The following is a 42,839-nucleotide window of genomic DNA, read 5'->3' on the forward strand; positions in this document are numbered from 1 at the left end:
TTATATTACCAAATCCACCGCCACCCGTCAACATCTTTTTTCACTTTTTTTATCTTTTTTTAGTCCTTTTTGTTCCTCTCACCTTTGTAATCGGTTTCATTGTCGGGTTGTGATTGGATACTGATACATTTGTCGATATTTTACATACATTTCCCTTCCTTTGTGGATTTAAAAAAGAGTCATGTCTTTTTATTTCATGACTCTTCTCAAAAGAAAATCAACTCATCTCTACCATTCCCCGATAGATAAATCCTTATTTTCTGGATGTGATTTCCTCCTTCAAACAAATCATTTATTTTGTGCCCTTATCGTATCACCTTTTCTCTATAAATATAGCCTTGTGTCTTTTTTGGTTTGAAATGTGGCAAAGATGACATATTCTTTTTACTTATGTTACAATCTTTTCATGAATACAATTATATATCAACAATGTAAAAGCTTGATTGATCCAGAGATCCCTTCGATTTCATCTATTTCAAATTTGATGGCTCTGGTCTATCATGAGCTCCCTCATTTAAACTGGGTCGGCCTATACTTAGTACAACAAAACAAAGCAACTTGCACCTTAGGTCCCTTTCAGGGTAAAGTGGCCTGTATGACTATTCCTATTGGAAAAGGTGTTGTAGGAACCTGTGCTCAACAGCAGAAGATGATCGTTGTCGATGATGTTCATTCTTTTGTCGGACATATCGCATGTGATTCGGCCTCACAATCCGAAATTGTCGTTCCCATTTATAACGGCAATACGCTTTTTGCGATTCTGGATGTCGATTCTGACATTAAAGATCGCTTTGCAACCGAAGAGATTTCATTCTTTCAATTTTTAGCCGATCAGATTTCCTCTTTGATTTCCAAAGAAAATCAGTCTATCTATTTAAAAACAGAAGTTGTTAATCCATAACAGCTTCTGTTTCTTGTATCTCATCTAACGATATTCTATATATAGGAAATTTTCCCAAACTTGTTTCTTTTTTATAACAATATCCCAAAAGCTCTTCTTCCATTCCATCAATCTCTGTAACCAAGAATGTTTTGACCACATTATTTTTTCCTTTTTTGATTACAGCCCGCTGTAAAGACGTAACCCCTTTATTTAAAGTCTTCGCAATAGCCGGTAAAAGAACACTTTCTTCTGGATCCCTATCAAACAATAGATTTATGGCTTGTTGATCGGCAAAGGAAGAAAGAACATGAGTAAAAGATAGAGGATAATTCGGTCTTTGATTGATTTCCTTTTCTTTCGTATTTCCCCAAAACGCAAAGCTGTAAACCGGATGTGTCGTGCGGGTTACATTTTCATTTTTTAAAAACTGATTGGCCAACGCTCCGTTTTGATCGCAGCTTGTCAATATAGGATGATAACCAAGCTGCCATTCGCGTATCTTTTTCCAGTCTTCATATTCCACATTGGTCGCAAAGCAGGACGGATCCAGCGTTGAAAAAGAAAAAGTCGGCATGAATAGACAGCCTTCTGTTCCTATTCTATCCATCAACACATTCAAAACAGCCTGTGCTTCTCCTATTACATGTTTACAGAATCGATCACTGGCTTGCACACAGACATAACTTCCTTTTTGAATATGCAGTGTTTCCAGGATTGTAGAAATCTCATCGGGTGTTATAAAAATTGGGTTTTTCATGGCATCATCATATCATATTTGATAAGATTGTTCACAGAAAAGAGGGAAATCATGATTTCAATTATTGCCAGTGATTTAGACGAAACATTGTTGAATACAAACAAACATGTCGATGCTTATACGATTGAACAAATCAAAAAAGTATCCGACCAGGGCATTCAATTTGTTTGCGCAACCGGAAGACCATTTATATCGATTCAAAATACATTAAAAGAAATTGGTCTCTATGATAAAGAAAACACCTATACCATTTCATTAAACGGCGCCTGTGTGACCGAGAACAAAAATAATCGAATCTTATATATGCAGCCGATGGATCATTCTTTGGCAGAGCAAATTTATAAGATTGGTCTTCAATATGATGTATGCGTTCAAGTTTATACGATCGATACCGTTTATGCATATCGTCTTAATGATGATGAACGTGACTTTTTAAAAGGCCGTATGCAGGTAAAAGAAATTCATGAAACGGATCTTACCTTTTTAAAGGATGTCCCAATCATGAAAGTTCTTTATGAAAATACCAGTTTTGACTATCTTCAATCCATTGATGCATCACTTTTGACAAATATCCGTCAAGCTTGTGATCTTTCTTATTCAAGTGCTCGCTACTTTGAGTTTAATAAAAAGGGAGTGCATAAAGGAATCGGATTAAAATTTCTATGCGATCATCTGCACATCGACATAAAGGATTCTATGGCTATCGGAGACAACATCAATGATTTAGGAATGCTTAAAACAGCCGGTATAGCGATTGGTGTTAAGAACTTGCACCCATTGATCAAAGATCAAGTTGATCATATCTGCCCTTATACACATAACGAAAACGCGGTTGGGCACATTCTTCATGACTACGTATTAATAAAAAAATAGCCGGATCGGCTATTTTTTTATGCTTTCTTCTTTAACATCTTTTTGGCCATTGGCATGGCCTTCATGGAAAGAGCATATAAAACACGATGTACCGGTAAATCAAATTCACCTATATATTCACGAATATATGGGGCAAAGTTTGATTTAAATTCAGATAGACCATCTTGAAAGTCACCATCAACACCACCCATTGTGACAAACTCGGCCCGATTGTCGAAGGCATCTTGAAACTGTCTGGCATATAAAAGATACTGCGGTCTGAAATTCATAAAATCATCGTTGCTTCCGGCATACAGCATTTCATATTCCTTACCATAACCGATCATCATACCTCCGGCAATAGCCGTTTTATGTGGATATTTCTCACAAACCTTTTGAATAGAGGTTAACTCCTCCTGATTTTGAAGCAATTCATACTCAGCTTTCTTATTTGGTTTTTGTGCAATTATGGCTTCTAATTCCTTTTTCTTTTGCAGCAGTTCCTTTTTACGCTTTAGCGGATCTACATAAGCCAAATACAAATGTGCAGTTGGATACGTCTGCAACAAAAGTCGGAAGTAATCTTCAGCGCGCAAATGTACCTTTTTTCGTTCTTCGGTCATATGCATGATCTGTGCAAATTCCGGCAGTCCTTTTATTCCAACTTCTTCTACAACCACATTTTTCTTTGTTGCCTTTTTAATGGATCGCTTTGTGGATTTTGGCAAGTGTTCATCTAGATCGCAGGGCTTTAATCCCATATGAAAACGAGGCTGTACAGTCTCTTCAATATACGTAGTAAATCCTTTATGTCTGGCATGAACGGCCTGAATATTATCTAAGATGGTCTTTGTATAATCAAACAATGGTGCATCTTTTTGAGATAACGTAAATTCACGAATGACGATACCTGGATCAAATTTAATAAAGATACAGTGTCTTTTCCTGGCTACTTTCTTGAGCGCCTGAAAATAAAACTTCACCATCTCAGCATCTTCAAAATCCAATATGGGACCTTTGGGAATATAAAACATGGTAAAGGAAAGTGGCAGTTGTTTGATCAAAACTAAACCGACAGCCTGCAGCTTTCCATCTTGATACACGCCGGTATGTAATGCCTCACAATTGGATTTTACCTTGGCCCAATCATAGCTTTGCAGCAAGTTACAGAATCGATGATTTTGGACAAAGCAATCAAATTCTTCTTTTGAAACCTCTGTATGGAACTGATAGTCTTTCATAAACAAATTCCTGTCTCTTTCTTATTTAAGTAACTTTAGAATATACTTTATATGTACATTTAACTATTGTATAAAGTCAATCTTCGCTGATTTCTTTCTGTTTTATAACTAGTTTTCCTATGTTTTTTCTATATATTATCATAAAAAGAAAGATCAGGAAAATCTCTGATCTTTAATACATCTGTGTTGCCTGAATGGCCTTCTTCCACTTTTCATAAAGCTTTTCTATGCTTTCATGATCTCTTTGTGGTAAGAATTTCTCCAGTTTTCCATCTTTAAAATCTTCTCTTTTATAGAAACCACAGGCAAGTCCCGCCAGTCTGGCAGCACCTAAAGCGGTTGTTTCCGTCATGGCACTTTTATAGACCGGTATTTCAAGAATATCACTCTGGAATTGGTTTAAGAAACGATTGGCACTGGCGCCTCCATCTACTTTTAAATGGGTGATCTTTTGATGCAGATCTTCTTCCATGACCAAAATCAAGTCTTTGCTTTGATAGGCCATGCTTTCCAGAGAAGCGCGTACTAAATGTCGAATGTCCGTTCCTCGGGTCAGGCCAAAAATGGCACCTCGGCACTCATCATTCCAATACGGAGCCCCTAATCCGGTAAAGGCCGGAACGATCATAACACCATTACAGGAATCCACGCTGGTCGCAATGTCTTCTGTTTCTTTGGCGGATTTAAAAAATTTCAATCCATCTCTTAACCACTGGATCAGAGAACCGGAAACAAAGATGCTTCCTTCCAGTGCATAACAGACTTCATCCTGAATTTTCCATGCGACCGTTGACAACAATCCTTTCTGTGAATGAATTGGTGTATCCCCGGTATTCATCAATAGGAAACCGCCGGTTCCATAGGTGTTTTTGACTTCACCTTTGTGAAAACAAGATTGTCCAAACAAAGCGCTTTGCTGATCACCAACCATGGCTCCGATCGGGCAGGAAGTATTGAAAAAATGAACCGGATCGATAGAACCGACGATACCGGAAGTATCGACAACTTTGGGAAGCATGTTTTGAGGAATATTAAACAATTCCAACAATTCTTTATCCCAATCCAATGTATGAATATTCAACAATAGTGTCCGGGAAGCGTTGGTCACATCGGTCACGTGTACCTTGCCATTGGTCATCTTCCAGACAAGCCAGGTATCGATAGTTCCAAACAAAAGATCTTCTGTATTTTGAATGTTCTTTTCTTCCAAGATCCAGCGAATCTTCGTAGCACTAAAATAAGGATCTAAAACCAGACCTGTTTTTTCTTTGATCAGCGGTTCTACTCCCATTTTTTTATAGCGCTCAACGATGCCAGCGGTCTGTCTGGATTGCCATACGATCGCATTATGGATCGGCATACCTGTTTTCTTGTTCCATACTACCGTTGTTTCTCTTTGATTGGTAATACCGATTGAAGCGACTTCATCAGGTTGTGCACCGGATTTTAAAAATAAACTCGATAAGCAGGATAGTGTAGAAAGCCAAATTTCATTGGCATCTTGTTCCACCCATCCCGGTTGAGGAAAGTTATTATGAATCTCTTCCTGCGAAACCGCCACGATATTTTGTTGTTGATCAAAAAGAATAGCACGTGTACTGGTCGTGCCTTGATCGATTGAAATAATATATTTTTTCATGTTACTCACCTGCACCCATCATAGCACAGAAAGCGCTTTCTTAACAGAGCAAAAGAAAAGTGCACCGTCGTGCACTAATTTCGTAATGTCGCATTACATTCCTTCTGTATCGCATCAATGATTCCATTAAACAAAGTATTGATCTCTTCTTCATTCAATGTTTTCTTATCGCTTTGGAAAAGAATGCGTAAGGCAATGCTCTTTTCATTGTCAGCTACATGTTCGCCCTGATAAACATCGAAGACTTCCACGCTTTTTACAATCATTTCTTTATCCAGCTTTCCATGCTTGTTGATCACATCAACTACCTGTGAAACCGGTATCGAGCGATCCATGACAAACGCTAGATCTCGCTGTACACTTGGATATTTTGATATCGGTACATACTTGATCTTTGCCTTCTTGCTGGCAAGAATCTTACCATAGTCAAATTCACAAAGAATTACATCCTTACAACCTGTTTCCTTGGCATATTGTGGATGAATCTGTCCTACGATACCGATCGTTTCCTGATCAATTCGAATACAGGCAGAACGATATGGATGGAAATGCTGAGTATCGAATTCATTGGCCACAAAGTGAATGCGTTTTTCATTGATTCCCACCTTTTCCAAGATAGCTTCCATCAATCCTTTGGCGGTATAGAAATCAGCCGGTAAGGAATAACCTGTCCACTTAGTCTGCTGCAGTTCTTCGCTCAACACAAAAGCTCCGTGTGTCTGCACACCTTCTTTGGCTGCTACATCGCTTAATTCAAAAACATTGATATTTGGAATATGGCGAGCCTGGTTATAGCTGACTACATCTAAAAGACTTGGTAAAATGCTGGTGCGGATATATCGTCTTTCCTCACTCATGGGACTGGCCAGTTCAATCGCTTCTCCGGCACTTAAGATCGCATTTTCCATCTTTTTAGTGGAGATTAACGTATAAGTCACACAATCCTGTAAGCCTTGCGCCGTAAAGTACTGGCGTAGTTCACGACGAAGACGCTGTGAAGGATTCAACTTTCCTTCTGTCATTTCCATCATCGGAAGCGTACTAGGCAGTCTGTCATACCCAATCAGACGAATCACTTCTTCACTTAAATCAGCCATTCCTTCAACATCGGTTCGGTAGCTTGGAATATCAACCGTAAAGTGATCCTGATGATCTATCGGATTCCACTGCAGACGTTTGAATACTTCTAAGATCTCTTCTTTGGTAAAATCCGTTCCCAAACGATCGTTGATGGCCATATATTGACAGGATAAAGTTTTTGGCTGGTATGGTGTCTGCCCATACTGTACAGTTTCCTCAATTTCTTTGGCATCCGCATATTCGACCAAAAGCTGAACAGCACGATCCACAGCTTTTTGAGCTGCCAGAGGTTCAATGCCCTTTTGATAACGAACGCTGGATTCTGTAGCCAAATTCAAACGACGGGCCGTATTTCGAATCGATACGTGATCAAAAATCGCACATTCGATGATCAAACCAGTTGTCGTATCCAAGATTTTGGAATCATCACCACCCATGATGCCGGCAATACCGATTGGTTTTCCATCATTGGTGATTACGATATCTTCCGGTTGTAGGGCATAAGTAACGCCATCCAACGCCGTATAATCTTCCTGTATGCCGCCAACAACTGTAATTTCCTGATTTTTGATCGCATCTTTATCATAAAAATGCATTGGTTGCCCTGTTTCCAACATGACAATATTGGAAATATCGACAACGTTGTTGATAGAATGCATGCCGGAAGCGCGTAAAAGCTCCTTCATCCATAACGGACTTTCTTTGATTGTGATATTGCCAATGACCTTTCCCAAAAATAAAGGACATTTTTTTGTTTTGGATGAAACGTGAAGCTTTGTCGATCCACCACATTCAGAAGCCTTTTGATAAGCCGGTAATTTTACTTCACGATGTAAGATGGCACCGGCTTCCACAGCCATGTTAAAGCTGGCCAGGCAATCGTTACGATTGGGCGTTAATCCGATTTCCAGGATTTCATCATCCCATCCCAAATACTGTAAAGGATCAGTATTGCCCACAGGTGCCTGGGCATCTAAAATTTCAATACCTGCTTTTTGTTCTTCGGTCAAAAGATGCGGATCCACACCCAGTTCCAGTAAGGAACAAATCATTCCGTTACTCTCCTGCCCACGAATCACACCTTTTTTGATTTCACCACCCGGCAACTTAGCACCCGGTAAAGCAACGATAACTTTTTGCCCGTCAGCTACATTAGGTGCTCCACAGACAATATTTAAAACTTCATTACCAACATTGACTTTTGTACAATGCAAGTGATCACTGTCCGGATGATCGGTACACTCCAACACTTCCCCAATCACCAAATTGGTTCCCTGTGATTGATGTTCCACCGCTTCCACTTCTAAACCTGCATCGGTGATCTTTTGAGCGATTTCTTCGATCGAAAGATCGGAAATATCCATATATTGTGAAAGCCATTTTCTAGAAATTCGCATTGTCTTTCCCTCTATTCAAAACGCTTAAATTCATCCATGAATCGCATATCGTTCGTATAAAAATGACGAATATCATCAATACCATATTTCAACATGGCAACACGTTCTATACCTACACCAAAGGCAAAACCGGAACATTTTTCCGGATCATAGCCGGCCATCTTCAAAACATTTGGATGCACTTCTCCGGCACCTAAGATTTCGATCCAGCCGGTTCCTTTACATGTCGGACAGCCCTTACCGTTACAAATATGGCAAGATACATCGACTTCTACGCTTGGTTCGGTAAATGGGAAGAAGCTGGGGCGGAAACGAATCTCGCGATCTTGTCCAAACAGCTTACGTGCCATAAATTCCAAGGTTCCTTTTAAATCGGACAATGTGACATGCTCACCGATAACCAGACCTTCCATCTGCATAAACTGATGAGAATGAGTCGCATCATCATCATCACGACGATAGACTTTTCCCGGACATACAACCTTAATTGGCAATGAAGGTGCACTTTCTTCCAACACCTTCATTTGGATAGCCGTTGTATGAGTACGAAGCAGCCAGTTTGGATCAATATACAAGGAATCCTGCATATCTCTTGCCGGATGATCCTTAGGAATATTTGCTCTTTCGAAGCAATATTCGTCACTGACGATATCATTCCCTTCGATCACTTGATAGCCTAAACCAATAAACAGATCTTCCAATTCCTGCGTAACCAGATTTAATGGATGTAAATTGGCAAGGTGCGGTTTTCTACCTGGTAAGGTAATATCAATTTTTTCATTTTCAATCTTTGCCAACATCTCTATTTGAGCCAGTTCCTGCCGTTTTTCTTCAATAGCCTGTGAAAGCTCTTGTTTGAGCTGATTCACTTTCTGACCAAAAATCGGCTTTTCTTCCGAAGATAAACTCTTCATATTCTTCATCAAGCCTTGAACCGGACCTTTTTTACCCAGATAATACACGCGCAATTCATTAAGCGCACTACCTTGTTGGCAATCCCGGATCTTTTCCAGTGCCTCTTTTTGAAGCTGTTCGATTTGTTCCATTGTCTTCATCCTCTCTTTATAAAACAAAAAAAGACGAGCACAGGAGCCAGTTACGGCGGTACCATCCTGTTTCGTCTTTACGCACTTATTTACCATGATAACCGTATGAAACGGAAGAGGTTTGCTCTTGCTCCCAGGCGAATTCATCCAACTTCTCTGTTCAGACCTTCCAGCCGATGAGTCTGATTCTCTATCCATTGAATTCTATGGACTACTACTCCTGTTCAACGCTTTAACACTTGTGATTATACAAAATCCCTTGATAACTTTCAACTAAAACTCGTCGGCATCCTGCGATGGAGCCATCGCATCGATCTTAGACTGAAAGTGTTTGGCCTTCTGGACAAAAGCCATTTTATTACCCAGACTGATGACTTTTTCAAAGTACATACTGGCCAGAGAATAATCTTGTTCGACAAAAGAAATCATGCCGATATAATAACACGCATCCACTTGTTGAAACGGCAGTCTTGCCTTCTGCAAAGCCTGCAGATAATACTTTTTACACGTATTAAACTGCCCATTCATCAAATCGACCTTATTTTGAATAGATGCCAGTTCTTCACTTTGTACCAGGACCCCCTGTACGCCATAGTTCATACGTACTTTACCGGCTTCTTCTTTACAGCGATCCAGTGCATCTTCATCTTTTAACATATAATTGATCGTTGCCATCAGGCTCCAATATTGTAACAAGCTTGCCTGATCTCTTCTCGAATAATCGATCAGTACGTCCATAGCCAGTTGCGGATCGTCCATATAAATCAAAGCCTGTGCCAACAGGATCCGGTTTTTCAGCTTTACTTTCCCATTACGATTTGTCGAATAATAAATGATGGCACTGGCACATGCCTCCGGATCACAATTCTGATACAGCAGCAACCGGATAGGCATTAAAGAATTGGCAAAATAGCGCATCAGATAATTAAAGGACATAAATAGGAAAACTAACAGTAAAAAAAGCACCACGAAGTTTTGTACAAAGAACAGTACGCATAATGCGGCAATCACACCTAATGTATAAACGACCGTAAATTTACGGACATTTTTCTTACACTCCAAGGCAACGTTTTTGACGTTTTCATCCAATGTGTGATGAATCTTATAGATTCGCACGATCTCATCATCATCGGAAAAATTGCGCTGTTGTCTTTGAAACGATAAAGAACTTCTTAAGCTGACCATGCCATAAATGCAGACGATAATAGCCGGTATCAATAATACGATTCCTGCCAAAAGCAAATATACCGAGGCCATCAGTAGAAGAACTATAAAGATCAATGGGGCATAGCTGCTTTTACTGGCAACATATTGTGCTAAAAAAACAATATTGACAAGGCCCGCAAACACAATGCCTGTCATACCCGCCTGTAAAGCTGGATTGACCATCAAATCTCGGACCACGGCAAACTCTGCAGAAGATAGACCCGCCTCACGAGCAATCTCCTGTAGATACACCTGCAAGGTATCTCCATATACAAAATATGTAATCAGACCAAAGAGCACTCCGATCCCAAACGATGCCAGAAGTGCTAACAAATGCGTCTTACAACGATATTTCCACATTACTTTTGCTTCCTTTCAATGATCCTGGCAGGCATTCCCACAGCCGTACAGCCATCCGGTACATCGATCAGCACCACGGCATTGGCACCGATCTTGCAGTGATTGCCTAAAACGATATTTCCCAGACATTTTGCGCCGGAGCCAACATACACTCCATCCTTTAAAGTTGGATGTCTTTTTTTATGTTGTTTTCCGGTTCCTCCCAAGGTGACGCCATGATAAAGATGACAATCATTTCCGACAATTGCCGTTTCCCCAATAACAACACCCATTCCATGGTCAATGATCAGCCCTCTTCCAATCGTTGCTCCCGGATGAATCTCGATCCCTGTCCATTTACGGGCAACATTGGAAACAAAACGAGCTAAAAAGGTGCGGTGATGATCCCACAGCCAACGGGCGATTCGATGCAATCCGATTGCCTTGATATGCGGATACAACCAGAAAACCTCCCATTTCGAATGGGCCGCCGGGTCTAGTTCCATCGTTCTTTTTATATTATAAGCAGCATCTTTAAAAAAAGATCTTCCTTCATACTCACTCATGAATGAATTTTATGTTATTTTATGCAAAATTGCAAGTTAGCGACATTCAAAAAGGGCAGCATCAAACCACCCTTTATGACTTCTCGTTATCTTTTTCTTCGCATCCATTGAAGAAATACGATCATACAGCCTAAAAAGCCGGACAGAAAAAACCATAACGCATACACAAAATGCATCGATTTACCGGTTGGAATAGAAGGCTGTTTCTCATTTTTTACTTTTATATGCAGACAAGATTTTTCCATTTTCTCCTGTTTACCATCGATCCAAACCTCGTGATTTCTGATTTCGATCTTTTGTACATTCTTTTCCAGCTGATATCCCTTTGGTGCTCTTGTTTCCTTTAGATACCATACACCTTCTGTAACTTCTTTAAACAAAGACATTCCTTTTTTCAGATCCGTTTGTCCTACCTGCACCTGCTTTGTACAGGATGAATCTTCATACAAGGTAAATTCAAAATCTTGATTTGTTATGGTTTTCTCACTTTTGGCATCGATCTTTTCCACTTCTATTTCATAGAAAGGCTCTATTTCAAAGCTTTGGTTTTCATCGTTTCCATCTTTATGTTCGGCCAACAAATGTCCTTTATCACAATATAGTTCTTCAAATACTACATACTTTCCTTTAGGCAGGCTTTGTTTCTCAATCCAGAAATAATTATCAACAGATTCCTTTTGATGATCCGGCACAAAACTGATTTCATGAATCAGCTCTTTTCCATTGATTGTAACCGGCTTTTGCGTAGCACTATCAATAATCGTACCTTTTAAGCGATATGTCTTTTGTGCGTCCAAATTCTCAAAAAAGACAGTGTCGCGAATCATAAAATCCTGATTTCCATTAAAAATCTTTGTCTGTTGCCCATTCGGTTGAACCGAAGTATCAATTGTGAGCTTTTTATTCTTCAATGTTTTAGAAACCTTATAAGATTTTGTCGTATCATCTTTTGCGGTAAACACAAAATCAATGGGCTTATCAGCCAGTTTATATCCTTCCTTTGTCTGTATTTCCTCTAACTGATATACCGTCTTGCCCAATCCGATCGGCAGATTTTCGATACGCAGCACCTGATCTTTTCCCAGTGCATAAATCCCCTCTTTGGTCGATCCCACTTTGATCTTATCATTGGCATGATATAACACACTGCCATCCGATGGATCCAGAATGTCCTCTTTTGCACGTAATACAAATAACACCTCTTGCGGACATGTTTCACCCGGCTGTGGCTCTTCAAACTCTTTTTGAAGTTCGATCGTAGCTGTCGGCTTTTCATTTTCAATGATGACTTCAACATAAGCATCTTCTTGTGAATCCTTTTCAGAAACAAAATCTTCTCCAATATCGACCCATACTGGCTTTGAAAGTAAAAGATAGCCTTTAGGAGAAACCTTTTCTTCAATACGATATCTTCCTGCCTTTAATTTTAAAGGCACTGTCATCCTTCCCTTTTCCTCTTTAGCCACAAAAACACCTTGTTCTTCCTTTGTCGAATTGGAAGCTGTCTCAAAAGTATCATACGTTTTCGAACCAATCTTCATGGTGACTTTTTGATCTTTTTGATCAAAGATCTGAAATCGTGCCCCGGAATATACGATTTCTTTTTTGGTATCCTTATCCTTTTTGACAAGTCGAAGATAATAATCGCTTGGTCGATTATTGATCGTATATTCCATCGGTTCCTTTTCATTTTCATCCACTGTAAAAGTGAATGGTTCTTTTAAGATATCCGTTTCCTTTGCCCCGGTCAACTGTTGAATCAGATACGTTCCATAAGCAAGCTCTCGACTGGTGGCATTTCCTTTTTCATCAGTATGCAACAGATCCCATTCGTGATTGGTAAATGTATCTTTATGTTTCAAAGCCTCCTGTATGCTTCCATATTGATCCACATACTTTTTAAGCACAACACCAAACTGTGCATTAGCCTCGGGTTTTACGATCTCCGTTGTACTCGCATCCGTGATAATCTTTTTTAATTGAAATCTTCCGGTCACAACAGCATCCGCAACCGAGAGTCGAACATCTTGTTGTGCCTTTACATCCGCCGTGATGATTTTAGTATTCAACTGATATCCCTTTGGTGCTTTGATTTCTTTGATCGAGTATGTTCGATCCGAAGGAAGCTGATCGAGTATATTACTTTGCAGATCATCCTGAATGGTCAGTGTACCTATCGGCTTTCCGGTTTTATCATCGATTACCGAATATTGAGCACCGACCAAAGTGGCTTCTCCCTGTGCGCGTGTACCGGTTTCCTGATCCCCTTTTGTGATCTGAATACTTCCCAATCGCACATGCGCATGCAAACGAAGCGTCTGCGAAGAACCACCGGTAATATATCCAACCTCCTGATAGCCATAAGGGTTCTTATAGGCAATACTGGTTCCCTGAGGGACATAGAAACAATGCATAGAAGCACTTCCCTGCAAACCATCTTCTTCATCCATCCACACACGAACCTGATTTCCATCTCGTTCCATTTTTAAAGAGCTTTGATCTAGAATGTAGTTTTCAAATACATGATTTTGATCCGTTAGAGTCTTGGCAAACTTTTTTCCATGTCCATATAAGGTGATATCCTGCCCCTGAAAGGAAACCGGTGTTTCCATGACATGTAAGCGCTGATTGATCAAATCAATCTTACTTTGGATTTCCGGGTGAATGTGCGTGATCAAACCCGGTTCAATTTCCTGCCAGATTCGAATCTGTGTGGCAAAATCCATCTCTAAGCTTGTATCGTTTCTATAACCATAACCCAGACTGGAAATCCATTCCAACTTCTTTGTCAAAGCAGCATTCCCAAAATAGCTGGCCAAATCCATGGCAGTATAGCCTCCATTTCCATTGGCAATCGATGCCAAAGGTTGAAGACAATACACTTTTTGTCCATTTATACTTAATTTTGAATAATAACTGGAACTATAGCCGGAAGCCGTCGGTCGTGTCGTACCGATAGCCCACTTATCATTAGGATCGACATGCACTCCTGTTGGCGCTTCTACATGAACGATTGCCGGACTTTGTGCCAATACAGATAAACTTTGTGTCATCAGCATACAAAAACTGAAAACCAACCAAATTGTTATTTTAATTTTCTTTCGTAACATTATCTCCTCCACATCCTTAAAATTGATTACCCTATTATTTATTACGAAAAAAAATCAAAAAACTATTAAAAAAAGTTCAGAAAATCTGAACTTTTTTTAATCTTCCTTAGTTTCTGTAGGCTTTTCTTCCTCTTTTGTCTCTTCTCTCGGTTCTTCTTTTGTTTCTTCCTTTACCTCTTTTTGTTCAGGAACAGAATCTGGTTGATCTTCGGCTACGATCTCAAATTCTTGTGTTAAAGAATCGACCATTCCCAAAATTACCGCTAATACATAAAGAACGATGGCAAACATAAAAGGAGCAAAGGCACTGTTGATCAAGTTATTAACGATTTGTGAAACCGGAGCTGAAGAGCCATATGCCGTATAATACTGTGTAACTGAATCATACGTATAGAATAATACATAACCTGTATAAACTAATGCAAGCAATGATAAACCATACAATACTTTTTGTAACATCTTTTTATTTTTCATTTTCATATCCTCGCTTGATATACAAAGGTTATTCTACCATAAATGCCTCTTGTCGTAAAAGTCATACCGATTTTGTTTGTCAAAGACATCATTCTTCGCTATAATAAGAAAGCAAATGAGGCCGTGGTGGAATCGGCAGACACGCTACTTTGAGGGGGTAGTGAGCTTAGCTCGTGTGCGTTCAAGTCGCATCGGCCTCACCAATGTTTTATATAAAGGCTTTTATAGCATAATGGCATATAAGTGGCGTAGTTTAGCCACTTTTTTTAATTATTTTAAAAACGGTTGTTAGCCTTTAGCAAACATTTATAATATATTGTATCTGTAAGGATGGAGGTGTAATCATATGACAGACAAAGAGAAAATTGGTAAAGTTTTAAGAGATATTAGAATAAGTCGTACTGGTTATACCATAGAAGAAGTTTCCTCCAAGTTCGGAAAATCCAGTCTGCTGCGCTATGGACGAGTAGAAGTCATTGATAACTCCATTCGCTTTATCTTTTAGCAGAGATAAAGCAGCCTGCTTATCTTTTGTAAGCATTACAAAATCACCTCCAAAAATAGAATACAGGGAGGTGACAAAATCGCGAAATATAGCGGTGACAAAATTGAGTGTGATTAACAAGTCTTTTAATATATTTGACACCATGTTTAAACATGCTATAATTCAAGTAGGCAAAATGGATAGTAAGCCTGTAACGAGAAAAAAACGCCCTTGGCAGAGGGTGCTTTTTTTATCTTGAATAAAAAGCCCTTGGAATGGCAGTTCCTTGGGCTTTTGGCTCATTGCACTACTTTTCTCTTCTGTCGAGCCGTTCACAGATGAGGTGGCAAATCACGCCTGCGATAACAGAAATTAAAATGGATAGTAATATCTCCTGCAACGAGTTCACCTCCCTTCTCGTTAGAGTGCAGGAGGGTGTAGCGCAACGAAAGCATTGTATCATAAGTAAAACAATCTATCTCATGATTTTAATATATTCTTTATCATTATTGCTTTAAAGCATTTACAAATATGAAACAAAGCTTGCCATTTCAATTATCTACGTCAATTTCGGCTAAAATGTATATGCCGATTTTATGCCATTTGATAATATAACCAAACTAAGCGTGGCATGATTTTTGGAACAAAGTATATGGAAAATACGATAAATACAGGTATATTCAAGTCGAAGCACCTCACCATCGCATACAGCCAGTCTTTTTAAACAAGACTGGTTTTTATTTTTCCAATAGACAAACACATTCTAAACCGTTGGTATGACAGAACATATCCACCGGCTGTACCACCTTACAGTGATATCCACTTTTTTCAAATAACTTTACATCTCTTACCAGTGTATTTGGATTACAGGAAATATAGACGACTCGTTTAGGATGCAGTCCGGTAATATGACAAATACCTGCTTCGCTTAATCCTTTTCTTGGTGGATCCACAAAGACAACATCTGTTTCTTCTTTATATTTTTGCACAAAGATGCTGGCATCTTCACATACAAAATCAATGTTGGATAATTGATTGAGTTGCGCATTCTTTTTTGCGTTTTCCACGGCTTCCGGTACAATTTCCACACCTGTTACTTTCTTGACATACGGCGCGATGACACAACCAATCGTACCTACGCCGGAATATAGATCGATCACACGATCTTCCTTGGACAAGTTTGCCAAATGAATAGCCTGCAAGTAAAGAACTTCCATCTGTTTCGAATTAACCTGAAAGAAAGATTTAAAATGTAATTGTATCTTTTGTGACATACATGTCTGGCGCATTGATTCTAAACCATAGAGCACACGATAAGAATCCCCCAGTATCACATTATCTTCACGATCATTTTTATTAAAAAGGATGGATACCACATTATTAAAGTTTTCTGTAATCTTCTTGACCAAAGCATCCACATGATTCTCTTTGCCGATAAAAACGATCTGCACTTGTCCTAGCGCATTGGATCGTATCAGTACGTGACGTAATGTCTTTGCATTTTCGACATTCATATTTGCCTTTATAAACTGATAAACCTCATTGATTTCTTTTGATTGAATCACACAAGAATCGCAATCCACAATAGAATTGGAATGAGGTCGATAAAACCCCATATAGACTGTATCATTGATGACTTGTATTGGAAACTGTGCTTTATTTCGATAATAAAAAGGATCTTGCATACCCAGTGTATCCTTGATCGTGCAATCCAGATGATTTCTTATAAAGAGCTGGCGCACATACTCTGTTTTTATATCCAGTTGTTTTGTATAGGCAAGATGTTGAAAACAACATCCGCCACATTGGCTGGCATTAGGGCACTTTGGCTCTACTCTATCTTTAGAAACAATCTGTAGTTCTTCGATCTTTCCAAACGCATATTTCTTTAAGACTTTTACGATTTTGATTCTTGCCTTTTCTTCTTTTAAAAGACCTGGCACAAAGAAAACCTGCCCATCAATACGTACTACACCATAGCCCTGGTTGGTCACATCCAGACACAAAACTTCATAAATTTCATTTTTTCTCATAGCGTTATTTTAACTTTTTTTAAGTCTATTGACAATCCTATCAAATGACATATAATTATATAGCAAACTATATTTTTATATAGCAAGCTATGTTTTAAGGAGGCGCTGGATGAACCGAAGAAAATATGGATACGGTTTCTATTTCAAGTGTATTCAATCATCAATTGAAAAACACATGAATGAAACATTAAAGGATTTTGATTTGACAATGTCACAAGAAAAGGTGCTTCGGTTTTTACGATGGACAAAGCTGGAAAAAGTATCCCAGAAAGATATCGAAGAGTTTTATCACATCTCCAATCCAACGGTAACAGGAATATTGAACCGCTTGGAACAAAAGGGATACATTCGCCGTGTGATCAGTGAAAGCGATAAACGCGTTCATTACATTGAGTCCACCGAAAAAGCCTTAGAGTTGGAAAAAGCTGTACAGCGAAGTGTCAAACTCATAGAAGCAAAACTCGTCGAAGGCTTACAGCCTGATGAGAAAGAGATGTTGTTTATCCTTTTAGAAAAAGTAACCAATAACGTAATTGAAAAGGAGGAAGAGTAAATATGTTAAAAACATTGATGGCTCAGATCAAAGAATACAAGATCAATACGATCAAGTCTCCGCTTTATGTCATCATTGAAGTTATCATGGAAGTCCTGATTCCCTTTTTGATGTCGATTCTGGTCGATCAAGGTATCGAACAAGGAAATATGGATATCGTATGGAAGATCGGCGGTACTATGGTTGTCTGTGCCTTTATCGGACTGTGGGCCGGTGCACAAAGTGGAAAACATGCCGCGATTGCCAGCAGTGGTTTTGCGAAAAATCTTCGTAAAGCGGAATATGAAAACATTCAAAAATTTGCCTTCAGCAACATCGACCAATATTCAACCGGAGGTCTTATTACTCGTATGATGACCGATGTCACCAACGTACAAATGGCCTTTCAGATGGTTATTCGTGTCTGTGTACGTGCTCCGTTTATGTTGGTAGCTGCCTTAGGTATGTGTTTCTTTATCAACTTTGAACTTTCTTTAGTATTTGTCGGTGTCATTATCTTTTTAGGGATTGCCTTATTTGCGGTCAGCTTTGTCGTTCACCCGGTCTTTGAAAAGATGTTTAGAAAATACGATGCCTTAAATGCTTCTGTACAGGAAAATATCAGTGGTATTCGTGTTGTCAAAGCGTATGTCCGCAGTAAATATGAAACTAAGAAATTCCATAAAGAAAGTGGCGATATTTACCACATTCAGATGAAAGCCGAAAAAATCCTGATTTGGAACATGCCTTTGATGCAGATGAGCATGTATGGCGCTATTTTGATGATTTCCTGGTTTGGTGCACATATGATCGTAGGGTCTTCACTAACGACCGGTGAATTGATGTCTTTGTTTACTTATACGGCCAACATCTTAATGTCTTTGATGATGTTTAGTATGGTCTTTGTCATGGTCGTCATGTCGATTGCCAGTGGTGAGCGTATTGCCCAGGTCATCAATCAAAAAAGTGATCTGGTTTCACCTGAAAATGGCATCAAAGAAATCAAAAACGGACAAATCGATTTTGAAGATGTTTACTTTGAATATACTAACATTCAAGATGAAGCCAATTATGTCTTAGACAATATCGATCTGCATATCCCAAGCGGTTCGACTTTAGGAATCTTAGGGGCTACCGGATCGGCCAAATCATCCTTGGTGCAGTTGATTCCAAGACTTTACGATGTAACCGGCGGAAGCGTAAAAGTAGCCGGTATCGATGTTCGTGATTACGATCTGGAAAGCCTGAGAAACAGTGTGGCCATGGTTCTTCAAAAGAACGTATTGTTCTCCGGAACCATTAAAGAAAACATGCGTTGGGGTGATCCAAACGCCACCGATGAAGAAATCGAAGAAGCTTGTAAATTGGCACAGGCAGATGAATTTATTCAGAAGATGCCGGATAAATACAATACGTACATCGAACAAGGTGGAACCAACGTTTCCGGTGGACAGCGTCAGCGTTTATGTATCGCTCGTGCGATCTTGAAAAAGCCAAAGATCTTGATTTTGGATGATTCGACCAGCGCTGTCGATACTAAAACCGATGCCTTGATTCGTCAGGCTTTCATGGAAAAAATTCCGGATACGACACGGATCATCATTTCACAGCGTGTCAGTTCCATTCAGGACTCGGATCAGATCCTTGTGTTGGATGAAGGACATATTTCCGGATTAGGAACACACGAAGAATTGTTGAAGACCAACAAGCTCTATCGTGAAACTTTCCAGGAACAACAGAAAGGAGGCAGTTTAAGTGAATAAGACAAAAAACAACGGACTTTCCCGCATCATCAAAGTCACGATTTCAAATTATAAACTGGCCTGCTTCTTTATCTTGATCTTTATTTTAATTAGCTGTTTTGCCAATGTATATGGATCCACTTTCCTAAAAGATTTGATTGACGTCTATATCGTACCGATGTTAAGTCAGGATACACCGGATTTTGGACCGTTAGTACAAGCATTATTGACATTGTTGTGCATTTATGTGGCCGGTATTCTTTGTACCTATTTATACAACCGTATTCTGTTGAATGTTGCCTTAGGTACCTTACGTGATACTCGTGACCACTTGTTTGAACATATGGAAACCTTGCCGATCGGTTATTTTGATACCTATGCGCATGGTGATATCATGTCGATCTATACCAACGATACCGATACCCTTCGTCAGTTGTTGACGATGGCAGTACCGCAGATGATCGTAAGTATCGTGACCATGATTTCAGTATTGATTTCCATGTTGATCTTAGACATCCCTTTGACAATCGTGGCGATCGTGATGGCGGTTATCATGATCATCGTATCTCGTTTTATCACTTCCCGCTCCGGCCGTTATTTCCGTGCCCAGCAGGATGATTTAGGTAAAGTCAACGGATTTATTGAAGAGATGGTTGAAGGAAGCAAGGTCATCAAAGTCTTCTGTCATGAAGAACAAAGCTTAAAAGACTTTAATGTGGTCAACGATCAGTTATTCAAGGCCAGTGCCAATGCGAATATGTATGCCAACATTTTGATGCCGATCATCGGAAACTTAGGCTATTTAAGTTATGTTTTGACTGCCATTATCGGATCGTTGCTGGCACTCAATGGAATCGGCGGTCTAACGTTAGGTACGATTGCGGCTTTCTTACAATTGAACCGTTCCTTCAATAACCCGATTGGTCAGATCTCGCAACAGATCAACTCCGTTGTCATGGCCGCTGCCGGTGCTTCTCGTATCTTTGAACTGATTGATACACCAAGCGAAGTCGATGATGGAAAAGTCACTTTGACCAATGTGGAAATTCATGAAGATGGCTCGCTTAGCGAAACGGATAAAAATACCGGACATTGGTGCTGGCGTCACCCAAGAGAAGATGGCAGTGTTGAACTGGTTCCATTAAAAGGGGATGTACGTTTCCACGATGTCATCTTTGGCTACAATGAAAAGAAAACGATTTTACACGACATTAATCTATTTGCCAAACCAGGTGAAAAAATTGCCTTTGTCGGTGCAACCGGTGCCGGTAAGACAACGATCACCAATTTGATCAACCGTTTCTATGACATTCAGAACGGATCGATCACTTACGATGGTATTGATATCAAGCTGATTAAAAAAGATGATTTAAGACGTTCCTTAGGTATCGTATTGCAGGATACAAACTTATTTACCGGAACGATCATGGATAACATTCGATATGGTAAACTGGATGCGAGTGATGATGAATGTATCAAAGCGGCTAAACTTGCCAATGCGCATGAATTCATCAAGCATTTAGATCATGGCTATCAAACGATGATCACAGGCTCCGGCACATCGCTTTCACAGGGACAGAAGCAGTTATTGTCCATTGCCCGTGCTGCCGTTGCCAATCCACCGGTATTGATTTTGGATGAAGCCACTTCATCCATCGATACACATACGGAACGTATCGTACAGGATGGTATGGATAAGCTGATGCAGGGACGAACAGTATTTGTCATTGCCCACCGTTTGAGTACGATTCAAAACAGTGATGCGATCATGGTATTGGAAAATGGTCGAATCATTGAGCGAGGAAGCCATGATGATTTGATCCAACAAAAAGGAACGTACTATCAGTTATATACCGGTGCCTTCGAATTAGAATAAAAAAAGATAGAACTTGCCAAGATTTAAAATCTTGAACAAGTTCTATTTTTTTTGTTTTATCTTTATGTCTGACAAAAGCCCTCCATCAAACAGAGGGCTTTCTATTATGCATTTTCATTAAAAACTTGTAAAGCCAGACATCCTAAACCGGTATGAATGCCTACGGCACTGACCAAATCAATGATCTTTACTTTAGCGCCATCAAATGACTTCTGTATTTTTTGTGCATAATCAACGGCCGCATCCAATACATTGACATGGGCTACGATAAAAGTAAAATCCGAAAGAACACCTTTTTCCTTTATAAATTCAATCACACGATCCTGGGCTTTTGACATCGTTCTGACTTTTGCCAAGACATCAACACGCCCCTTTGTCTTTTTATCTAAATACAAAACCGGCTTGATCTTTAACAAACCGCCTAAGACAGCGGCTGTCGGTGTCAATCTTCCACCACGTTTCATATGTTGAAGATCATCGCACAATAAAATGGTTTCACAGCTTTGGGCAATACGCTCCAGACGGGCAATAGTCTCTTCAATCGTATGACCGGATTCAATCATCTCCTTGGCAATCTCGATCATTCTACCCTGTACAACCGCCGTGACGTAACAATCTACGCCATAAAACTGTAAATCGGCTTCCTTGGCCATCATTTCCAAGGTATCATACGTGCTGGATAAACCTTTACAGATAGGTACACAGAATATGGCATCATAGCCTTCCTTTTTTAAATCTTCAAAAAGATCTTCCATCAAACCTGGTTTTGGCAGACTTGTCTTCATCAAAACTTGTTCATGTAGATTTTCAATAACCTTGGCATAGGGAATAGTGACATACTCATCATAGGAATTCCCGTTATATTCGATTTGTAAAGGAAGACAATAGATTCCCCGTTCTTTCCAATAGTCCGGATCATGTCCGGTACCGGTATCCGTTACAAATGCGATTTTCATTTAATCGGCCCCCTTCACCTTTTTACAATACTGAAAAGCAACCGAACCAAGTCCGGTATGAGCGGCAATGACACTGCAGATCGATTCTCTTTCGATCTTGACATCTTTTCCGATCAAAGCCTGTAATTCTTCCACGCATAGCTTTGCGTTTTCTTCCGATGCGGAATCCAGGACAAAATATACGCAATCTCCTGCCTCTTTGGCACCCTTGGCAGTCAGCTTAGCCGCCTTGGAAATAGCTTTGGCCATGGTACGAACCTTATCGCAGGTCCCTACTTTTCCTTCCGAGTTCTTGCTGACTTCAAGAATCGGTTTAATTTTCAACATGCCGGCCAATTTGGCAGCCATCGGTGTCAAACGTCCACCACGAGCTAAATGATTCAAGTCTTCCGGAATCAAAAAGCCCTGTGAATGCTCTACGACAGCCTGTATACGATGAATGATTTCATCTGGTACATAACCTTTATCATTTAACTTGGCAGCACTGATCGCCAAATATTTTTCCACGCTTAATGTCGTATAAATATCAAGTGTATGTACCTTGATTTCATGCCATTTGGCACTGGCCTGTATAGCCTGATTGGTCCCCGATAAACCGCTGGATAACGTGACTGCCACAACATCGGTCACGCCTTCTTTTTTATATTGATCAAAAAGCTCTTCGATCATGCCTAAAGGTGGCATGCTGGTTTGCGGTAAATAGCCTTTATCGATCAAATCATATAACTGTTCTGTCGTTAGATCGATACCGTCTAAATACGTCTTATTTTCTACAATGACCTGTAAAGGCAAATAATCTAAGTGGTACTGTGCTGCCTCTTCTTTGGTCAAGCCACAGCCACTGTCTGTCAATACTCTTACTTTCATTTTGATTCTCCATCCTTTGGCTATATGGTATCACGATATCTGGCTTTTCTCAATCGTGCTCCCCTTGGAATCCAAAATTCCCCCTGTCATTTTAACAGGGCCATGGTATAATTGTAGTAACAATACAGAGGTGTTTTTATGGCCGGTTTTATTACATTTGAGGATGTCAGAAAAACATATACAATGGGAGAAATCAAGATTCATGCGCTGGATGGCGTATCTTTTTCCATTGATCAAGGTGAGTTTGTCATTATCGCCGGTGCCAGTGGAGCCGGTAAGAGTACGATCTTAAATCTTTTAGGCGGCATGGATACTGTCACCGAAGGAAAGATCATCGTCGATCATCAAACGATCAGTGCCTATAACGAAAAAGAGCTGACACTGTATCGTCGCTATGATGTCGGTTTTGTCTTTCAGTTTTATAACCTGGTACAAAATCTAACTCTCAAAGAAAATGTAGAACTTGCCACACAAATTTGTAAAAATCCTTTAGATATAGAAGAAACCATACGATCTGTTGGATTGGAAGAAAGAATGGATAACTTTCCGAGTCAACTTTCCGGTGGTGAACAACAACGTGTTGCGATTGCCAGAGCACTAGCCAAAAATCCAAAGCTTTTACTTTGTGATGAACCAACAGGGGCTCTTGACTACAAAACAGGAAAACAAGTCTTAAAAGTCTTACAGGATACTTGTCGCAAACAAAAAAAGACGGTTGTTGTCATCACCCACAATCTTGCCTTAACGCCGATGGGCGATAAAGTCATCAAAGTAAAGAGCGGAAAGATCGACTCGATTGAAATCAATCCCTCTCCAATGGATATTGATCAGATTGAATACTGATGCCTGGAACGTTTTTAAAAAATATCTTCTGCGAGATCAAAAGCTCTTTTGGACGATTCTTTTCCATTCTTTCGATCGTTGCGATTGGAGTTGCCTTTTTTGCGGGCGTAAAAGCCTCCGCTCCCGACATGAAGTATTCTGCCGATCAATATTTTGACCAACAAAATTTACAGGACATTCAAATCTATTCGACCTTAGGGTTAACGAAAGAGGATATCGATGCGATTTCCAAAATAGAAGGTGTGGATCGCGTACAGGGCCTCTATACGATGGATGTGCTGACCAAAAAAGAAAATACACAATTGGTATTAAAGTTTTTCTCGCTTCCCGATCAGCAGGAAGTCAATACGATTCGTTTGGTGGATGGACGCATGCCGGAAAATGAAAATGAATGCTTGATTGAGGCTGCCAGTGCCACCAATACACTCTTTGGAAATTTAGAGATCGGTGAAAAGATCACATTGACCAGTGGCACTGATACGCCAATCAGTGATTCTCTGCAACAGGATACTTATACGATCGTCGGCACTTGTTATACACCAACGTATTTGAGTTATCAAAAAGGAAGCAGCTCGATCGGTTCCGGTACTTTAAACGGGTTTGTTTTCGTACCGGAAGAAAACATCAAATCCGAATACTATACAGAAGCCGATGTACTTGTCAAAGGTGCTAAAGTGTACAATTCCTACGATGAAGAATACTTTGATATCATCGATCCTGTGGTAAAAAGATTGGAAGACCTGGCCGATGGACAAATCAAGATTCGTTTAGAAGAAAGCCAGGCTGCTGTAGATGATGCCAAAGCAGAGTTTAACAGTGAAATTCAAAATGCACAGAATCAATTGGATGAAGCCAGTCAACAAATTGGAGATGGCAGTGCACAGATTCAACAGAGTGAACAAACATTGGCAGACTCCAAAGCACAGTTGGATGCCGGATGGAAGGAATACTATGCCGGTCAAAAGGCGTTAGAAAATCTGCCGACTTTAAATGCGGCGCTGGAACAGATCAATCAGGCCGAAGCCAATCTTCCGGCTGTACAGGAAGGACTTGCACAACTGCAAAGTGGTCTGGAACAAATACAGGCACAAAAAACACAGTTGCAGCCAACGTATGATCAAGCGCTTCAAATCAAACCGGAATTAGAAAAACAGCTGAAACAGCTGGAAGATCAAATTGCTTCTTTACCACCGGATTCTGAACTTTTAGATCCATTGAATCAAACTAAGGCCACCCTGGAAGAACAGCTGGCACAAATTGATCAAACAATCCAAGGCTATGAATATTTAGTAAATCAGGAACAATCCTTACAAACACAATATGCACAACTTCAAACGCAGGAAGCAAACATTCAACAAGCGATTCAACAAAAACCGGAACTGTTGGCAAATCGTGATGCCTTATTAGCTGCCCAAAGCCAGCTTGAGACAGCTTATAACCAGCTTGTACAAGCCCAACAACAATATGAAACTGGTTTAACACAACTGGAAAGTGCCAAACAAGATTTAGAAAGCGGACGCCAGGCGTTGACAGAGGGGCAGCAGGAGTTAGATTCTCAAAAACAGGAAGCACAAAAAGAAATCGATGAAGCCCAAAAACAAGTGGATGAATTGAACGGCGAATGGATGGTACTGGATCGTAGCTCCCATTACTCATACCGAGATTATGGCGCCTGTGCCGATCGAATGGATGGAATTGCTGCGGTATTCCCGGTCTTCTTCTTTATGGTGGCTGCCCTTGTTTGTATGACAACCATGACAAGAATGGTTGATGAACAAAGAAATGAAATCGGTACTTTAAAGGCTTTGGGATATTCTAAGATACAAATCGCCAGCAAATATTTAATCTATGCCCTGATTGCCAGCATTATAGGCTCCGCCATTGGATGTGCAGTGGGTATGATTGTCTTTCCAACTGTGATCTTTACCGCATGGAATATGTTATATAATTTAGAGACCATTCATTTCGCATCACAGCCAGGTTTGATTTTACTGGCCTCCGGTTCTGTAACCGGAATTACTTTACTGGCTACGATTTATTCGATTTATGCCGAACTCATGGAAGTTCCAAGCCAGCTAATGCGTCCAAAAGCATCCAAAGCCGGAAAGAAGATCTTATTAGAACGTATCAAACCTTTGTGGAATCGACTGACCTTTTTACATAAGGTCACCGCCCGAAATATCTTCCGCTACAAGAAACGTTTCTTTATGACCATCATCGGTATTGCCGGATGTTCGGCCTTGTTGGTAGCCGGATTTGGAATCAACGATAGTATTGGCGATATTGCCCAACAACAATATGGCAACATCTATCACTATAATGCCACGATCTCGGCCACTCAAGAAAGTAAGTTCTTAGCCGACCAGATTCAAGATTTAAAAGGTGTGGATGCTCTCTTTGAAGAACAACAATTCTCCGGTACAGTTAATATCGAAGGAGAGGATCAGACAGTCACTTCACACATCATTGAGGATTTAGATCATTTTGATGCGTTTACCACTTTAAAAACAATGAAGGATGATTCTTTATCTTTAAGCGATCAAGGTGTACTGATTTCTCAGAAGCTTGCCGATAAGTTAAATCTTGAAACAGGAGATGCTTTCCAAATCACCAGTGATGATAAAGATCTGGAAATCAAGGTCAGCGGCATCTTTGAAAACTATGTAGGTCATCATATCTATATGACAAAGGATTACTTCAACACACTCAGTCAAAGTATCGATGTGAATACGATCTACATGATCAAAACAAAGGATCAAAGTGAGAGCTTTGAAAAAGAATTAGGAAATCGATTAATGGAACTTAATGGCGTAGAAAGTGTTACTTTCTATTCATCCTTACAGAAAAACTTTACTGATATGATCAGCAGCATTTCCTTTATCGTTGTGGTATTGGTCATCAGTGCCGCCTTATTAGCCTTTGTGGTATTGTATAACTTAAGTAATGTCAATATCAGCGAAAGAGTCCGCGAAATCGCAACGATCAAAGTCTTAGGTTTCACAAAACGTGAAGTAAACCAGTATGTCAATCGAGAAGGGATCTTATTATCGATCATAGGTGCCCTATTAGGATTATTTATCGGTATCGGCCTTCATCATCTGATCATGAATTTAGCCGAAATGGATGATGTGATGTTTGGTCGAACGATCCTTCCACAATCTTATCTGATCAGTTTTGCGATGACCATGATCTTTACATTGATCATTAACTTCTTTATGTCCTTTAAATTAAAAAAGATTCAAATGGTTGAATCCTTAAAAGCAGTAGAGTAAGGCCCAAAGCCTTACTCTTTTCTATTCCAGTTCGATGACATTTTCACAGATGGACATGATATCCTTCTTGTGCGATACCACAACATAAGTTATTCCGTATTTTTTCGCATACTGATCCAATGCCAAAGCCAGGTTTGTTCCCGTATCTTCATCCAAAGCACTGGTTGGCTCATCCATCAATAAGATTGACGGTTTTCTTAGCAGCATACGCGCAATGGATATCCTCTGCGCCTGTCCACCACTGATCGAACCAGAATCAATGATCTCTTCTTTCTTTTCTGCAGCCAATTCTTCTAACTGACAAACCGATATGACTTCATGAATCTCTTCCAGGGAGTATTCATCTTCTAAGGTTATGTTGTTTATAAGTGTATCATGGAAAATCAATGGCTTTTGATCGACCGTCAAAATGTGTTGATAATAGCTTTCCTCTTTTATTTTCCCTATATCAATTCCATTGGCACAAATCGTCCCTTTTGAGCCATCCAGATAACGCATCATCAAAGAAAGTAAAGTCGATTTTCCACTGCCACTCTTTCCTTTGACTAAAAGGTGTTTACCTGGTTTGATTGTTAAATTGAAATTATGTAACACCTTCTTATCTTCATAAGAGAAAGAAACATCTCGCATTGTAAAGGATGTAATCGTATCGATTTCTTTGTTTGATGTTGACGGTTTTCTTAATAGAACAGTAATTCGTTTGGAAAGTTCAATGGCCGTTAATCGATTCATACGAACTTGGGCCACCTGTCGAATTGGCTCTTGAAGCTGTGAACTTAAGGCATACATACTTAATGCCTGTCCAATGCTCATCCATTGTAGAGATACAAAATAAAGACCTAAAACTAAACTTAAAAAAGGTAAAACCAAAGTCAAAATAATATAAATCGTCATATATTGTGACTGATATAAAGCCGCTTTCTCTTCTCTTTTTTGAAGCTTGTCTTTTAAGAATATGTTCAATCGATTCACAAACAAATTTTGTTTACATAAAGTCAAAATCACACGATGATTTTCTAGTCCCTCCATCAAAATATGACTTAATGTTTCCTTACATCGAAAGACTTTTTGATTCTCTTGGGAGATACATCGACTTAAAAGACCGGTGATCCCAAAACAAACCAGTACAAATACAATTAAAATCAATGCCAATACACCTTGTGTATAAAACATTAACCCTATACAAATAAGTAAGGTAAAGGATTGATAAATAAAGATGACCGGATTTACCGATACAATCTGCGCAAAAGAAACACAGTCATTTTGAAATAAAGAAAATATATTGGCTAAGGAATGTGTATTCCAATATGTAACCGGTTGTGTTAACACTTCGTTAAACATTTCTTTTAGAAACAAATTTTTTGCCCTGACAGGTATCTGATTAAAGAAATACTGGGATATAAAGCCGGTAACCGATAATACAATCAAAAAGATCATAAAGAGGAGTAATTGTTCTAGCGAGAAGTTACTTTCATGATTCTTTGATAAGGCATCTACAAAAGATTGAATCCATACGATCAGTGTATATAAAGAAACAGTGTAAAAGGCCAGAAAGAATGTTGTCAAAACTTGAAATGTTTTAATTTGTTTGATTTTAGCTTTTAATTGAGCATATACATTATTTTTATTTATAGTAAATATTGTTGCCATGAAATCTCTCCTTACAGCTTCACTGTATCAAAGCTTTCAAAAGAATAAAAAAAATTAGACATTTTCTTTTCAAAACGTCTAATTGTTTATGTATTGATTGAATAGTCTATTTTATTAAACTGATAATATCGACTTTTATTTCCGGTTTGTTGGGCAATCCAGAATAGTTCATCTTGTATGATCTTTTGTGCCAATTCAGGTGGATAAAAACATTGGATCACTTTTCGGCACTCAGTCCATAAATATTTTTCTAATTCCTGTAAAGAATCACCTTTATATTTCATTTCATAATATGTCAGTAAAACTTTCATGTCTTTTTCTGTTGTATCCGGTATAGGATGTTTATCCAGCACATAGGATGTAATGGTTTCCATATGATATAAAAAGAGTAAGACCGGTATGTGAAACTGAGGAATGTCTTTAAGTTGAATGAAATACGACCAGGCTTTCGTGTAGTTTTCTTGTTTGTAATAAAAGATACCTGTCACATATAACAATTCATAAGCATGAAAGGAATCCGCTGTCAATTGTTCATTCTTTTGAATCCATTCGCACTGTGTTACAAAATCTTCCGGTTGAATTGCCAGTAGTAAAAAGAGTTTGGCGATCCTAGCCAAATCATGATTCTTTCCCTTTGTGCTCTGCAGTAATTTTTCACATAATACCGATGCATCATAATATTGTTCATTTTTGATCAGTAAGAACAAATACTGACACTGATTGATTTCCGTTTTTAAGGAAAGATACGATACATCTTCTTTATACTGCATATAAGATTCATAGATTTTCCATAATACAAAATAAGAAACGATTTCTTTTAAGTCATCATGTAATAAAGGTAAAAGTTGTTTTGCATACGCTATGTCTTGTTTCTGCTCGATGCATTGAATGGCGCCGCTTAAAACGTATTGATAAACATCTGGGTTTATAATCTGCTCTTTTAATCCTTGGATTTCTTGATCAAACAGACTCCATTCTTGTTCACAAAAAGCATTCCATAAGCCATCCAAGGATATAGGATTCTGTGAATCATAGTCATAAAACAAACCAACTCTTTCCAATAATTGATCATAATATTCACTTTCAGATAAGGGTTCTTTTTGAAGTTTATAATATGTTTGTTTTGAACAAATGCCATCAATTATGGCATCAATGGTGAAATTATTTTGCTTTCGAGAAAATTCAATCACCTTTCCTACATACACTTTTTCTTGATTGGGAATATCGATTCTTCGCATACAAACCCTTTCTAACAGATTAAATGACTCATTTGTTAAACTGTTCATTTATTGTTTATATTATAGGCCGTGAAAATGAAAAAAGCTATGAACTTTCGTTTTTCTACTCATTCATAGCTAATTGTGATTACTTAGTTTTCTGTGATTTCGACGATACGCATCATGTTGGTAGCGCCGTGTCCTTCCGGATAACCGGCTACAACAATGATGAAATCACCATAATGACATCCTTTCATCAAGGCAATGTTTTTAGCCAAATCTACATCGTTTTCACGTGTATTCTGGATATCGCTGAAATATGGCTCTACACCAAAGATTGGAAGCATAGCTCTTTCCGTAACTTCATCGAAACATACACCGATGATTGGAGCTTGTGGTCTAAAGCGTGCTAAACGACGAGCTGTTAGACCACTCTGTGTAAAGGCAATGATGCATTTGATATCCAACGCAATGGATGTATCAGCAGCACTGACACCAATGGCATCGTTCAAAGAATTACGTGAAGTACGAATTCCTTGTTTTAAACGTTGCTGATAAGGAATCATAGGCTCGATCGCATCGGCGATACGGTGCATTGTCTGTACACATTCTACCGGATAATGACCGGCAGCACTTTCTCCTGACAACATGATACAGTCTGTACCATCCATGATCGCATTGGCAACATCACTGGCTTCTGCTCGTGTTGGACGTGGGTTTTCCTGCATACTTTCCAACATATGTGTAGCTGTGACAACTGGTTTACCTAATTCATTGGCAATTGAGATGATCTGTTTCTGATAAATCGGAACCATTTCCAGGCTGACATCAACACCTAAGTCACCACGGGCAACCATGACACCGTCACTGACTTCCAAAATATCACGCAGGTTATCAAAACCTTCCTGGTTTTCGATCTTAGGGAAAATCTGAATGTTGTCTTTTCTTTCAGAAATCAAGATCTTACGAATGGCCAATACATCATCTTTACGGCGTGTAAAGCTGGCTGCGATATAATCCACATCTTGTTTACATCCAAAACGAATATCAGCTTCATCCTTTTCCGAAATGAAAGGCATACTTAATACAACACCTGGCAAGTTACATCCTTTACGGCTCTTTAAGAAGTGAGGGTTTTCAATACGTCCCTGAATCTCATCTTCTGTTACTTCCAGAATCGTCACTTTTAATTTTCCATCATCCATTAAGATGCAGTCACCGGCTTTTACGTCGTGGAAGACTTCCGGACACCGCAGTGTAAACTGTTCATGTGTTCCTTCTACTTCCTTTTTAACGATTTTGACAACGTCACCTTCGTTAAACTGGCAGCCGCCATCTTTAAAATCACCTAAACGAATTTCCGGACCTTTTGTATCCAACAAGATACCAATAGGTTTGTTCAATTCTTTAGATACCTCACGAATCAATTTGATTCGATTGCCGTGTTCTTCATAACTTCCATGAGAGAAGTTCAAACGGGCAATGTTCATACCGGCCAAAACCAGTTTCTTCAAAGTTTCCTTATCTTCACTGGCCGGACCGATCGTACAAATAATTTTTGTCTTCTTGTCACTAATACACATAATTTTTTTCGATTCCTTCCTTTTTTCCTTCTAAACTAATCGTTCAAATAAGTTTTGTAATGGCTTACGAGATTCAGCAGGCATGCTCAGTGCCTTTTCGATCGGGTAAGATACGATCTTATTGTCGCGAATGCAGACACAATGTCCTCCAATGCCCTGCATTAAAAGATCTACTGCTTTTTCTCCCATTTGAGAAGCCAACATACGATCATATGGACATGGTGAACCACCACGCTGAATGTGGCCTAATACAGTTGCCCTTCCTGAAAAACCTGTATTCAATGTCACTTTCTTGGCAAACTGATCGACATCGGTGATCTTCTCGGAAATCACGACAATCGCATGTTTTTTCTTTCGTATAATATCCAAATCGCGTAAGCGATCCAAAACGTCATTTTCATCAAAACCGGTTTCACTGGTCACGATCATATCGGCTCCGGATGCGATTCCTGACCAAAGGGCCAGATCTCCACAACGGTTTCCCATAACTTCAACAATAGAACAGCGATGATGAGAATTTGATGTATCACGCAGTTTATCGATTGCATCGACAACGGTTTCCAATGCCGTATGGAATCCAATCGTGAAATCTGTACAGGTGATATCGTTATCGATCGTACCCGGCAAACCAATACAGTTGATTCCCATTTCTGTCAACGACAAGGCACCACGATACGAACCGTCCCCTCCGATAACAACAACGGCCTCAATGCCTCGTTTGGAAAGCTGATGAATGGCCTTGCGGCGAACTTCCTCATCTTTAAACTCCGGTAAACGGGCCGATCCAAGAATCGTTCCTCCGCGGTTGACAATCTCACGAATCGTTTCGCGAGTCATCGGTTCAATATAGCCCTCTACCATTCCTTTGTATCCATTATAGATACCGAATACTTCAAGGCCACTGTTCAAACCGACTTTTGTGACAGCTCGTATGGCTGCGTTCATCCCCGGCGAGTCTCCTCCTGAGGTTAAAATACCGATTCTTCTAACCATATGTATTCCTCCTAAGAACAATCTTTAACCATTCTATAGCACTTTAAATATAACACAATGCCCGTCGAAAAAGAAGAAAAAAAGCTGTTAAGTTTTTATGAAATTTGGATTGTAACAGAATTGAAAAATGTAACTGTTTTCAAAATGACCAACCACAAAAAAGACCGTTTTTTAACGGTCAAAATAACGTGATAAGAATTGTTTTGTACGCTGGTGCTGCGGTTTTTCAAAAATCTGCTGCGGTGCTCCTTCTTCGGCAATGACTCCTTTGTCCATAAAGATCACACGATCACTGACATCTTTGGCAAACTGCATCTCATGGGTCACAATAGCCATTGTCAAGCCTTCTTTGGCTAGTGTCTGCATAACTTCTAAAACATCGCCAACCATTTCCGGGTCTAACGCAGATGTTGGTTCATCAAACAATAAGACTTCCGGATCCATACATAAAGCACGGGCAATCGCCACACGTTGCTTTTGTCCACCGGATAAACGTGTCGAACTGGCATCGGCAAAATTCTGCATACCGACTTCTTCCAGGTGCTGCATGGCAATTTTTTGTGCTTCTTCTTTCGAACGCTTTAAGACTTTGATCTGGCCGATCATACAATTTTCTAAAACGGTCTTATTCGCAAATAAATTAAAGCTTTGAAAAACCATTCCCACTTTGGAACGATAGGTTGTCAAAGGAAGCCTGCCACTTAAAATATCTGTTCCTTTATATAAGATGTTTCCGCCATCCGGAATCTCCAACAAGTTGATACAGCGAAGAAGCGTACTTTTTCCCGAACCGGAGGATCCGATAATCGTAACCACTTCTCCTTTATTGATTTCAAAGTCGATATCGTTTAAAACTTGAAGATCCCCAAAATGTTTTTTCAAATGTTGTACCTGAATGACTGTTTCCATACAAACCTCCTATGCACAGTTTTCCTTGATTGTTACTGTCTTTGTCTTGTTGATTTTTCTTTCCACAACATTCAGGATCAATGTTGCGATCGTTGTTAAGGCAAGGTACATCACCATTTCCAAAAAGTAAACTTCGGCAAATTTCATGTTACTTCCGGCTACCGAAGAAGACTGGAAGTAAAGCTCTGTTACCTGGATCGCATTTAACATACAGCTGTCTTTGATGTTGACGATCAGCTGATTTCCAATCGTCGGGAAGGTGTTTTTAATGGCTTGCGGAAAAATAATGGAAACCATCGTTTGAAACGTTGTCATCCCCAGGGATTTTGCCGCTTCACTTTGTCCGGCATCGATCGACTGAATACCACCACGAATGATTTCTGCCATATAAGCACCGGTATTAACCGAGATGATGATCAAACCGGCCGAGAAACCTGTCCATCCTAAAATAGGACGAAGCAAGTAGAAAAAGAACAAGGCCTGTACCATCATCGGTGTGCCTCTAAAAAACCAGACATAGAATCCTACGATCCATTTCGCAAGCTTCTTTAAAATCTTAACAGGAAATGAATCCATGGGATCTTCCGGAATTGCACGCAAGGCTCCGGTTATCAATCCCAGGATCAGCCCGACAACCGTACCAACGATTGCGAATAAAAGAGTATTTTGGATACCGTAAGAAAACAAGCTCCAATTCTCTATAAATATTTCATATGCCCTTCCAAAATCGATACTCATGGATCATCAAACCTTCCTATTCTTCGGTTGGTGCGTTTTCAACCGCAGTTTTCATATATTCATTTCTTGTATCTTGACTGATGGAATCTAATGCGTCCTGTACACTCTTGAAGAAATCAGAATCGCGTGTTCCTTCTTTCAATCCAATTGATACGGTCGTATCTACATCAAATCCATGTCCTTCTGCAAACTGTACGATCGCAAGTCCTGGATTGGCGGCTACAACACCTTCGGCAACCGGCATTTCCGCTGTTATACCATCGGCTACTCCATTTTGTAGAGCGGCTACTAATTCTGGATACGTCGCAAGTGGTGTCTGATGATCAACACCTTCGATTTGATCGATAACGGTATCATAGTTGGTGTTTTTCTGTCCGATGACTTTATGACCGGAGAAATCCTGGATATCTGTATAGCCGGCCATTTCACTGTCCGCACGAACGATCATGACCATTCCTTCACTTTCGTAGTAAGGTGTCGTAAAGTCGATTCCTTCTTCACGCTCATCACTGGCTGTCATACCGGCAACGATCGCATCAATTTCTCCAGAATCCAAAGCAGGCTGAAGACCATCCCATGAAATTTTCTTCACTTCTAATTTTTGACCTAATTCATCGGCAATGGCTTGTGACATCATTACATCGTATCCATCACAATATCCTCCACCGCCGCTGATCTCAACGGCAGAGTCGGTTTGGGCATCGGATGTTTGCCAGTTAAATGGCTGATATCCACACTCCATTCCTACGGTAAACGTGTCATCATTGGCACTGTCTGTACCACTTGAACAACCGGCCAAAGCCAATGTTCCAACGGCTAATGCTGCAAGTAATTTTTTCATATCTCTTTTCCTCCTAATTTAGGTTGAAAATAGAAAAGACCATATGTGTTATCCATATGGCCTTGGTTCTTTCGCCTTTAAGATAACCCCTCTTCTTGCGAAGGAGTGCATTGAGTATTTCCCAAAGCCCCAAGAAATGACATTGCCATATCATTTCCTTCGGCGATGATTACCTTTCCTGTATTTCACAGCCCGCCGGCTCCCTACAGTACTCTGACGCATCGCTACCTCTATCTTCAACTAATTTACTTGTATGTGCTCATTATAGGCAGATTAGAAAAGGTTGTCAACCTATTTACTTCCTTTTCTGCACGAACGTCCTTTTAAGTCGTATAAACAATAGATTTCCTATCGTTTACCACTATAAAGAAATATGGAAGAACTGTCCAAAAATACTGTTGGTATCATAGACCATCGGAATATCTGGAAAAATAAAAACCATACGATAAATATAATAGACAATCATACAACCGGCCCACATCCATAGTAACCGCTCTTTCCACTTCCTCTTTTTTTTGATATGGCAATAGAAAATCAACAAGCCAAAGACCATTGTAGGAATTAACATCGCATGATAAAACAAGGAAGCCTGTAGATTTCCCTGAAGCAGATAATATAAACTGGTCGTCATATTACAACCGGGACATGGAATCCCAAAGATTTTTTGGATAGGACAATATACACCGATAAAAAGAAGAAACAGGAGCAATACGAAAACAGCCCCTGTCACCTTGATAATCTTTTTACTCATTTCCGTAACGACAAATATCGTTTAAAGTGCTTTGGCAAATGGCCATGGAAATAATACCTAAGCCTAAGAACGGAAGAACTAACATGATAATACTGTTATCGGAAACTCTATATCCATTATCAAATTCTAGCTCACTTAACACTTTTCCGGCTTTCCAGTAAAAGTAAATACCGTATAAACCGCATGTAATCAATGATAACAGTACGACAATTCCCGGCTCTCCAGGTCCAGATTTATTTTGTGCTCTACAACATTCATTGACATCTCTTGCCAAGGTATATAACCAATAGTAATAATAAATGCTGCATGTCACAATGCTTAAGACAATGGACAATCCAATGCTTCTTTCTGAAATATAGATCGGCTTTTTTGTAAAAGTTTGATGCGCACTCTCCTGTTTAGGTGCTTCCGGCATCACATAAGAAGCAAGTTCTGTATCTTTTAAACGCTTCCAGTCAGCCATCCCAGTTTTCCATACAAACGTATTTCCATAAATTTGATGGGCCTGAATCAAGCCTTTCATCTGTTCCACTGTATAAGGACCATTTTGTTTATTGTTGGCATCGACAAAATACCATTGATCTCCTTCCGGCTTTACATCTGGTGTCGGAAGATATTCTTTTAATTCCGTATCTTTTAACTTCTGCCAGTCAGCCATTCCGGCTTTCCATACCAAAGTTTCTTCTTTGATCTGCGCATCACGAATTCGTTCAATCATCTGCTCCAGTGTAAAAGGTCCAGCCGATTGACTTTCCCTGACATAATACCATTCTTCCGCTTGTGCTTTTTCTTCTTCCGATTCAACCGGTTCTTCCTGAGTGATCGTTTCTTCTTTCGTTTCCTCTACTTCTTCCACGACATCTTGCACCGGTTCTTCCGCTTCTGTTGTTTGATCTTCTTCGATAACTGCTTCTACAACTTCTACCTTTTCTTTTGCGGATGGTGTTTCTTCGACAACATCATCGGTCGGCACAGGCGCACCACATTCCGGACAAAACTTAGCATTTTCCGGAAGACTATTTCCACATTGTTTACATTCCATGTTCACATCTCCTTAAAGTTTATTTTGATTAAACAAATTATACCTTATTTTAACTAAATTACAATCTCGGCCTTGGTTTTGAACGAAGGCAGGCGCAGAAAGCAGATATGACCCAACAAAATCCTAAACTCATTAAAGTTCCGCACATATCCACTATAACATCGTCCATCGTACTGATCCTTCCGATGACCATACTTTGATGAAATTCATCAAATAGCGCATAGCCTAAACAAATCAATAAAGATAAGATGATCTTCCAAAGTCGGGTAATTCCGGCAATAGAAAAAGTTATATACAATAAAAGCGCAAGAAAGAAATACAAACTGAAATGCGCAATATTGCGAATGGTCTGATACCAGTTATCCCCATCCGGAGAAATCGCTTCAATCAAAGATTGAAGTCCATAGTGAAGCTTCTGTCCTATTTCTGTTGAATCCATGTATTCATGAACGTTTTCCTTGATGATTTCCTGTACATTGGCACTGCGTTGTCCGGAGGCGTATCCATCTTCACTTGACAACGTATAGATGATAAACATCAATCCCACACAACATAACGTAAACAGAAAAGAAAACAAATACCGTATTTTTCTATTTTTCATAGGTGACAGTATAAGCACGAACTGTAAGATGAATTTAAAATGAATATGTTAAATTATGGTGTAAAAAAAGCGGAATGCTCCGCCTTTCTAATATTCTATCTTTTTGATGCGTCCAAAACCGATGGTTCCCTTTCCTACATGCGATAAGATGACTGTTTTAAAAGAGTGCTGCTGTACCGGTTGACCGATAGCCTCCTCCAACATCTTTTTACAGTCTTCGCTTTTCTTTGGATCAAAAGCATCGATAACCATCCAGATATAATCCTCCGGATTCACATCCTTTGTCACGACTTCGATTCCTTTTTGATAAGCTTTCTTTAAGGTGCGAACCTTATCTTCTAAATCAATAGCACCATGACGAATATTCAATAAAGGAACGATCTTCAATAATCCTGCTATGGCGGCAGCAGCCGGTGAGATACGACCTCCTGCTTTTAATGTATCCAGCTTTTCCGGAATCAGCACAGCCAAAAGCTCACCTTCGTTTTCAATCTTTTCCTTGATCTGTGCACAGGTATATCCTTTTTCAATCATCTCTTTGACCATCTGCATCATGATCACCGTTGGATAACATACAAATTCACTTTGTACAACCGTTACTTTTCCTTCATAGTTTTTTGCCAGCGTGATTGCCGTTTTGTTGGTGCCGGATAACGCATTGGTTAAGGGAAGATAAAACACCTCATCGTGTGTTTTCAACAAATCATCCCACATTTTGATCATATCACCGACAATTGGCTGGGCCGTTTTTACACTTTTTTGTTCTTCCAACGCCTCCAACACTTCTTCATCGGTAATTGTTTCTGCTTCCATGTATTCCTTTCCATCTACGATAACAGGCATACGCAAAACATGAAGGTTTAGTTCTTTTGCCTTTTCTTTGGTAATATCCGCACTTGAATCGATCATTAATGCAACTTTCTTCATGGTCTAACCTCCTTGATGTCTGAAAAAATGTTTTTCGATATAGTTGGCTACGCCATCATGGTCATTGTCAAATTCTGTGATTTCATCCGCTATGGCCTTGGTATCATCGCTTCCGTTACACATACAGATGCCCCTGCCACTTACTTCCAACATCGTATTGTCGTTGGTCGTATCGCCAAAAGACCAAATGTTTTCCAATCCAAAATCATACAGATCAGCCAGCTTTTTAACGGTATAGCCTTTTGATATACGACGATCGGCAAATTCCAACAGCGTTGTCTGTGTCTTAAACGCCTTATAATAAGGATTGGGATGTTCATTAAAATACTTTTCGGCCTTCAGAGTATCTTCAGTACTCATACGAAACATAATCTTCGCATTATCATAAGCATATAACTCGGCATCACTTTCGATCACGTGGATCGGTTTTTGTGAGGTCACAGCTGAATGCTTCATCGCTTCATCGATCCTTTGTGCCACCAGCTTGCCATCCAAATAAATGAACGCATTGGCTTCAAAGGGATGCATAGCCTCCAGGATTTCCTGGATCCATTCTTTTTTTAACTTATAGTAATCGTATTGCTTCTGATAAATTTCATCCCACAGCTCACTGCCGTTCATACCAATTAAAAACTCAAAAGGAAAGGAAATTCCCCATCCTGTCGCATAGCGCTGCAGTTCATCGACCGGTCTTCCCGAAGCCAGGCCGAAATACACACCTTGCGCATGCAGCTTTTCAATCATATCTTTCGTACGAGGGGTTAATTCCCTCTTTGAATTGATCAGCGTACTGTCAATATCACACAAAACCAAACGTAGTCTATTTGTTTCCATGAAAGAAGTATATCACAACTGTAAATTGTTTTTCTATGGACTAATTGCGAAAAGTGTCTAATTCATTTCTTGTTTTTCTTTATCGTAAAAGAGCCGTAAAATCTTTTAATACTTCTGAAATATGAATTTGTTGCGGACAGACTTTTTCACAACTATGACATTGTATGCAGGCACCAGGCCCTTTATCTTTCAAGGTAGAAACAACCATAGGGGCAATAAATCCTCCCTGACTAAAGGCATGTTCATTGTATAAAGATAATAATTTTGGAATATCCAGTCCCTGTGGACAACGAGAAGTACAATAACGACAGGAAGTACAAGGAACGACGATCTTCTTTGTCATCTCTTCTACGATAGAAAACAGGACTTCTTTTTCCGAATCGTTTAAAGGTTTTTGTGTTGACCACGTTTCAACGTTTTCCTGCAGCTGTTGCATATTCGACATTCCGGAAAGAACCATCTTTACCTGTGGTATGCTCTGTAAGAATCGAAAAGCCCAGGCCGGTATGCTTTCCGTAGGACGAAGCGCATGTAAGCGACTTTCATATTCCGGCTTTAACTGGGCAAGCTTGCCACCACGCAAAGGCTCCATGACCCAAACATCAATACCGTATTGATCCAACAGTTCCACCTTTTTTCTGGCATGTTGAAATTTCCAATCCACATAATTGATCTGCAGCTGACAAAACTCCATATGTTTTCCGTAAGCCTTTAAAAATCTTTTTAATACCGGCATTTCTCCATGACAGGAAAAACCTAAATGACGGATTCTTCCCTGTTCCTTTTGTTTTAAAAGATAGTCTAAAATTTGATATTGCGGATCGAGATACGCATCGATATTTTTCTCACAGACATTATGAAATAAATAAAAATCAAAGTATTCTGTTTGACACTTTTGTAGTTGTTTAGTAAAGATTTCTTCAACATGTGGCATATTATCTAAATCATATCCGGGAAATTTGTCAGCCAGAAAATATTGCGAGCGATCAAATTTCTTTAAAGCATTGCCTAATACAATTTCACTTTGGCCTCCATGATAGCCCCATGCGGTATCAAAATAATTGATACCGTGTTTGATCGCATAGGCTACCATTTCATTGACTTTGTCTTGATCTGGTTGATTCTCTTTTCCCTCTAAAGTGGGTAATCGCATTGCACCTAAGCCTAAACCGGATAATTTCACTCCTTTAAAATCATGTGTAATCAAGATGATCCCCTCCTTTATTTATCTTCCGTTTTATTATAAAACCAATTGCAGTCGTCTACCAATACCTGTTTACTATAGCCGATAATGCATTTTGCATATACAATAGACACATGAATATATTTGTATGCATTCTCATCACTTTTGCGATAGTAGGTTTACTCGATAAACTTCAAAATGGAAAATGGGGATTGGCCGGATGTATCGACCAGGCTTTAAATACTATGGGCAATCTCTGCCTTTCCTTATTAGGATTTTATTGTCTGTTTGTCACTTTATCCGACCAGTTAGACCTTTCCTTTTTACGCTTACATCCTTCCAGCAGCGTGATCATAGGCTCTTTATTGGCACCCGATCTAGGCGGTCTGCCGCTGATTCAAAGCTATATTCATGATCCTGCCACCTTTTTTCTAACCGGTGTCTTTTTAACAAGCACGTTAGGATGTCTGATCAGCTTTCAATTTCCTATATTTCTAGGTCAATTAAAGCCAAAAGAACACCCTCTTTTTATGGAAGGTGTTACGTATGGCTTATTAGGACTCATTCCTATATTGCTGCTATTGTCCTTACAAATTGATCTTGTCCTCTTGATTCCACTATTTTGTATCTATGGACTCTTATTTTTAGGATTATGGAAGAATAAAAGCTTGCTGCTGAGGCTTCTTCAGTATTTTGCCAAGGGAATTGAAATCATCGGTCTTCTTTGTTTTGGAATCGTACTTCTCTCTTATTTCTTCCATCTACCTTTTGTATCTATGAATACTTTACTTGATGGATTATTGCTTGTCTTTCAAATCACAATGATTGTTGCCGGCTCGCATGTGTTGTGTCAACTCATTTTACATTATGCCAAAAAGCCACTACAGAGCTTTGCAAGGTTTTGCGGTATCGAAACAATGACCTTAATTGGATTGTTGCTTTCTTTAGGTAGTTCCATTGCGATCTTACCATTGTATCCGAAAATGAGTCCGGAAGGCAAAAGAATCAACGCTGCCTTTTGCGTTAGCGGTGCGTATGCCTTAGGAGGACAAATGGGTTTTATTGCGGCCATGACAGATACAAAGACAACCTTTTTCTTTATCGTATTTAAATTGACAGGTGGGCTTTTGGCCATCTATCTAACCAAAAGAAAAAGCCAGAAATAAATTCTGACTTACTCCTGCGTAAACATCGGTGTAGAAAGATAACGCTCTCCGGTATCCGGCATTAAGGCCACAATACGTTTTCCTTCATTTTCCGGGCGTTTTGCCAATTGAATGGCTGCATATACGCTGGCCCCGGAAGATATTCCCACCAATAGTCCTTCTTTTTGGGCAATGGCACGACCTGTGTTATAGGCATTTTCGTTAGTAACAGTAATGATCTCATCATAGATCTTTGTATTTAACGTGTCCGGTACAAAACCAGCTCCAATTCCCTGGATGCCATGTGGGCCGGCTTTCCCTTGTGATAATACCGGTGAGCCTTCCGGTTCTACCGCAACGATCTTTATATTCGAATTCTTTTCCTTCAAATATTTTCCGGTACCGTTGATTGTTCCACCGGTTCCAACACCGGCTACAAAGATATCGATCTTTCCATCCGTTTGTTCCCAAAGTTCCGGTCCGGTTGTTTCATAATGTGCCTGTGGGTTTTCCAAATTGGTAAACTGACTTGGAATCAAAGAATTCGGTGTACTTTCCTGTAGTTCTTTTGCCTTGGCAATGGCGCCCTTCATTCCCTGGGCACCTGGTGTTAAGACAATCTTGGCTCCATAAGCCTTTAAAAGATTTCTTCTTTCTACACTCATTGTCTCCGGCATGGTGAAGATAGCTTTATATCCCTTGGAGGCACAGACAGAAGCTAACCCGATTCCTGTATTTCCACTGGTTGGTTCAATGATCGTAGCTCCTTCTTTCAACAAGCCTTGTTCTTCGGCTTTTTCAATCATTCTTTTCGCAATACGATCTTTTACACTGCCAGCGGGATTAAAAAATTCCACTTTCGCCAACAACTGCGCCTTCAATCCTTGTTCCTTTTCCAGATTGGACAGTTCCACTACCGGTGTATTTCCGATGAGCTCTGTAACATTTTTGTAGATAGTCATATGTATGCCTCCTTTATCAATACCTATCTTTATAGTAGGGATTATAACAAACTTTTCAAAATTGTCAAAAGAACTGCCCTATGGCAGTTCTCGTTACTTCATGATTTCTTTGATCTTTTGGGCAATGCTTGAAGCATCCAAATGATAATGGGCTAATAAGTCTTTTGGTTTGCCGCTTCGTCCAAAACTGTCCTGCATCCCCATCATGTACTGACGACATGCCAGTCCATACGGTGCCAGGGTTTCCGCTACCGCTCCGCCCAGGCCG

General features: G+C 39.6%; 35 protein-coding genes, 1 tRNA gene and 1 riboswitch. Of the genes, 10 read left to right on the plus strand and 26 right to left on the minus strand.

Annotated elements, in window-relative coordinates:
* Positions 1-406: 406 nt before the first annotated feature.
* Positions 407-901 carry a GAF domain-containing protein gene (locus tag ACTQX6_RS10690; protein WP_168966694.1) on the plus strand — a complete coding sequence of 165 codons (495 nt, stop codon included), beginning with the start codon at positions 407-409 and terminating at the stop codon, positions 899-901.
* Here ACTQX6_RS10690 and ACTQX6_RS10695 read toward each other — a convergent pair.
* A complete protein-coding gene (locus tag ACTQX6_RS10695) occupies positions 891-1,640 on the minus strand; it encodes an AAC(3) family N-acetyltransferase (RefSeq protein ID WP_294688309.1) in 750 nt (249 codons plus the stop codon). The genes ACTQX6_RS10690 and ACTQX6_RS10695 overlap by 11 nt on opposite strands.
* 51 nt (positions 1,641-1,691) lie before the next feature.
* Between ACTQX6_RS10695 and ACTQX6_RS10700 the strand changes: the two genes are divergently transcribed.
* Positions 1,692-2,513, plus strand: coding sequence for a Cof-type HAD-IIB family hydrolase (locus ACTQX6_RS10700; protein WP_294688311.1), 822 nt, complete (start codon positions 1,692-1,694; stop codon positions 2,511-2,513).
* A 17-nt stretch (positions 2,514-2,530) separates the two neighbouring features.
* Here ACTQX6_RS10700 and ACTQX6_RS10705 read toward each other — a convergent pair whose 3' ends face one another.
* From ACTQX6_RS10705 to ACTQX6_RS10740, 8 genes are all read right to left on the minus strand, one after another.
* Positions 2,531-3,733 carry a peptidoglycan bridge formation glycyltransferase FemA/FemB family protein gene (locus ACTQX6_RS10705; RefSeq protein WP_195222585.1) on the minus strand — a complete coding sequence of 401 codons (1,203 nt, stop codon included), beginning with the start codon at positions 3,731-3,733 and terminating at the stop codon, positions 2,531-2,533.
* A gap of 172 nt (positions 3,734-3,905) precedes the next feature.
* Positions 3,906-5,372: a glycerol kinase GlpK gene (gene glpK, locus ACTQX6_RS10710; protein ID WP_195222586.1), complete on the minus strand. Its 1,467-nt coding sequence runs from the start codon at positions 5,370-5,372 to the stop codon at positions 3,906-3,908.
* 74 nt (positions 5,373-5,446) lie between these two features.
* Complete coding sequence (pheT, locus tag ACTQX6_RS10715; protein ID WP_294688314.1) at positions 5,447-7,849, minus strand: phenylalanine--tRNA ligase subunit beta; 2,403 nt, start codon at positions 7,847-7,849, stop codon at positions 5,447-5,449.
* Between the two features lie 11 nt (positions 7,850-7,860).
* Positions 7,861-8,895 carry a phenylalanine--tRNA ligase subunit alpha gene (pheS, locus tag ACTQX6_RS10720; RefSeq protein WP_168966705.1) on the minus strand — a complete coding sequence of 345 codons (1,035 nt, stop codon included), beginning with the start codon at positions 8,893-8,895 and terminating at the stop codon, positions 7,861-7,863.
* Positions 8,896-9,168: 273 nt separating this feature from the next.
* A complete protein-coding gene (locus tag ACTQX6_RS10725; RefSeq protein WP_294688316.1) occupies positions 9,169-10,461 on the minus strand; it encodes a hypothetical protein in 1,293 nt (430 codons plus the stop codon).
* Positions 10,461-11,006 carry a serine O-acetyltransferase EpsC gene (gene epsC, locus ACTQX6_RS10730; RefSeq protein ID WP_022790434.1) on the minus strand — a complete coding sequence of 182 codons (546 nt, stop codon included), beginning with the start codon at positions 11,004-11,006 and terminating at the stop codon, positions 10,461-10,463. Before epsC ends, ACTQX6_RS10725 begins: the two co-directional genes overlap by 1 nt.
* Positions 11,007-11,092: 86 nt before the next feature.
* On the minus strand, positions 11,093-14,116 hold the full coding sequence (locus tag ACTQX6_RS10735; protein ID WP_294688317.1) for a SpaA isopeptide-forming pilin-related protein: 3,024 nt from the start codon (positions 14,114-14,116) through the stop codon (positions 11,093-11,095).
* 96 nt (positions 14,117-14,212) lie between these two features.
* On the minus strand, positions 14,213-14,590 hold the full coding sequence (locus tag ACTQX6_RS10740; protein ID WP_294688318.1) for a hypothetical protein: 378 nt from the start codon (positions 14,588-14,590) through the stop codon (positions 14,213-14,215).
* 117 nt (positions 14,591-14,707) lie between these two features.
* On the opposite strand from ACTQX6_RS10740, the gene ACTQX6_RS10745 reads away from it, so the two are divergent.
* Positions 14,708-14,793 (plus strand) — tRNA-Leu (locus ACTQX6_RS10745).
* A gap of 143 nt (positions 14,794-14,936) precedes the next feature.
* Positions 14,937-15,095 carry a hypothetical protein gene (locus ACTQX6_RS10750; RefSeq protein WP_181965652.1) on the plus strand — a complete coding sequence of 53 codons (159 nt, stop codon included), beginning with the start codon at positions 14,937-14,939 and terminating at the stop codon, positions 15,093-15,095.
* A gap of 716 nt (positions 15,096-15,811) precedes the next feature.
* On the opposite strand, the gene rlmD is transcribed toward ACTQX6_RS10750, so the two are convergent.
* The gene (gene rlmD / locus ACTQX6_RS10755; RefSeq protein ID WP_294688321.1) at positions 15,812-17,107 is read right to left on the minus strand and encodes a 23S rRNA (uracil(1939)-C(5))-methyltransferase RlmD; all 1,296 of its coding nucleotides are present in this window, start codon (positions 17,105-17,107) and stop codon (positions 15,812-15,814) included.
* A 109-nt stretch (positions 17,108-17,216) separates the two neighbouring features.
* Here rlmD and ACTQX6_RS10760 point away from each other — a divergent pair, with 109 nt between their 5' ends.
* Genes ACTQX6_RS10760 through ACTQX6_RS10770 form a run of 3 tightly spaced genes read left to right on the plus strand, consistent with a single transcriptional unit; the run spans position 17,217 to position 21,257 of the window.
* On the plus strand, positions 17,217-17,660 hold the full coding sequence (locus tag ACTQX6_RS10760; protein WP_022790438.1) for a MarR family winged helix-turn-helix transcriptional regulator: 444 nt from the start codon (positions 17,217-17,219) through the stop codon (positions 17,658-17,660).
* Positions 17,661-17,662: 2 nt separating this feature from the next.
* Positions 17,663-19,402 (plus strand): ABC transporter ATP-binding protein, encoded by a 1,740-nt coding sequence (locus ACTQX6_RS10765; RefSeq protein WP_195222591.1) that lies wholly within the window; start codon positions 17,663-17,665, stop codon positions 19,400-19,402.
* Positions 19,395-21,257 (plus strand): ABC transporter ATP-binding protein, encoded by a 1,863-nt coding sequence (locus ACTQX6_RS10770; protein WP_272003416.1) that lies wholly within the window; start codon positions 19,395-19,397, stop codon positions 21,255-21,257. Before ACTQX6_RS10765 ends, ACTQX6_RS10770 begins: the two co-directional genes overlap by 8 nt.
* 104 nt (positions 21,258-21,361) lie before the next feature.
* On the opposite strand, the gene ACTQX6_RS10775 is transcribed toward ACTQX6_RS10770, so the two are convergent.
* The gene (locus ACTQX6_RS10775) at positions 21,362-22,213 is read right to left on the minus strand and encodes a DegV family protein (protein WP_117446912.1); all 852 of its coding nucleotides are present in this window, start codon (positions 22,211-22,213) and stop codon (positions 21,362-21,364) included.
* Positions 22,214-23,080, minus strand: a complete 867-nt coding sequence (locus tag ACTQX6_RS10780; RefSeq protein WP_294688326.1) for a DegV family protein — start codon at positions 23,078-23,080, stop codon at positions 22,214-22,216.
* A gap of 138 nt (positions 23,081-23,218) precedes the next feature.
* On the opposite strand from ACTQX6_RS10780, the gene ACTQX6_RS10785 reads away from it, so the two are divergent.
* Positions 23,219-23,923: an ABC transporter ATP-binding protein gene (locus tag ACTQX6_RS10785; protein ID WP_117446910.1), complete on the plus strand. Its 705-nt coding sequence runs from the start codon at positions 23,219-23,221 to the stop codon at positions 23,921-23,923.
* Complete coding sequence (locus ACTQX6_RS10790) at positions 23,923-27,195, plus strand: FtsX-like permease family protein (RefSeq protein ID WP_294688329.1); 3,273 nt, start codon at positions 23,923-23,925, stop codon at positions 27,193-27,195. The genes ACTQX6_RS10785 and ACTQX6_RS10790 overlap by 1 nt, the downstream gene beginning before the upstream one ends.
* Before the next feature lie 21 nt (positions 27,196-27,216).
* Here ACTQX6_RS10790 and ACTQX6_RS10795 read toward each other — a convergent pair whose 3' ends face one another.
* The 13 genes from ACTQX6_RS10795 to ACTQX6_RS10855 all read right to left on the minus strand — a co-directional run bounded on the left by ACTQX6_RS10795 (position 27,217) and on the right by ACTQX6_RS10855 (position 40,488).
* Positions 27,217-28,845, minus strand: a complete 1,629-nt coding sequence (locus tag ACTQX6_RS10795; protein ID WP_168966319.1) for an ATP-binding cassette domain-containing protein — start codon at positions 28,843-28,845, stop codon at positions 27,217-27,219.
* Between the two features lie 86 nt (positions 28,846-28,931).
* Positions 28,932-30,131, minus strand: coding sequence for a hypothetical protein (locus tag ACTQX6_RS10800; protein WP_294688331.1), 1,200 nt, complete (start codon positions 30,129-30,131; stop codon positions 28,932-28,934).
* A gap of 83 nt (positions 30,132-30,214) precedes the next feature.
* The gene (gene pyk / locus ACTQX6_RS10805) at positions 30,215-31,645 is read right to left on the minus strand and encodes a pyruvate kinase (RefSeq protein ID WP_168966315.1); all 1,431 of its coding nucleotides are present in this window, start codon (positions 31,643-31,645) and stop codon (positions 30,215-30,217) included.
* Positions 31,646-31,675: 30 nt separating this feature from the next.
* A complete protein-coding gene (gene pfkA, locus ACTQX6_RS10810; RefSeq protein WP_022790446.1) occupies positions 31,676-32,638 on the minus strand; it encodes a 6-phosphofructokinase in 963 nt (320 codons plus the stop codon).
* Between the two features lie 171 nt (positions 32,639-32,809).
* On the minus strand, positions 32,810-33,547 hold the full coding sequence (locus tag ACTQX6_RS10815; protein ID WP_294688337.1) for an amino acid ABC transporter ATP-binding protein: 738 nt from the start codon (positions 33,545-33,547) through the stop codon (positions 32,810-32,812).
* Positions 33,548-33,556: 9 nt separating this feature from the next.
* Positions 33,557-34,285 carry an amino acid ABC transporter permease gene (locus ACTQX6_RS10820; RefSeq protein ID WP_294688339.1) on the minus strand — a complete coding sequence of 243 codons (729 nt, stop codon included), beginning with the start codon at positions 34,283-34,285 and terminating at the stop codon, positions 33,557-33,559.
* A 16-nt stretch (positions 34,286-34,301) separates the two neighbouring features.
* Entirely contained in the window at positions 34,302-35,126 is an 825-nt protein-coding gene (locus ACTQX6_RS10825; RefSeq protein ID WP_022790449.1) for a transporter substrate-binding domain-containing protein, read from the minus strand.
* A 75-nt stretch (positions 35,127-35,201) separates the two neighbouring features.
* Positions 35,202-35,367, minus strand: a riboswitch (Lysine riboswitch).
* Between the two features lie 120 nt (positions 35,368-35,487).
* Positions 35,488-35,877: a DUF2752 domain-containing protein gene (locus ACTQX6_RS10830; protein ID WP_294688603.1), complete on the minus strand. Its 390-nt coding sequence runs from the start codon at positions 35,875-35,877 to the stop codon at positions 35,488-35,490.
* Positions 35,870-36,919 carry a GYF domain-containing protein gene (locus ACTQX6_RS10835; RefSeq protein WP_294688605.1) on the minus strand — a complete coding sequence of 350 codons (1,050 nt, stop codon included), beginning with the start codon at positions 36,917-36,919 and terminating at the stop codon, positions 35,870-35,872. Before ACTQX6_RS10835 ends, ACTQX6_RS10830 begins: the two co-directional genes overlap by 8 nt.
* Positions 36,920-36,977: 58 nt before the next feature.
* On the minus strand, positions 36,978-37,520 hold the full coding sequence (locus ACTQX6_RS10840) for a VanZ family protein (RefSeq protein ID WP_294688607.1): 543 nt from the start codon (positions 37,518-37,520) through the stop codon (positions 36,978-36,980).
* 87 nt (positions 37,521-37,607) lie between these two features.
* Complete coding sequence (locus tag ACTQX6_RS10845; protein ID WP_195222601.1) at positions 37,608-38,447, minus strand: DegV family protein; 840 nt, start codon at positions 38,445-38,447, stop codon at positions 37,608-37,610.
* A 3-nt stretch (positions 38,448-38,450) separates the two neighbouring features.
* Entirely contained in the window at positions 38,451-39,281 is an 831-nt protein-coding gene (locus ACTQX6_RS10850) for a Cof-type HAD-IIB family hydrolase (RefSeq protein WP_294688608.1), read from the minus strand.
* Positions 39,282-39,360: 79 nt separating this feature from the next.
* Positions 39,361-40,488 carry an aldo/keto reductase gene (locus tag ACTQX6_RS10855; protein ID WP_117446898.1) on the minus strand — a complete coding sequence of 376 codons (1,128 nt, stop codon included), beginning with the start codon at positions 40,486-40,488 and terminating at the stop codon, positions 39,361-39,363.
* Positions 40,489-40,598: 110 nt separating this feature from the next.
* Between ACTQX6_RS10855 and eutH the strand changes: the two genes are divergently transcribed.
* Positions 40,599-41,630, plus strand: a complete 1,032-nt coding sequence (gene eutH / locus ACTQX6_RS10860) for an ethanolamine utilization protein EutH (protein ID WP_195223183.1) — start codon at positions 40,599-40,601, stop codon at positions 41,628-41,630.
* An 8-nt stretch (positions 41,631-41,638) separates the two neighbouring features.
* Here the strand turns inward: eutH and cysK are convergent, their stop codons facing one another.
* Positions 41,639-42,571, minus strand: a complete 933-nt coding sequence (gene cysK / locus ACTQX6_RS10865; protein WP_441657515.1) for a cysteine synthase A — start codon at positions 42,569-42,571, stop codon at positions 41,639-41,641.
* Positions 42,572-42,839: the final 268 nt, after the last annotated feature.

The organism is Faecalicoccus sp. LCP19S3_E2, assembly GCF_052121255.1.
Classification (GTDB): Bacteria; Bacillota_I; Bacilli_A; order Erysipelotrichales; family Erysipelotrichaceae; genus Faecalicoccus.

What these genes read in the sequence shown, in the direction of transcription:
- ACTQX6_RS10690 (WP_168966694.1), top strand. Translation starts at nt 407, where the DNA reads ATGAATACAATTATATATCAACAATGTAAAAGCTTGATTGATCCAGAG.
- ACTQX6_RS10695 (WP_294688309.1), bottom strand. Translation starts at nt 1,640, where the DNA reads ATGAAAAACCCAATTTTTATAACACCCGATGAGATTTCTACAATCCTG.
- ACTQX6_RS10700 (WP_294688311.1), top strand. Translation starts at nt 1,692, where the DNA reads ATGATTTCAATTATTGCCAGTGATTTAGACGAAACATTGTTGAATACA.
- ACTQX6_RS10705 (WP_195222585.1), bottom strand. Translation starts at nt 3,733, where the DNA reads ATGAAAGACTATCAGTTCCATACAGAGGTTTCAAAAGAAGAATTTGAT.
- glpK (WP_195222586.1), bottom strand. Translation starts at nt 5,372, where the DNA reads ATGAAAAAATATATTATTTCAATCGATCAAGGCACGACCAGTACACGT.
- pheT (WP_294688314.1), bottom strand. Translation starts at nt 7,849, where the DNA reads ATGCGAATTTCTAGAAAATGGCTTTCACAATATATGGATATTTCCGAT.
- pheS (WP_168966705.1), bottom strand. Translation starts at nt 8,895, where the DNA reads ATGGAACAAATCGAACAGCTTCAAAAAGAGGCACTGGAAAAGATCCGG.
- ACTQX6_RS10725 (WP_294688316.1), bottom strand. Translation starts at nt 10,461, where the DNA reads ATGTGGAAATATCGTTGTAAGACGCATTTGTTAGCACTTCTGGCATCG.
- epsC (WP_022790434.1), bottom strand. Translation starts at nt 11,006, where the DNA reads ATGAGTGAGTATGAAGGAAGATCTTTTTTTAAAGATGCTGCTTATAAT.
- ACTQX6_RS10735 (WP_294688317.1), bottom strand. Translation starts at nt 14,116, where the DNA reads ATGTTACGAAAGAAAATTAAAATAACAATTTGGTTGGTTTTCAGTTTT.
- ACTQX6_RS10740 (WP_294688318.1), bottom strand. Translation starts at nt 14,590, where the DNA reads ATGAAAAATAAAAAGATGTTACAAAAAGTATTGTATGGTTTATCATTG.
- ACTQX6_RS10750 (WP_181965652.1), top strand. Translation starts at nt 14,937, where the DNA reads ATGACAGACAAAGAGAAAATTGGTAAAGTTTTAAGAGATATTAGAATA.
- rlmD (WP_294688321.1), bottom strand. Translation starts at nt 17,107, where the DNA reads ATGAGAAAAAATGAAATTTATGAAGTTTTGTGTCTGGATGTGACCAAC.
- ACTQX6_RS10760 (WP_022790438.1), top strand. Translation starts at nt 17,217, where the DNA reads ATGAACCGAAGAAAATATGGATACGGTTTCTATTTCAAGTGTATTCAA.
- ACTQX6_RS10765 (WP_195222591.1), top strand. Translation starts at nt 17,663, where the DNA reads ATGTTAAAAACATTGATGGCTCAGATCAAAGAATACAAGATCAATACG.
- ACTQX6_RS10775 (WP_117446912.1), bottom strand. Translation starts at nt 22,213, where the DNA reads ATGAAAATCGCATTTGTAACGGATACCGGTACCGGACATGATCCGGAC.
- ACTQX6_RS10780 (WP_294688326.1), bottom strand. Translation starts at nt 23,080, where the DNA reads ATGAAAGTAAGAGTATTGACAGACAGTGGCTGTGGCTTGACCAAAGAA.
- ACTQX6_RS10785 (WP_117446910.1), top strand. Translation starts at nt 23,219, where the DNA reads ATGGCCGGTTTTATTACATTTGAGGATGTCAGAAAAACATATACAATG.
- ACTQX6_RS10790 (WP_294688329.1), top strand. Translation starts at nt 23,923, where the DNA reads ATGCCTGGAACGTTTTTAAAAAATATCTTCTGCGAGATCAAAAGCTCT.
- ACTQX6_RS10795 (WP_168966319.1), bottom strand. Translation starts at nt 28,845, where the DNA reads ATGGCAACAATATTTACTATAAATAAAAATAATGTATATGCTCAATTA.
- ACTQX6_RS10800 (WP_294688331.1), bottom strand. Translation starts at nt 30,131, where the DNA reads ATGAACAGTTTAACAAATGAGTCATTTAATCTGTTAGAAAGGGTTTGT.
- pyk (WP_168966315.1), bottom strand. Translation starts at nt 31,645, where the DNA reads ATGTGTATTAGTGACAAGAAGACAAAAATTATTTGTACGATCGGTCCG.
- pfkA (WP_022790446.1), bottom strand. Translation starts at nt 32,638, where the DNA reads ATGGTTAGAAGAATCGGTATTTTAACCTCAGGAGGAGACTCGCCGGGG.
- ACTQX6_RS10815 (WP_294688337.1), bottom strand. Translation starts at nt 33,547, where the DNA reads ATGGAAACAGTCATTCAGGTACAACATTTGAAAAAACATTTTGGGGAT.
- ACTQX6_RS10820 (WP_294688339.1), bottom strand. Translation starts at nt 34,285, where the DNA reads ATGAGTATCGATTTTGGAAGGGCATATGAAATATTTATAGAGAATTGG.
- ACTQX6_RS10825 (WP_022790449.1), bottom strand. Translation starts at nt 35,126, where the DNA reads ATGAAAAAATTACTTGCAGCATTAGCCGTTGGAACATTGGCTTTGGCC.
- ACTQX6_RS10830 (WP_294688603.1), bottom strand. Translation starts at nt 35,877, where the DNA reads ATGAGTAAAAAGATTATCAAGGTGACAGGGGCTGTTTTCGTATTGCTC.
- ACTQX6_RS10835 (WP_294688605.1), bottom strand. Translation starts at nt 36,919, where the DNA reads ATGGAATGTAAACAATGTGGAAATAGTCTTCCGGAAAATGCTAAGTTT.
- ACTQX6_RS10840 (WP_294688607.1), bottom strand. Translation starts at nt 37,520, where the DNA reads ATGAAAAATAGAAAAATACGGTATTTGTTTTCTTTTCTGTTTACGTTA.
- ACTQX6_RS10845 (WP_195222601.1), bottom strand. Translation starts at nt 38,447, where the DNA reads ATGAAGAAAGTTGCATTAATGATCGATTCAAGTGCGGATATTACCAAA.
- ACTQX6_RS10850 (WP_294688608.1), bottom strand. Translation starts at nt 39,281, where the DNA reads ATGGAAACAAATAGACTACGTTTGGTTTTGTGTGATATTGACAGTACG.
- eutH (WP_195223183.1), top strand. Translation starts at nt 40,599, where the DNA reads ATGAATATATTTGTATGCATTCTCATCACTTTTGCGATAGTAGGTTTA.
- cysK (WP_441657515.1), bottom strand. Translation starts at nt 42,571, where the DNA reads ATGACTATCTACAAAAATGTTACAGAGCTCATCGGAAATACACCGGTA.